Annotated in this window: 50 protein-coding genes and 1 tRNA gene (2 of these 51 running past the window's edge); 31 read left to right on the top strand and 20 right to left on the bottom strand. The window is 57.9% G+C overall.

The window, feature by feature from the left end; genetic code table 11:
- Together EDC26_RS09375 and EDC26_RS09370 are read left to right on the top strand one after the other, a co-directional pair.
- Positions 1 to 247, top strand: partial view of an ABC transporter ATP-binding protein/permease gene (locus EDC26_RS09375; RefSeq protein ID WP_132581822.1) — the final stretch only. Its footprint begins 1667 nt before the window's first position; the window shows 247 of its 1914 coding nt (coding positions 1668–1914); the start codon falls outside the window, past its left edge; the stop codon is at positions 245 to 247.
- Between the two features lie 10 nt (positions 248 to 257).
- Positions 258 to 632 carry a SirB2 family protein gene (locus EDC26_RS09370; protein WP_132581820.1) on the top strand — a complete coding sequence of 125 codons (375 nt, stop codon included), beginning with the start codon at positions 258 to 260 and terminating at the stop codon, positions 630 to 632.
- Positions 633 to 684: 52 nt separating this feature from the next.
- On the opposite strand, the gene EDC26_RS09365 is transcribed toward EDC26_RS09370, so the two are convergent.
- Positions 685 to 1665, bottom strand: a complete 981-nt coding sequence (locus EDC26_RS09365; protein WP_132581818.1) for a tripartite tricarboxylate transporter substrate-binding protein — start codon at positions 1663 to 1665, stop codon at positions 685 to 687.
- Between the two features lie 144 nt (positions 1666 to 1809).
- Positions 1810 to 2889, bottom strand: a complete 1080-nt coding sequence (locus tag EDC26_RS09360) for a YeiH family protein (RefSeq protein WP_132581816.1) — start codon at positions 2887 to 2889, stop codon at positions 1810 to 1812.
- A gap of 96 nt (positions 2890 to 2985) precedes the next feature.
- Here EDC26_RS09360 and EDC26_RS09355 point away from each other — a divergent pair, with 96 nt between their 5' ends.
- The 7 genes from EDC26_RS09355 to EDC26_RS09325 all read left to right on the top strand — a co-directional run bounded on the left by EDC26_RS09355 (position 2986) and on the right by EDC26_RS09325 (position 10583).
- On the top strand, positions 2986 to 3876 hold the full coding sequence (locus tag EDC26_RS09355) for a LysR substrate-binding domain-containing protein (protein ID WP_132581814.1): 891 nt from the start codon (positions 2986 to 2988) through the stop codon (positions 3874 to 3876).
- A 79-nt stretch (positions 3877 to 3955) separates the two neighbouring features.
- Positions 3956 to 5140, top strand: coding sequence for a DUF3734 domain-containing protein (locus EDC26_RS09350; RefSeq protein ID WP_243700849.1), 1185 nt, complete (start codon positions 3956 to 3958; stop codon positions 5138 to 5140).
- Between the two features lie 226 nt (positions 5141 to 5366).
- Positions 5367 to 6005 (top strand): MarR family winged helix-turn-helix transcriptional regulator, encoded by a 639-nt coding sequence (locus EDC26_RS09345; protein WP_132581810.1) that lies wholly within the window; start codon positions 5367 to 5369, stop codon positions 6003 to 6005.
- Between the two features lie 170 nt (positions 6006 to 6175).
- On the top strand, positions 6176 to 7627 hold the full coding sequence (locus EDC26_RS09340; protein ID WP_132581808.1) for an efflux transporter outer membrane subunit: 1452 nt from the start codon (positions 6176 to 6178) through the stop codon (positions 7625 to 7627).
- Between the two features lie 29 nt (positions 7628 to 7656).
- Positions 7657 to 8841 (top strand): HlyD/EmrA/EmrK family protein, encoded by a 1185-nt coding sequence (locus tag EDC26_RS09335; RefSeq protein ID WP_132581806.1) that lies wholly within the window; start codon positions 7657 to 7659, stop codon positions 8839 to 8841.
- On the top strand, positions 8838 to 10427 hold the full coding sequence (locus tag EDC26_RS09330) for a DHA2 family efflux MFS transporter permease subunit (protein ID WP_132581804.1): 1590 nt from the start codon (positions 8838 to 8840) through the stop codon (positions 10425 to 10427). The genes EDC26_RS09335 and EDC26_RS09330 overlap by 4 nt, the downstream gene beginning before the upstream one ends.
- Positions 10428 to 10507: 80 nt before the next feature.
- A tRNA-Asn gene (locus tag EDC26_RS09325) sits at positions 10508 to 10583 on the top strand.
- Between the two features lie 167 nt (positions 10584 to 10750).
- Here EDC26_RS09325 and EDC26_RS09320 read toward each other — a convergent pair.
- Entirely contained in the window at positions 10751 to 11341 is a 591-nt protein-coding gene (locus EDC26_RS09320) for a hypothetical protein (protein WP_132581802.1), read from the bottom strand.
- Positions 11342 to 11843: 502 nt separating this feature from the next.
- Here EDC26_RS09320 and EDC26_RS09315 point away from each other — a divergent pair.
- From EDC26_RS09315 to EDC26_RS20120, 6 genes are all read left to right on the top strand, one after another.
- On the top strand, positions 11844 to 12581 hold the full coding sequence (locus tag EDC26_RS09315) for a response regulator transcription factor (RefSeq protein WP_165930974.1): 738 nt from the start codon (positions 11844 to 11846) through the stop codon (positions 12579 to 12581).
- A gap of 122 nt (positions 12582 to 12703) precedes the next feature.
- Positions 12704 to 14311, top strand: coding sequence for a serine hydrolase (locus tag EDC26_RS09310; protein WP_132581798.1), 1608 nt, complete (start codon positions 12704 to 12706; stop codon positions 14309 to 14311).
- Between the two features lie 313 nt (positions 14312 to 14624).
- Complete coding sequence (gene paaX, locus EDC26_RS09305) at positions 14625 to 15560, top strand: phenylacetic acid degradation operon negative regulatory protein PaaX (protein WP_132581922.1); 936 nt, start codon at positions 14625 to 14627, stop codon at positions 15558 to 15560.
- 163 nt (positions 15561 to 15723) lie between these two features.
- On the top strand, positions 15724 to 16665 hold the full coding sequence (locus tag EDC26_RS09300) for a sulfurtransferase (RefSeq protein ID WP_132581796.1): 942 nt from the start codon (positions 15724 to 15726) through the stop codon (positions 16663 to 16665).
- A gap of 17 nt (positions 16666 to 16682) precedes the next feature.
- Positions 16683 to 17768, top strand: a complete 1086-nt coding sequence (locus tag EDC26_RS09295) for a YeeE/YedE family protein (protein WP_132581794.1) — start codon at positions 16683 to 16685, stop codon at positions 17766 to 17768.
- A gap of 2 nt (positions 17769 to 17770) precedes the next feature.
- Positions 17771 to 17935: a hypothetical protein gene (locus EDC26_RS20120; RefSeq protein WP_165930973.1), complete on the top strand. Its 165-nt coding sequence runs from the start codon at positions 17771 to 17773 to the stop codon at positions 17933 to 17935.
- A 5-nt stretch (positions 17936 to 17940) separates the two neighbouring features.
- Here the strand turns inward: EDC26_RS20120 and EDC26_RS09290 are convergent, their stop codons facing one another.
- The 3 genes from EDC26_RS09290 to EDC26_RS09280 all read right to left on the bottom strand — a co-directional run bounded on the left by EDC26_RS09290 (position 17941) and on the right by EDC26_RS09280 (position 20652).
- Positions 17941 to 18504, bottom strand: coding sequence for a UGSC family (seleno)protein (locus tag EDC26_RS09290; RefSeq protein WP_132581792.1), 564 nt, complete (start codon positions 18502 to 18504; stop codon positions 17941 to 17943).
- A 16-nt stretch (positions 18505 to 18520) separates the two neighbouring features.
- Positions 18521 to 19636, bottom strand: coding sequence for a hypothetical protein (locus tag EDC26_RS09285; RefSeq protein WP_132581790.1), 1116 nt, complete (start codon positions 19634 to 19636; stop codon positions 18521 to 18523).
- Positions 19637 to 19767: 131 nt separating this feature from the next.
- Positions 19768 to 20652, bottom strand: a complete 885-nt coding sequence (locus tag EDC26_RS09280; RefSeq protein ID WP_243700857.1) for a LysR family transcriptional regulator — start codon at positions 20650 to 20652, stop codon at positions 19768 to 19770.
- Positions 20653 to 20703: 51 nt separating this feature from the next.
- On the opposite strand from EDC26_RS09280, the gene EDC26_RS09275 reads away from it, so the two are divergent.
- A complete protein-coding gene (locus EDC26_RS09275; RefSeq protein ID WP_341802612.1) occupies positions 20704 to 22065 on the top strand; it encodes an amino acid ABC transporter substrate-binding protein in 1362 nt (453 codons plus the stop codon).
- Positions 22066 to 22243: 178 nt separating this feature from the next.
- Here EDC26_RS09275 and EDC26_RS09270 read toward each other — a convergent pair whose 3' ends face one another.
- Positions 22244 to 22717 carry a DUF2141 domain-containing protein gene (locus EDC26_RS09270; RefSeq protein WP_132581785.1) on the bottom strand — a complete coding sequence of 158 codons (474 nt, stop codon included), beginning with the start codon at positions 22715 to 22717 and terminating at the stop codon, positions 22244 to 22246.
- Between the two features lie 17 nt (positions 22718 to 22734).
- The gene (locus EDC26_RS09265) at positions 22735 to 24111 is read right to left on the bottom strand and encodes a carotenoid oxygenase family protein (protein ID WP_165930972.1); all 1377 of its coding nucleotides are present in this window, start codon (positions 24109 to 24111) and stop codon (positions 22735 to 22737) included.
- 240 nt (positions 24112 to 24351) lie between these two features.
- Between EDC26_RS09265 and EDC26_RS09260 the strand changes: the two genes are divergently transcribed.
- From EDC26_RS09260 to EDC26_RS09210, 11 genes are all read left to right on the top strand, one after another.
- A complete protein-coding gene (locus EDC26_RS09260; RefSeq protein ID WP_132581781.1) occupies positions 24352 to 25446 on the top strand; it encodes an ABC transporter substrate-binding protein in 1095 nt (364 codons plus the stop codon).
- Between the two features lie 212 nt (positions 25447 to 25658).
- Entirely contained in the window at positions 25659 to 27428 is a 1770-nt protein-coding gene (locus EDC26_RS09255) for an ABC transporter permease (protein ID WP_132581779.1), read from the top strand.
- Positions 27421 to 28503: an ABC transporter ATP-binding protein gene (locus EDC26_RS09250; RefSeq protein ID WP_132581777.1), complete on the top strand. Its 1083-nt coding sequence runs from the start codon at positions 27421 to 27423 to the stop codon at positions 28501 to 28503. Before EDC26_RS09255 ends, EDC26_RS09250 begins: the two co-directional genes overlap by 8 nt.
- 154 nt (positions 28504 to 28657) lie before the next feature.
- On the top strand, positions 28658 to 30199 hold the full coding sequence (locus EDC26_RS09245; RefSeq protein ID WP_132581775.1) for an ABC transporter substrate-binding protein: 1542 nt from the start codon (positions 28658 to 28660) through the stop codon (positions 30197 to 30199).
- Between the two features lie 140 nt (positions 30200 to 30339).
- Positions 30340 to 31257 (top strand): ABC transporter permease, encoded by a 918-nt coding sequence (locus tag EDC26_RS09240; protein WP_132581773.1) that lies wholly within the window; start codon positions 30340 to 30342, stop codon positions 31255 to 31257.
- Between the two features lie 178 nt (positions 31258 to 31435).
- Positions 31436 to 32326 carry an ABC transporter permease gene (locus tag EDC26_RS09235; RefSeq protein WP_132581920.1) on the top strand — a complete coding sequence of 297 codons (891 nt, stop codon included), beginning with the start codon at positions 31436 to 31438 and terminating at the stop codon, positions 32324 to 32326.
- A 4-nt stretch (positions 32327 to 32330) separates the two neighbouring features.
- On the top strand, positions 32331 to 33308 hold the full coding sequence (locus EDC26_RS09230; protein ID WP_132581771.1) for an ABC transporter ATP-binding protein: 978 nt from the start codon (positions 32331 to 32333) through the stop codon (positions 33306 to 33308).
- The gene (locus tag EDC26_RS09225; RefSeq protein WP_132581769.1) at positions 33305 to 34279 is read left to right on the top strand and encodes an ABC transporter ATP-binding protein; all 975 of its coding nucleotides are present in this window, start codon (positions 33305 to 33307) and stop codon (positions 34277 to 34279) included. Before EDC26_RS09230 ends, EDC26_RS09225 begins: the two co-directional genes overlap by 4 nt.
- Entirely contained in the window at positions 34276 to 35685 is a 1410-nt protein-coding gene (locus EDC26_RS09220) for a M20 family metallopeptidase (RefSeq protein ID WP_132581767.1), read from the top strand. Before EDC26_RS09225 ends, EDC26_RS09220 begins: the two co-directional genes overlap by 4 nt.
- The gene (locus tag EDC26_RS09215) at positions 35682 to 36878 is read left to right on the top strand and encodes a M20 aminoacylase family protein (protein WP_132581765.1); all 1197 of its coding nucleotides are present in this window, start codon (positions 35682 to 35684) and stop codon (positions 36876 to 36878) included. Before EDC26_RS09220 ends, EDC26_RS09215 begins: the two co-directional genes overlap by 4 nt.
- Before the next feature lie 498 nt (positions 36879 to 37376).
- On the top strand, positions 37377 to 37874 hold the full coding sequence (locus tag EDC26_RS09210; protein WP_243700848.1) for a Spy/CpxP family protein refolding chaperone: 498 nt from the start codon (positions 37377 to 37379) through the stop codon (positions 37872 to 37874).
- Between the two features lie 539 nt (positions 37875 to 38413).
- Here the strand turns inward: EDC26_RS09210 and EDC26_RS09205 are convergent.
- The gene (locus tag EDC26_RS09205) at positions 38414 to 38665 is read right to left on the bottom strand and encodes a hypothetical protein (protein ID WP_132581763.1); all 252 of its coding nucleotides are present in this window, start codon (positions 38663 to 38665) and stop codon (positions 38414 to 38416) included.
- Positions 38666 to 38850: 185 nt separating this feature from the next.
- On the opposite strand from EDC26_RS09205, the gene EDC26_RS09200 reads away from it, so the two are divergent.
- Positions 38851 to 41325 (top strand): DUF3772 domain-containing protein, encoded by a 2475-nt coding sequence (locus EDC26_RS09200; RefSeq protein ID WP_132581761.1) that lies wholly within the window; start codon positions 38851 to 38853, stop codon positions 41323 to 41325.
- A gap of 226 nt (positions 41326 to 41551) precedes the next feature.
- Here the strand turns inward: EDC26_RS09200 and EDC26_RS09195 are convergent, their stop codons facing one another.
- The 11 genes from EDC26_RS09195 to EDC26_RS09145 form a co-directional block, all read right to left on the bottom strand.
- Positions 41552 to 41758, bottom strand: a complete 207-nt coding sequence (locus EDC26_RS09195; protein WP_132581759.1) for a hypothetical protein — start codon at positions 41756 to 41758, stop codon at positions 41552 to 41554.
- Positions 41759 to 42580: a phosphate/phosphite/phosphonate ABC transporter substrate-binding protein gene (locus EDC26_RS09190; protein WP_132581757.1), complete on the bottom strand. Its 822-nt coding sequence runs from the start codon at positions 42578 to 42580 to the stop codon at positions 41759 to 41761.
- A gap of 12 nt (positions 42581 to 42592) precedes the next feature.
- A complete protein-coding gene (locus tag EDC26_RS09185) occupies positions 42593 to 43597 on the bottom strand; it encodes an ornithine cyclodeaminase family protein (RefSeq protein ID WP_132581755.1) in 1005 nt (334 codons plus the stop codon).
- A gap of 13 nt (positions 43598 to 43610) precedes the next feature.
- Positions 43611 to 44597, bottom strand: a complete 987-nt coding sequence (locus EDC26_RS09180) for a Bug family tripartite tricarboxylate transporter substrate binding protein (protein ID WP_165930971.1) — start codon at positions 44595 to 44597, stop codon at positions 43611 to 43613.
- A gap of 495 nt (positions 44598 to 45092) precedes the next feature.
- Positions 45093 to 46892, bottom strand: coding sequence for a gamma-glutamyltransferase family protein (locus EDC26_RS09175; RefSeq protein WP_132581753.1), 1800 nt, complete (start codon positions 46890 to 46892; stop codon positions 45093 to 45095).
- 123 nt (positions 46893 to 47015) lie between these two features.
- Positions 47016 to 48521, bottom strand: a complete 1506-nt coding sequence (locus EDC26_RS09170) for an ABC transporter substrate-binding protein (RefSeq protein WP_132581751.1) — start codon at positions 48519 to 48521, stop codon at positions 47016 to 47018.
- A gap of 207 nt (positions 48522 to 48728) precedes the next feature.
- Complete coding sequence (locus tag EDC26_RS09165; protein ID WP_481859723.1) at positions 48729 to 50594, bottom strand: dipeptide ABC transporter ATP-binding protein; 1866 nt, start codon at positions 50592 to 50594, stop codon at positions 48729 to 48731.
- Positions 50595 to 51473, bottom strand: coding sequence for an ABC transporter permease (locus EDC26_RS09160; protein WP_132581749.1), 879 nt, complete (start codon positions 51471 to 51473; stop codon positions 50595 to 50597).
- A complete protein-coding gene (locus tag EDC26_RS09155) occupies positions 51470 to 52414 on the bottom strand; it encodes an ABC transporter permease (RefSeq protein WP_132581747.1) in 945 nt (314 codons plus the stop codon). Before EDC26_RS09155 ends, EDC26_RS09160 begins: the two co-directional genes overlap by 4 nt.
- Before the next feature lie 35 nt (positions 52415 to 52449).
- On the bottom strand, positions 52450 to 53967 hold the full coding sequence (locus EDC26_RS09150) for an ABC transporter substrate-binding protein (RefSeq protein WP_132581745.1): 1518 nt from the start codon (positions 53965 to 53967) through the stop codon (positions 52450 to 52452).
- Positions 53968 to 53991: 24 nt separating this feature from the next.
- Positions 53992 to 55620 carry a gamma-glutamyltransferase family protein gene (locus EDC26_RS09145; RefSeq protein WP_132581743.1) on the bottom strand — a complete coding sequence of 543 codons (1629 nt, stop codon included), beginning with the start codon at positions 55618 to 55620 and terminating at the stop codon, positions 53992 to 53994.
- A gap of 104 nt (positions 55621 to 55724) precedes the next feature.
- On the opposite strand from EDC26_RS09145, the gene EDC26_RS09140 reads away from it, so the two are divergent.
- The 3 genes from EDC26_RS09140 to EDC26_RS09130 all read left to right on the top strand — a co-directional run.
- Positions 55725 to 56606, top strand: coding sequence for a LysR family transcriptional regulator (locus EDC26_RS09140; RefSeq protein WP_132581741.1), 882 nt, complete (start codon positions 55725 to 55727; stop codon positions 56604 to 56606).
- Positions 56607 to 56784: 178 nt separating this feature from the next.
- Positions 56785 to 57336, top strand: coding sequence for an NADPH-dependent FMN reductase (locus EDC26_RS09135; RefSeq protein WP_132581739.1), 552 nt, complete (start codon positions 56785 to 56787; stop codon positions 57334 to 57336).
- Positions 57337 to 57472: 136 nt separating this feature from the next.
- A protein-coding gene (locus tag EDC26_RS09130) for a hemerythrin domain-containing protein (protein ID WP_132581737.1) crosses the window boundary here: on the top strand, positions 57473 to 57671 show its 5' portion. The gene runs 350 nt beyond the window's last position; only the first 199 of its 549 coding nucleotides appear in the window; it begins with the start codon at positions 57473 to 57475; the stop codon falls past the right edge of the window.

The following is a 57671-nucleotide window of genomic DNA, read 5'->3' as shown; positions in this document are numbered from 1 at the left end:
CATCCTTTCGCTGGGCGAACAACAGCGCCTGGCCTTTGGCCGCCTGCTCCTGGCCGCGCCGGACGCGGCGTTTCTGGACGAAGCGACATCGGCCCTGGATGAAGGCCTGGAAGAATCCATGTATCGTCTTACACGCGAGCTTCTGCCTGACACAATCCTGCTAAGCGTCGGACATCGCAGCACGCTGACTGCGTATCACCCGCGGCAACTTGCGCTCAAAGGCGGCGGCGCGTGGGAATTGAGTTAAGGGATCGAACATGAACTACTTCATCATCAAACAGCTCCACATGAGCGCCGCGGCCTTAAGCATTATTTTCTTTGTCGTTCGCGCCTATTGGTCCATTACCGGCTCGGGCCTGCTTGCGCGCCGCCTCGTCAGAATCCTTCCCCATGTGATCGACACCGTGCTGCTTGTTTGCGGGGTTATTCTGACTTTCATGCTGGGCGGCCTGCAACCCTGGATCATCGCCAAGCTCGTGGCCCTGGTGTTATATATAGGCATAGGCACGATCGCCATCAAACGCGGCAAAACCGCCGGGTCGCGCGGCGCGGCAGCGTTGATTGCCATTGCCATATTCTTTTATATCGTGGGTGTGGCCATACGGCATAATCCCATGTCGTGGATGGGGTGAGGTTGTTTTATTTTGGATGAATGGCAGCCACAAGGGCTGCCGCTACAACATCCTATTTATCCACAACGAAACCCGATGACCTGATCACCGGCTCCCACCGTTGACGAAACGCGTCGATCAACTGCTCGGTCTTGGCGGCATCGGCCACGACGGGGATCAACCCGTTTTCCCGCAACGTTTTTTGCACGCTGGGTGTCGAGACGACTTCCATGATGGCCTTTCCCAGCATCCGGACTTCAGCATTGGGCATACTGGCCGGCGCAAAAAAGGCATTCCATCCCAGCGCCTCGAGCTTGACGCCGGCTTGCGTAAAGGTGGGTATTGCGGATAACTGCGGCTCGCGTTCCGTACCCGACGTGGCCAGAATTCGAATTTTTTTATTCAGGTGCTGCGCAACCTGCATGTCCAGTGTATCAACGGCAAACGGAACCGAATGGTCGATAAGATCGGCCATAGGCAACGCCGGATCCCGATGGCCGACGATTCCCGCCTTGACCCCGATTTTATCGGCCAGCATCAAGCCGACGAAATGCGACAGGCTGCCTGTTGCCGGCACGCTTAGCTTGAATTCATCGGGATGCGCACGCGCCCAATCGACCAGCCCCGCCAGATTTTTAATTGGGCTGTCGCTCGCCACGGCCACGCCGAACTGGTACTGGGCCACCATGGATACGGCCTTGAAGTCTGCCCGAGGATCGTACGCCAGCTTTTTATATACCAAAGGCGCCGCCACCATGACAGCCGGGTTGCTCAGCAACACCACATTTTTGGCCGGCGTAGCCTTCACATAATCGGCAGCGACTCGGCCACCTGCCCCTGTCCTGTTCTCGATAGTGATGAAGATACCCAAATTGCTTTGCAGTTCTTGCGCAATAATGCGGGCAGCCCGATCCGACGCGCCCCCCGGCGCATAGCCGACAATCATCGTCAGCGGCCCATCCAGCCTGCCGGGCCCGGCAAAAGCGGTGGCCGCCGCCAGGCCGGAACAGGCGGCGAAGACCAACGCCGCCATCTTCAACAAAATACCGCGCATACATTCTCCGAACCCACCGTCGCCATGATGACCAGCTTAACCAGCATTGCGCTCATCGATCAAATCAATGAGCGCGTACCAGCCAAACGGGGAGAAACAAAACGGGGGACAACAATTATGCGCCAAACAAGGCGGTTTACACCACTACCACGAGCCTATCAGGTGCTGCACCAGCAGGCTGCTGAGCAAAACCGACATCCACACGCCCAATCCCAGCAAAACTGGGCGGATGCCGGCCGTTGCCATGCGGCGCAGATCGGAGGACAGGCCAATTGCCGTCAGAGCCACGATAATCAGGAATTCGGCCATGAAATGGATCCCGCCATTCCAGGCTTGAGGAATCATGCCGCTTGAGCGCAACCCCGAGGCCGCCAGAAACCACAAGATGAACCAGGGAAAAATCCGCGCCAGGCTGAAATCGCCCGCGCCTTGCTTTTTACTGCGCCAGGCGACGTAACAGGCCAGCGCCAGACAAATCGGGATAATGAGTGTTGCGCGGGTGAGTTTGACGATTGTCGCGTAATCGCCAGCCGCCGTGCTGTAGCTGTAGCCGGCCGCCACAACGGACGAGGTATCGTTGATGGCCGTGCCGGCCCACATGCCAAAGCCGGCATCCGACATATGCAACCAGTGCCCCAGCAGGGGAAACGTCAGCACCGCGATAATATTGAAGATGAATATAGTGGAAATGGCAAACGCCGTTTCGTGGTCATCAGATTTGATGATGGGCGTGACCGCAGCAATGGCCGACCCTCCGCAAATGGCTGTACCTACGCCGATCAAAGTCTGAAGCTTGGGCGGAATCTTCAGCCACTTGCCCAACAGGTAGGCCGAACCAAACGCCACACAGATTGTCACGAACGTGACCGACAACGACTCTACGCCGGTCTTGGCCACCTGCTGAATGCTCAGGCCAAACCCCAGAGCGATAATCGACCACTGCAGTATCTTTTTGGAAGCAAACCCCAAGCCCGGCTTGAATACAGGGGCAACGCCCATTGAGTTGCGAATCAAAATGCCCAGAACAATTCCAAACACAGGGCCGCCGATAATGGGCGCCCAGCGACCCAGGAGCAAAGCGGCAATACCCACCGCCGCCGCCAACAACAAGCCATACAGAGGCGAAGGCTGCACGGACACGGGCCCGCGGTTTTTGGCGCCGGATCGCGGCGCGTGCGGCCGTGCTCCTGTTTGGGATCCGGCGTGGGGTGATGCGGCTATCATGGTGATCTCTTATGTATTAATGAATGAAAGTAATTTTAGGATTGCTTTATATATAAGAAAATTCATTAATGCTTATTAATGGTATAAAATTTACTGATGATTGGAGTCAGCTTTCGACAGATTGAGGTGTTCGCAGCCATTGCCGCTACCGGCAGCGTGCGCGCGGCTTCCGAGCGCCTGTTCGTAACGCAGCCTGCGGCCAGCATGGCCTTGGCCGAGCTGGAGCGTCAGTTGAATGCGCCGCTGTTCGATCGTATGCGGGGGCGCCTGTATCTCAGTTCGCGCGGTAAAGAACTGCTTCCCCTCGCCCAGGAAGTCATTGAACGCATGCATGAGATGCTGCGCCAGGCGGGCGGTGCCCAAGCGACCCTGACCGGCGAATTGCGCGTGGGTGCGAGCAACACGATAGGCAACTATCTGGTGGGAGAATTGCTCGGCCCCTTTATCGGCGCGCATCCAAAGGTGTCGCTGAGGGTCAGCGTCAACAACACCCGCAACATCATCGACGGGCTCCTCGAGCACAATATCGATGTGGGCTGCGTGGAGGGCCCCGTCAACCACCCACTGCTCGACGTGCAGACCTGGCGCGACGATGCGCTGGTGGTGTGCGCCGCGGCCCATCACCCTTTGACTCAAACCCAGCGCCTGCAGCCCCGGCATTTCAAGAATGCCAAATGGATACTGCGCGAGCCGGGTTCGGCCATGCGGGTATTAAGCCAACAAGCCTTGAATTCCCTGCCGCTTGGCCAGATCGTGCTGGAACTGGGGCAGGTCGAAGCCATAAAACAGGCGGTGATCGCGGGACTGGGCATTGCCTGCCTGCCGATAAACGCCACCGTGGATGCTGTCGCGTGCGGACGGCTGACCATTCTGGACACCCCGTTTCTGGATCTGCACCGGCGCTTGTCGCTGGTACTGCATAAGGCCCGTTACCGCGGCGCCCTGATCGAAGCCTTTGTGACAAGCCTGGAAATCGATCCACCCTGACCCAGGCAGTGCGCACTGCAAGATGCTGTCCTGCATGGGCAGCCCTATCAAAACGCCCTCTTTAAGGTTTTACTTCGCCATGACCACCCCTTTGGACTTGCCCGCCTATGAAACGATTGCCTTGGTGCTGCAAGGCGGCGGCGCACTGGGCGCCTACCAGGCGGGCGTGTTCCAGGGCCTGACCGAAGCCCACATCAAGCCCAACCGTTTTTCCGGCATCTCCATCGGGGCATTGAACATTGCCATCATCGCCGGCAACGCCCCGCGCAAACGCCTGGCGCGGCTTGTCGAATTCTGGGAAACCATCTGCCAGCCGGGCCTGGGCTTTGCCGCCAATCCTTTTATCGAACAAAGCCTGTTCAACCTTAACGACACAATGCGCCAGGGCATGAGCTTCTTGAGTGCGATGAACACCGTCATAGGCGGCCAGCAAGGGTTTTTCCGGCCGCGTTTTCCTGCGCCATCGCTGGATATAGCGGGCGAACCGGACAATACCAGCTACTACGACACCCAACCGCTTAAGGAAACACTGGAGCGCCTGTGCGATTTCGACCGCATCAACTCGGGCGAGCTGCACGTATCGGTGGGCGCCGTGAACGTCCGCACGGGCAATTTCACTCATTTCGACAACACCCAAATCGCCTTGAAGCCCGAGCATTTCATGGCATCAGCCGCCCTGCCGCCAGCCTTCCCGGCCATCGAAATCGAGGGCGACTATTACTGGGATGGCGGCCTGGTTTCGAACACGCCGTTGGCCGACGTACTCAATTCGCGCCCCCGCACCGACACCCTGGCCTTCCAGGTCGACCTGTGGAGCGCGCGCGGACGTGCGCCCGCCACCATGAATGAAGTATCCGATCGCATAAAAGAAATACAGTATTCCAGCCGCACGCGCCTGATTACCGACCAATTGCGCTGGACCCAGCACCTGCGCGTTCTGCTCTCGCATATTCTTGAAGATATTCCGGCGGACGTGCGAGCCCAGGATACCTATTGCAAGCTGGCCCAGGAGCTATCGAGCAGCAAGCGCTACAACGTGGTGCATCTGATTTATCGCGACAAGCCCTACGAACAACACTATAAAGATTACCAATTCAGCCTGGCCACCATGCGCGAACACTGGGCTGCCGGCCTGCAGGATATCCACGACACACTGAAAGATCCGACGCGCCTGGCCATGCCCGACAACGATTCCGGATTCGTCACGCACGACGTACACGGCGAAGAAATCGAGCGATCGATGCACAAACCCAAAACCGCCTAGCGGCGGGAGATGGCAGCCACAAGGGCTGCCGCTACATGAACGACGGGCACGTTTTTGTTGTAGCGGCACCCCTTGTGGGTGCCATTATTTCCAAAGAACAAAAGAACCAAAGCCGTCGCACGACTATCGTCCGCCTGGCTAAACAATGTCCTATCAGATATATCATTAACAACTAATGTTAAAACAATAGTTGCCTAGTCAGCTATGTAGCGCTAGAATGTTTTCCATGAAGAACGCACCGCACGCCATTTCCGGCCACGCAAACCCCACACGTCCCAACGGCGTGGCTTCCGCTGGGCGCTCGCCCACCTCCAGCCGCAAGGCGGGGGCCAAATCGGCGTTTTATCACCCCGACGAGCAATCGCTCAGGCAAGACAACAATATCGGCCATCTCATCAAGAATGTCTACGCGTCGATCAATCGCATGATCGACCAAGGTGTTGCGCCCATCGGCCTGACGGCCAAGCAATGGAAGCCGCTCATCATGATTTGCCACCACGACATCGATACCCCGGCGGAACTGTCTCGCGTGACGAACGTAGATACCGGCGCCATGACGCGCGTTCTCGATCGCCTTGAAGCCAAAGGCTTTATAAGCCGGCATCGCTGCCTGGAAGATCGCCGTGTGGTCAAACTGGCATTGACCGACAGCGGGCAACAGGTCATAGGAGGCATCCTCGGTCCTGTAGCCGATACATTGAACAATCACCTGGCGGGTTTTTCAAAACAAGAAACGGAGCTGCTGCTCGACTTCCTGCGACGCATGATTGCCAATGGCGCCAATCCAGCCGCGTGCGCCGATCCTGACGCAGAGCACGACCCGCAGATCAGACCGCCCCGCAGGCCGGATTCGTCAAAGGCATAACCCGGCGCCAACTACCGGATAACGTCTTCGGCGCCAGACACGCCTCCCTTTATCCCTATACCTCCAGCCTTTCGAAACTCACCTCACGTTTTGCATTGCCTCTACCGATTTTTACAGATTATTGTCTAGTCAGATACAGCCCTATCAAACATATTCAGTTTACTGTCAGCATGAAACTCCTCGCACCTCTACTACTCGTTACCGCGCTTACCGGCTGCGCCGCCATCAATCCTGGCGCACCTGCCGTGAAAGAGATTCAGGGCGCCCAGCTCGGCCTGCGCGATACCCCTATTGCGTGGCCTGTGGATCAGTGGTGGCAGCGCTACCAAGACCCGCAACTCGACCGCCTGATCGAACAAGCCCTGCGCAACAACCCGTCGATGGCCGCTGCGCAAGCGCGCCTGGGGATGGCCAATGCCGCAGTCAGCGGCGCGCGCGCCGTACAACTGCCTCAGCTTAATGCCGGGTACCAGATGACGCGCGAACGCTTTTCAGAAAACTACATCTACCCGCCTCCGTTTGCGGGCTCCATGCAAACCGATAACTCGCTGCAGCTGAACCTGGGCCTGGACCTGGACCTATGGGGTAAAAATCGCGCCCATTACACTGCCGCCGTCTCGCGCGCGGCCGCGGCCCAGGCCGACACGCAACTGGCTCGCAACGCGCTCATCAGCGCTGTCACGCAAAGCTATTTCAACCTGCAAAATTCGCTGGCGCAGCACCAAGTCATCGAACGTATCGTCAAACAGCTTGAAGATGTTGCCAAAATTACGCACCAACGGGTCACGGCAGGCCTGGACACCCAGGTCGAAGTCAATCAGGCGGATTCAGCGCTGTCGGCAGCCAGAGTTCAGTTAAGTCAGGTTGGCACCAACGCCGATTTGCTGCGTCATCAACTATCGGCGCTGACGGGTGAAGGCCCCGAGCAAGGTCGGGCCATCACGCGGGCGACGCTCGCCGCCGTGCCCGAAGGCGTGCCTAGCCAATTACCCATGAACCTGTTGGGACGCCGGCCCGATATCGTTGCCGCCAAGCTCCAGGTTAAAGCCAGTTCGAGCGAAATCTCCGCCGCCAAGGCAGAGTTCTATCCCGACATCAATCTATCGGCTTTTGCCGGATTCATGTCGCTGGGCCTGGATAATCTGCTCAAAGGCGGAAGCAAGGTATACGGCGCGGGCCCGGCCATTACGCTGCCGATATTCCATGGCGGTGCCCTGAATGCACAGCTCAATAGCAAGCGATCCGAGCGGGACCTGGCCATTGCCCAATATAACCAGACTGTACTGACGGCGGTGCGTGAAGTGGCCGATGCCAGCACAGCGATACGCGCCCTGCAAGGGCAGATTGTCGACCAGCGGGCGAGCTACAAAGCCATTTCATCGGCCTACGACATCGCGGTGCAGCGTTATCGCTCCGGCCTGGGCAATTACGTGCAAGTGCTGCTGGCGCAAAACGAAGTCCAGAAACAAGCCATTCTGGATACCGACCTGCGGGCACGCGCCTATAACCTCGACGCGCAACTGGCAACGGCGCTGGGCGGCGGCTACGACTCTGCGGCAACACCTGCCGCCGGCGTCCCGGCCACACCCGGCGCGGCGTCCGGCACCCGCAAATCCAACTGATACACGACTGACTGAAACACGAGAAAGCAATGACTACCGAAAACAAATCGGCCTCCAAACGCAAACCGCTGCTGCTTGGCGCAGCGCTAATATTTATTGTCCTGGGCATTGTCTACGCCATCTGGTGGGTGCTGGTGCTGTCGCACTACGAGTCCACCGACGATGCTTACGTACATGGCAATCTGGTGCAGGTCACCTCGCAAATTTCCGGCACCGTCATAGCCATTGAAGCCGACGATACGCAACACGTTCAGATGGGCGCTCCACTCATCAAGCTCGACGCCACCGATGCCGATGTCGCGCTTAAACAGGCCGAAGCCTCGCTTGCCCAGGCCGTACGCCATACGCGCACACTGTATGTGCAAAACGACGCGCTCAAGGCCGACGTCGCGCTGCAACAAGCCAATGTCGAGCGCGCCGAGGTGGATCTGAACAAGGCCCAAAGCGATCTGAAGCGCCGCCAGACCCTAGCTAAAACAGGCGGCATCAGCGGCGAAGAAATTCTGCATGCCCAGACGGCCGTGAAAGCTGCGCAGGCCGGCGTCGCTCAGGCTCACGCCGCATTGGCCGCCTCGCGGGCCAAGCTGCAAACCAACCAGGCCCTGACGACCGGCACGACGGTAGCCGCGCACCCCGACGTGCAACTGGCCGCCGACCGCGTGCGCAACGCCTGGCTTGCCCGTGCGCGCACTGCCCTGCCCGCCCCCATCAACGGCGTGGTCGCGCAGCGCTCGGTGCAGGTTGGCCAGCACGTCGCACCGGGCACGCCGCTGATGACGCTGGTTCCGCTGCAGCAAGTGTGGGTTGAAGGCAATTTCAAGGAAAACCAAGTGGCCCATATGCTGCCGGGCCAGAAGGTGGAACTTACCGCCGACGTTTATGGCGACAATGTGGTCTACCACGGCAAAATAGAAGGCATCGCAGCCGGCACCGGCAGCGCCTTTGCCTTACTGCCTGCGCAAAACGCCAGCGGCAACTGGATCAAGGTTGTGCAACGCATTCCCGTACGCATCTCGCTGGACCCCAAAGAATTGGCCGAACATCCCTTGCGCGTCGGCCTGTCAATGGTTGCCAAAGTGCACTTGGTCAAGCCCGACCAGAAGGACGCGGCGCAAGGCGAAAACTCCAAACTCGAAACCAATGTGTTTGAAGGCAGCAAAGACGGCGTGGACGCAGTCATTGACAAAATCATCAAAGAAAATCTTGAATCATGAGCAGCGACGAAACCGTCACCCCCTCGGCGCCTGCCAAGTCTAAACAACCTGTCTACGCGCCGCTGGAAGGCCGCGCCCGCATGTTCGGAACCATCGCGGTGTCAGCCGCGGTCTTCATGAACGTGCTGGACTCATCCATTGCCAATGTCTCCATCCCCACCATCGCGGGAGACCTGGGGGTGAGCGCCACTCAAGGCACTTGGGTGATTACTTCCTTTGCGGTAGCCAACGCGATCACGATTCCGCTGACGGGATGGCTGACACAGCGCTTCGGCCAGGTACGCCTCTTTGTCATGTCGATCTTCCTGTTCGTGCTGTCTTCATGGCTGTGCGGGCTCTCGTGGTCGATTGAATCGCTCGTGGTCTTTCGTATCATCCAGGGCGCAGTGGCCGGCCCGATGATCCCCTTGTCGCAATCCCTGATGCTGGCCAGCTACCCCAAGGAAAAGGCCGGCATGGCGCTGGCGCTATGGTCGATTACCGTATTGGTGGGGCCGGTGGCCGGCCCCCTGCTGGGCGGCGTCATTTCCGACAATTACAACTGGTCGTGGATTTTTTATATTAATGTGCCGGTAGGCCTGCTCGCCGGCTGGGGAACCTGGGAAATTTACAAAAGCCGCGATTCCCTGCGGGTCAGGCTGCCGATCGATCGCATCGGCCTGGCGTTGCTGATCCTATGGGTCGGCGCGCTGCAGTTGATGCTGGACAAAGGCAAGGAGCTGGACTGGTTTTCCAGCTCCGCCATTACCACCATGGCCATTGTGGTGGTCGTTTCCTTCGTATTTTTTGTGATTTGGGAATTGACCGCCAAACATCCGGTGGTCGACCTGACGCTTTTCAAAGGCCGCAACTTCACCTCGGGCACCGTTACCATTTCGGTCGCCTACGGCGTGTTCTTCGGCACCGTCGTGCTGCTGCCGCTATGGATGCAAAGCACGCTTGGGTACACGGCCACCGACGCCGGCATTGCCTCGGCCCCGGTAGGTATTCTCGCCATCATTTTTTCACCCATCGTGGGGAAAATGCTGGCCAAACGCGACCCGCGTTATATCGTGACCACTTCGTTCCTGATCTTTGCTCTCATCAGCTACATGAGAGCCGAATTCAATACCGACGTCGACATCGTCACCATCATGATCCCCACCTTCATCCAGGGTGCGGCCATGGCCATGTTCTTCATTCCCCTGACCACCATTACGCTTTCGGGCCTGGACCCGCATCGCATCCCCGCCGCCGCAGGCCTGACGAACTTCGTACGCGTGCTCTTCGGCGCATTCGGCACCTCGATTACCACCACCCTATGGGAAAACCGCGCTGTCCTGCATCACGCCCATTTGGCCGAAATTGCACGCCCCGGCCAACCCGCGTTCGATGCGGTCATGGCCGGCCTGCACACCAAGGGGATGACCCAGGCGCAATCGGCAACGCTCATCAACAATCTGATCAACCAGCAAGCGTTCACCATGTCGGCCGCCGACATATTCTATGCCTCGGCCATCCTCTTTCTGGTGCTGATCGGCCTGGTCTGGTTTGCCCGTCCGAAGAAAGTAATCGCCGATGGCAGCCTCGCCGCAGGAGCCCACTAAAATGAATCCGGCCGCCCCCAATCGCGGCCCTTCAGTTTGCGACCGGCTGGAGTTCTATGCTATAGTCTCGCTTCTTTAATTCCCCGATAGCTCAGTCGGTAGAGCGACGGACTGTTAATCCGCAGGTCCCTGGTTCGAGCCCAGGTCGGGGAGCCAAAAAAATCAAGCCTTTCAAGTCATTGAAGGGCTTTTTTTTTCGGCTATCGGGCGCAACGCGTTGACGGAGGCATGGCAGCCACAAGGGCTGCCGCTACATTATTGGCGGCTACGTTTTTGTAGCGGCAACCCTTGTGGCTGCCGAATCGCCAACAAAATAATGACCGTTATAAAGGCGGCACAAGGCCGTTCAATCCGACCGTGACGCGCGCGGCGCTGATTGAGCCATCCGGCTGCTTTATTGCGCGAATCGATACATGCTCGCCCGGCTTGAGCACACCGCGATTGCTCGGAGACAACATAACGATCGGCACACCGTCCGGTATTTGCACCTGCTGCTCGCCGCCCTTGTAATGCAAGGTCAATACTCGCCCATGCACGGCGGTTACGACTTTATTCACTGTGGCGTTGGTCATGGTGTTTTCGTGGTCCATAGGGCGATGACCCTCTCCTGTGCCGCGCATGCTCTCGGGAAAAATATGCACTTCCAACGCCACCAACTGGCCATTGGGCCCCGGACGGGCCGCCGTACCGACGAATTTGCCGATGGTGATATCGGCCAGGCTGGCAGCCGCCATAGCCGTGACCTGGACCGCATCGTCAAGTTTCACATTGAAGACGGCAGCATCGCTGGCTTTTACCGTCAGGACGGAATGATCGAGCTTTTCGATTTCACCACGTACCCGCAGCGGTTGCGCGAAAGAGGAGGCAGAAACGGTCGCCAGCAGTAGCGCGACCAAGAGGTGGGCAAGTTTCATGATGTGTTTTCCGGTGAGGCAAGCCCGCCTGGGAAATAACGCAAACGGTTCTTGCACTTTACCGCGGAAAAACCGCTGCGTAACAGGAATCCGCCGCGCAAGAAGTTAAAAATAATTTGTTTTCTGAGCAAGTGTCAGGTTAATGTCAGCTTCGTGTAGGCATTATGCAAGCATAATCAAGCAATATAGAATGCACAGGGTGGGAGCTTCTACAATAAACGCCCCTCCAGCGTAAACCTGTACAACGAAAGGTGCTGGAAAAGCTGTGAACAGAAGACGGGATCTCGGCGCGCAACGCCAAAATACTTGCAACGTTACAACATGTACATGTACTCATCTACTATTGATCAACGGACCTAAGTGAACCCAGTGCATCCGGCATAAAGGCAGCCACAAGGGCTGCCTCTACAAGGGAGCGCACTCTGTAATCCGAAAGAAGCGTTGAATGGCGCATCTGGTGCACAGGCCCCAAAAGGGACGCGGCACCGACAGGGAAGGCATCATGACCAAGATTGTGGTAATTGAACGTAATGTTTTCTTTAGAGCTGGAATTGTGCAATTGCTGTCCGGCCTGACACCCGAGGTCACCGTATCGGGACACGCCTATTCCGACCTGGACGTGGAGCCCGATAAAACTCGTCAGGCCACGCTGGTATTGCTATCTGTTTCGTCGCCCGAAAGACGAGACTCGCTGATTGCAGCCAGTAACCGGGCCTATTCGCCAAAGTCCATGATACTCATGTCGGAAGGCGAGCCTACCACGGACTCCATGCAAGGGTTGCCGGCCGTCGTGGCCGGGCTGATCAATAAACAGTCCGCGCCGGAAGTCTTTCTTGCCTGTGTCAGAGTCGTGCTCGCAGGAGGGCTCTGCTTCCCCCAGCGCATGGGCGACGCCCCCGAAATACCGCATCGGTCGACCAACATTCCCGACACGGAGATATCCGGCAAGAGCGAGAGCAAGCCGGTTCCCGCGGGTACCGAGGCCGCCATGCTGGGACTCACGCCCCGACAATACGAGGTGCTTGTTTTGTTGGCCCGCGGGAATCCCATAAAAGCGGTAGCACGCAACCTGAATATTTCAGTCGCTACGGCCAAGGTGCACACCGATAGCGTGTACCAACGGCTCGGCGTACATAATCGCGGCGAGGCAATTTATGCGGCCTCGGCACGAGGTGCCAGGCTGGGACGGGCCACGTCGGACCCAGCACCGACAGCGCACTTTGACGGCCGTGAAGGGTAGTGTCTTATAGGCTCACACACTGTCGGTTCGACGATGCGGCCTCGATTGTCGACGATTTTGGCAGTCACAAAGGCTGCCACTACAAGCGACGAGCCCATCCCTGTTTTTTGCGCCGAGGGTCCATGATTTCATCATTCGTTCTCCGGCCTGTCCACACGGCGGCGCTGGGCATAAGCGCCGTGTTCATGTTGTCGGCGATGGCGCACGCGGCACCTACCCCGCCTACGGCCTCTCAGCTGGCACCGGAGCGAACGGCCGGGGTTCCCATCGTCGATGGTCAGATCGACAGGGCGATTGCTCAGCTCGACGCCTTGGCCGATAGCGTTATGAAAAAAAGCGGCATACCCGGAATGTCGGTAGCCGTTGTCAAAGACGGCAAAACGGTCTATGCCAAGGGTTTTGGCGTACGAAAAATCGGCGAAGACGCGCGGGTTGATGCCGACACTGTGTTTCAACTGGCATCATTGTCAAAAGCTCTTGGGTCCACCGTCGTTGCGCATCAGGTGGGCGAAGGCATTATTCGCTGGAAAACTCCCGTCGTAAAACACCTGCCATGGTTCGCACTGGACGATCCGTGGGTGACGCAACACGTCACCATCGGCGACCTGTTTTCGCATCGCTCGGGCCTGCCCGATCTGGCCGGCGAAGATTTAATAAACCTGGGCTACAATAAACAGGAAATCATCAAAAGCCTGCGATTCCTGCGGCTCAAGCCATTTCGCAATTCATACAGCTACAGCAGTATGGGGTTGACCGCCGCCGCCGAATCCGTCGCAGCGGCATCGGGCGAAGACTGGGCGACGCTGTCGCAGAATGTGTTGTACGGCCCACTAGGCATGAGCTCTACCAGTTCGCGCTATGCCGATTTCGCAAAGCGCAGCGATCGCGCTTACGCGCATATCCGCGGCGCGCACGGCTTCGAGGCCATCTACACACCGCAAACCGACTCCCAGGCGCCGGCAGGAGGGGCCAGTTCTTCAGCCAATGACATGGCTAAATGGATGGCCATGGTATTGCAGTACGGCCGCTATCAAGGCCGCCGGATCGTCGCCAAAGACGCACTATTGCCGGCCATCACGCCCCAGACCCTAACGCACCGGCCCACCTCGGCCAGCGCCCGGTCATCTTTTTACGGTTATGGTTTTAACGTAGGCATCCAGCCCAGCGGACGAGTGATGCTCAGTCACTCCGGCGCGCTAACGGAGGGCGTGGCAACAACGTTCGAGTTGATCCCTTCGGCCCATGTCGGAATCGTGGTACTAAGCAATGCCTCGCCCGTAGGAGCCGTCGAAGCCTTGGCGGTGGAGTTCACCGAGCTGGTCCAGCTTGGCACCATTACCCGCGATTGGTATAGCCTCTACGCCAACGCGATGGCAGGGATGGACACGCCTTTTGGCGAGCTCGCGGGGCAACATCCGCCCATGCAGGCGAATACAGGTTCGCCGCCGGCGTCCTACACAGGCACCTACACCAATAACTACTTTGGCCCCATCACCGTCAAAGACCATGCCGGCAAGCTTTTGCTGACTATTGGGCCGCAAAACCGGAAATATACACTTCAGCCCTGGGGCAAAAACAGATTTGTATTCCCGCTTTCAACGCAATATGAACCGCCCGGCTCCGTCTCGTCTGCCGACTTCACCATGAGCGATACGGGAAAGGGAAAAAGCCTGATGATCGAATTCCTCAACAGGAACGGCCAGGGCACTTTTGTGAGGCGGGGGAATTAAGGGCTGCCATTCTGTTTTTGTAGCGGCACCCCTTGTGGGTGCCAGAATCGCCGACAATAAAGGCGGCGTTTTGCGTCGATGACAGGCACAAGGCCTGTCGCTACAAAATTCACGTTCACATTTCGTAGCGGCACCCCTTGTGGGTGCCATAAAACCGTTGACCGTCAAGGCCAACTATCGAAAACATCGAACTCAAACTCGGCCTGCCTGGAAATCCGGGGATAGTGGCCTTACTATATCGTCGGACGCCGTGCCGCAGAACCTATTGGCCATCCATCCTGAAAACCAGAATCGCACCACTGCCATCACACTCATGACGACTTCCCCTGCGCCGCAATACTGGACTGAACAGCTCATCGCACTAAGCCCGCCGCGCGCAAAGTCTTTGGTCATGACCTTGTTTGGCGATGTAATCCGACCGCACGGCGGCGCCCTTTGGCTGGGGAGCCTGATCCGGCTACTGGCGCCCTTTGGCGTTAACGACCGCTTGGTCCGCACCAGCGTGTTTCGCCTGGCCGAAGAAGGCTGGCTTAGCGCCCAGCGCGAGGGGCGTCGCAGCCTGTACGCATTGAGCAGCACAGCGGCACGCCGCTTCGAACTGGCCTACCGACGGATCTACGAACCCGCCAGCCTGGAGTGGGACGGCATATGGACGCTGGTATTTGCCGCCGCCGATGCACTCAACGCCAAACAGCGCGCCGATCTACGCCGCGAATTGCTTTGGGAAGGTTTCGGGTCCGTCGCACCCATGGTTTTCATACACCCGCGCGCCAATCACGACACGCTCGACGACATACTGACTCGCGCCCGGATCAAATCCAAGGTCTTTGTATGCTCCGCCACTCAGACCGAGGCGCTGGAAGGCCGGCCGCTGGGCGACCTGATCGGCCAATGCTGGCAGTTGGGCGCCGTTGCCGACGACTACGAGGCCTTTACCGCCCGCTTTGCGCCGGCGCAAGCACTCCTCGAACAAAAAAAGGCGATCGATCCAGAGCAGGCTTTCATTATTCGCACTTTATTGATACACGAGTATCGACGCCTGCATCTGCACGACCCGCTATTGCCGCTGGAGTTGCTGCCCGCGAACTGGGCGGGCACTCGCGCTTATGAGCTTTGCCGCGCCATTTACAGCTTAAGCGTCGAACGCGCCGAGCGTTATATTCTGGACACCCTGCGACGAGAAGACGATCACGCACCCGAAGCCGCCCCCTACTTCTATCAGCGTTTCGGTGGTTTGCTGACGCCTTGATCGCAGTAGCGGCATATGTCCGCGAAAGGATGACGCCTCAAGAACAGCGCCTCCATTTATATCTAATCGCTATTAGTATACTAATAAATAGTCGTTCTTATAATAAGAAAAAGTTGAAATAATAGTGCCTGGGTTTTATCGACCATTATTTCAGGGGTCATGCATGAAAAAAATTATCGCGCTTGTGATCGGCATGGGTTTTGCCTCATTGAGCTTTGCCGCCACACCTTTGCTCACGCCCGCAGAGCTCAAGCCATTGATAACAGACCCGGCGGTGCGCGTGATCGATGTGCGTCCCAGCAAAGAGTACAACAGCAACCATATACCAGGCGCCGTATCCGCCCCCTACGGGAAATGGCGCGGCCCGGCGACCAACCCGGGAGAACTCCCGCCGCTGGCAAAATTGACCGCGCTCATCCAAAGCCTGGGGCTTAGCCCCGATACACACGCCGTGGTGGTTTCTTCCGGTGCCGATTCAACGGACTTCGGCGCATCCGCGCGAGTTTACTGGACACTGAAAGTCCTGGGGCTGAAAGATTTATCCATTCTAAATGGCGGCGTCAAAGCGTGGAGCGCCGCTTCATTGGAACAGGATCGCGCCGCCGTCAAGGTAACCCCCAGTGCATACACTCCAACGCTGGATCAAAACCTCATCGCATCGCGCGACGAAGTTGCCAAGCAAATCGGCAATCCCCATACCCGGCTGATCGACGCGCGTCCTCCGGAATTTTTCAATGGTGACGTTCGCCATCCCGCCGCGAAAATATCAGGCACGATCCATACCGCCATTAATTTCGACAACGACAAATGGTTCAAACCCGGCACCTCGACTTTTGTCTCCGCCCAGGATGCCCAAAAAATCTGGACCAAGTCAGGAATCAAAGGCGAGAGCGAGGACGTGTCCTTCTGCAACACAGGTCACTGGGCCGCCACAAACTGGTTTGCCATGTCGGAAGTTCTAGGCAAGAAAGACGTCAAGCTATACCCGGGATCCATGGTCGACTGGACCCAGGCCCCGACTCCCCTGGCGATGGACAATGTGCCAAGCCGCGGCAAGCAGCTCGTTTATGATGCCAAGGCGTGGTTCACTAAAATCTTCCAGTAATACCTATGCGACCCTTCATGAGCCGCTTGCCACTGGCGGCCCTCGTGGCCGCTTTTTTTGTCGGCCTGGCCTGGTTCGTATCGGCGCGTCAGGCGCTGTTGCTGTTGGTCGGCGTCGGTTTGGGCAGCGTTTTAGCCTCCACGCGCTTTAGCTTTACCACCGGCTGGCGGCGGCTTATTCTAAGCCGCGATCCACGCAGCGTTATCGCGCAACTGACACTATTGGCTGCGGCAGCGGCGATTTCGATGCCTTTGCTGGCGCGGTTTCCCACAGAGCTCAATGCCGCGCTTGGCCCTCCCAGCATCAGCCTTCTGGTGGGCGCATTCGTGTTTGGGCTAACCATGCAGATCGCCGACGGCTGCGGCTCGGGCACACTCTACAAAGCGGGCCTTGGCGTCCCGCTCAATATGACCATTCTTCCATTATTTGCGCTGGGCAGCTTTATAGGCTCGGCGCAGATGGACTGGTGGCTGGCGCTTGGAAACGTCAACCCCATCGGCTTGGTGCAGTTATACGGACCCATCGAAGCCTTCGGCATTACCTGCCTGGGTTTGATTGTCCTGGCGTTGGCGGCCTTGATCTGGTCAGGTAAAAAGACGCCCTGGTTTGACCGGCGGCTACTGATCGGAGCCATCGCCCTCGCCGTGCTGATGGGCTTGAACCTTATCATTGCCGGCCAGCCATGGGGCATCGTGTACGGGTTCGGACTGTGGGCCGCCAAAATCGCAACGGCCAGCGGCTTCTTCAACCCCAGTCATAACTGGTTTTGGAGCCAGCCGGACAATTCCCAAATACTCTCTCAGTTCGTGCTATTGGACGTTACTTCCATTACCAATATCGGCGTACTGGCCGGCGCATTGTTGGTGTCGGCCGGCAAGCCGCCGGCCCGGGCGCCACGCCTGACGCCGACCCAATGGGCCGCGGGACTGGTTGCGGGTTTTGTCATGGGATACAGCTCACGGCTCGCCTTCGGCTGCAATGTCGGCGCCGTGTTCAGCGGCATATCAACCGGCAGCCTCCACGGCTGGATTTGGGTGCCCATGGCGTTTTGCGGTACGCTGATCGGAGTTCGTCTGCGCCGATATCTCAATTTTTCCGGATAGCCGTGAAGACTTTTTCTTTTCGTCTGATTTTTTGGACTCTATTGATCGTCTTTATAGGGTGGGATGCCGTGGCGTCTCCACCCATCAATGTGCGCCTGGAACCACCGCTGATCGCGGCGGGATCGGGGCAGGCTTCCACCGGAGGGCACTGCTCTTCGGCGCACTGAACCGCTCAGCCGATACGAAGTTTGTCCCCCAACCATACCGCTTGTGATTGGGTCTTGATTTGCGCGACGCGCTGATCAACCTGTTCCTGGGTGATTGAACTAACCGGGTGGCTAATAATGATCGGCTCCAGTTCCGCCATGCCCAAGGCCGTACGGGTCAAAGCGGTTTCGCGCACGAATTCCGTGGTAACGATGGCGGCAGTGGGTATGCCGCGTTTTTCCAGTGCGATGGCGTCACGTATGCACGCCGAGGTGCATGAGCCGCAATCGCCGATTGCGGTCAAAACAATATCGTTTTCGGCGGCAATTTTTTCGATCAATTCGGGAAACGCGTCTTTTGAGAAACTGTGCTTCACGTAATAATTCACTTGGGCAAACTTGACGCTTTCGCCCAAGGCGGCCATGGCGCCGCGCAGCAGCTTGTTGGCATTCCACTTGGCATTGTCCAGGACGCCCAGGCGCAAGCCGTCGAGCTTGCCAGCCCGTGGGGCCAGCGCAACATTCTCGGCGCGAATGAGCCCGCGCGGATCATAAACGCGAACTTGGCGGGTATCGACTTTTTGCAACATAACAAGCCTCTTGAGATTAAAGGGCGCAGGCGCCGTCGGTGCAGTCGGATTCTACGGTGTCGACCCTTGGATCGATCGCACGCAAGACCGGAGTGCTCATGTGTCCCCAGCCCGGGATCAAGCCCGAGAACTGGCCGGCGTCGCCGCCGATGACGAACAGGTGGATGTGATCGGGGCTGGGTGTGATGGGGATGATCGTGTCCGGCTCGCGCTTGTACCACTTGGGCAGATTGCGGTTATAAACCTTGCCATAACGATGCCCGTACGCCAGATCGATAAAGCGGTTGCCATGGTTGGTCCAGATATAGTTGCGAATGTCGGCACGCGACCAACCGTGGCGTGCGATCGCATGCGCATGCTCCATCCCCAGTACGACCGTGCAGTGGCCTCCAAGCACGGCGCTGTTCGAGGCAATGGTGCTCATGGCCGAGCAGATCGTGTCCAGAATGCCTTCGGGATCATTGGCAATATGATTGGTGACACTATGCAGCGCTTCGGCCGCGATGACGAACACTGTGCTGTCTTCAGCCTTGTAGCCATGTTCCACGTGATACGGCGCGAGCGGGCTTGCGGCTTCATTTTCAGCTACGCAATAGGTGTATTTTCCCGGATGGCCCAAGGTGCTCTTGTCCAGGTCGCCCGGCCAGCCGCCGCCGACATTCAACATGATCAACCGAACCGCGCGGCCGATAGTGGCGTTGGCGCGATTGCCGGACCCGAAGGCATTGCATCCCGCATTCATGCCGATTTCCCGGGCAATAGGACCGTTTACCACGATAAGCGGCGAGGCTACATGCGTAGTCGCCTGGACACCATTGAGATTGAATGCCGGGTCGGTAAGGGCCAGCATGGCCGCCCGCACGACCGGGGCGTATTCAGGCTTGCATCCCGCCATCACCATATTGATGGCCAGGATTTCGCGGCTAAGCTCGCCCCAACGCGGCGCCACACGGCACTCGACGAATTCCGGCTTGCCTCCCAAAGCCGCAACGACTTCAGACACTTTTTCCTGGGTGGGCGGAACGACGGGCAAGCCGTCGGTGAATCCGCGTTCGAAGTAATACTCCACCAGATCCACATCGGGGCTGACCATCTCCATTGTTAATTCAGTGCGTTCCAATGTTGCCGCCATGTCGAAGCTCCTTACGGTGAATGCTGGGTTCATCCAAGAATACCGAATCAAGCCTATTTATGACAATAACAATCTATTTCTTTTTATTATTCCTATTTATGCATATATCCACTTGTGCCGGCAGGGCTGTGTCAAGATCGCTTGCCCTTACCCCGCTTGCGTTCGCTGGCCGGCCATTGCTGCCGGATCAGGTCCAAAAAGCTGCTGGCCGCCGGAGCCAGGCTTCTGTTCCTTAATGTGATGACGCCCAATTCCCTGCTGATGGAAGGCTGCACGATGGGGCGTGCGGCCAGGCCGGCGCTTAATGCTTCGGGCAACGCGCCACCGGGAACAATCGCAATGCCGACCCCTGCGAGGACAAATTGAATGAGGGTGGCGAACTGGGTCACGCTGACCGAATGCATCAAGCTGAATCCGGCCGAAGTGGCAGCCAGGTCGGCGATCCTGCGGATCCGCGATTCCCTGGGTAGCGATACCAGTTGCAGTCCACGCAGTTTAATGAAAGGTATGCCCCTCTGGCCTGCGAGCGGATGCCCCACCGGCAAAACAACATGCAAGGCTTCCGAGCCCAGCGGGATGCAATCCAGGGCCGGATGCACTTCGTCGATGTACGTTATGCCCAAATCGGCGATGCCACTTCGGACATCTTCAAGCACCGTGCCGTGCAGTCCTTCGCGGATATGAACTTCAACGCCTTGGCGATCCGTTCGATAGCGAGCCACCATGCGCGCCAGCGAAGTGTGCGCGACCGACATGACGGCAGACACGATGACTTGCCCTCGCTGCTCGTCGGCGATTTCGCGCATGTTTGTCAACGAGATACGCAAGTCATCAAGGATGCGCAACGCCACGGCGACAAATTCCTGTCCGGCGGGAGTGATCTCGACATGGCGGGTACTACGTCGAAAAAGCGCAACCCCTATCTGCTGCTCGACACGCTGGACGGTTCTCGTCAAGGCAGGTTGAGACATGTTCAGGGTCAACGACGCAGCGATGAAATTCCCGCATTCGGCCACCGCAACAATGGCAAGAAGTTCCTTTGCACCGATATCTGGAAAATTTGCAGGATGGATGGAAGTCCCCTGTCTAGGCAATTTAATGCGTCAGTTGGAATAATGACCAACAATAGATTGTTGTGGACATTAAACAAGCTCGTCTGCCAAAATGCAATCGGTAAAAATATCAAAAAAATATCCAACATGGAGACAAGCATGCCTTTAATATCTACACGCATTATCCCGGTGGCCCTCACTGCCCTCACCCTCTCTTTTTTGCTCAGCAACGTCCAGGCCGCACCAGCCGAAATCGTTTTGGGGGCATCCATACAGTTGACCGGGCCCATTTCAAATACGGGCCGCTACTACCCGGACGCATACAAGTTTGCTGTCGATAAAATCAACTCTGCCGGAGGCATCAAGGTCGGCCAGAAAACATACCACCTAGCCTTGAAACTCTACGACAATCAATCAGACGTCAACTTGAGCGTGCGGCAATATACGCAGCTTGTATCTCACGACAAAGTCAATTTCTTGCTCGGCCCTTACGGCAGCAACTTTACCGTCGCCGACTCTGCGGTTTCGGAAAAATATCATGTGCCCATGGTGGAAGGCGGTGGCGCTTCGGACGAAATTTTCTCTCGTAACTTTCACTATATTTTCGGCACGCTGGCGCCGGGAAGCGCCTATTTTCGCAGCACCGTAGCCATGTTAACCAAGCTGCATCCTGTGCCTGCGTCGGTGGCACTGCTTTGTGCCGACGACTCCTTTGATGTAACCCTGGCCAAAAATACGCGTCCCTTGCTAAAGGCAGCCGGACTGAATTTGGTGATGGACGAACGCTTCAGTACCAACACCACCAACTTCAGCTCCCTGCTATCGCAAATCAAATCAAGAAAAGTCGATGCGGTTTTAGTGGGCGGCCACGAAACTGAAATCCTGAATTTCATACGCCAGGCTAAAAGCCTTGACGTCAATCCCCATATCTATTCGTTTACCGTAGGGGTGCCCAGCGAAGATTTTCGCAAAGCATTGGGCAAGGATGCCGACTACGCCTTTGGCATGACGGCGTGGCTGCCCAGCACATCGCGCAAAGACAAATGGTTCGGCGATGCCAAGCAATTTGCCACAGCGTACGCGGCGAAATATGGCTATGAGCCCGACTATCATGTAGCGTCCGGAGTGGCTGACGTTGAAACCATCGTCAACGCCATCGAAAAAGCCAACTCGCTCGACCCTGGAAAGGTGCGCGATGCGATCGCTGCCAGTGACTTTGATAGCCTGTACGGAAAGATTGCGTTTAGCGCAACCGGGCAAATCAACCTGGACCAAACCGTCATCCAAGTTCAAGATGGCGCCGTCAAACCCGTTTTTAACGGGCAGAAGTTCATGGACCAACCCCAATATCCCATACCTTCATGGTCTAAACGTTAACTGTTGGGGCCAGGCTTTCGCTGGTAGGAGGGTGGCACCCACAAGGGGTGCCGCTACATGTCACAGACACGTTTTTGTAGCGGCACCCCTTGTGGGTGCCAAAGCCCTGAGGGGAAAAATGGCATCTACAAATTGAACGGATGCGTTTTACAAACTGCTGTAAGGCTCTTGCCCGGATTCAATAAACCAACTGGATACTCACGCTCGCGCCTGCCGCGGGAACCACAAAACGCGCTTCATCGTAGGTCGCCGGACGCATCCTCGGCTTTGGATTATTGGAAAACCCGTAGCCCTTTTTAGGTACGCCAAAGAAATTGGTTTCCAGTTTTCCACTATTGTTGTCATCGTGAAAAGCGGCAATGGCGTAGCTGCCCGGCACGATATCCGACAAAACGATCCGGGCGGAATGCGAGGCGGCGTCGATGGGCAGCATGATGCGCCGTATGGCCTTGGAATCGTCTTTGGGAAAGCCGGCAGCGCTCGAGAACAGGGCTACCGCCACCTTGCCCTGCGTATCGCGCACGCCGGAAATATTGATCGCCAGCGTGGCGGCAAAAGCGCCAGACTGCCAAATCAGCAGTAATAACAGAGCTGGCAGGAACAGCCAATAGCGAACACGACCCGGTGTCGGAAACGCAGCAGGCTCGTCCATGAGGCCTCCTTTTATTATCAAACCGCGCGTCCATGCCACCAGCCGTGAAAGCTCAACGGGGTGGAATGCTCAAGCAGCACCCTGCATACCGGCCCGTCGGCCAGGCGCTCTGCGCGAAAAACACCTAAAAACGAATTTCCGGTTTTTCCATCCAGGCCCAACGACAATAGCCAGCCCGGCTCATTGTCCGCCATGCCGTCAGGCACAAATATCGGCTCGCCCAGATGAACGTCATTGCCCATATACGCGACTTCGCGCCCGCCACCCTGGACATCCAGCCGGGCCAGCCCGTTATGGAAAACGGTCGTGTGCGGCGCGGTAGCGAAATAGCCATAACGATAACGACCGCCCGCAACGCGAGGGTCGACCATGGGAAACTCATGGTTGTCGCCACTTAGCACATCTTCGGTAATTTGCCTTTGTTCGGGGTTGATCACGTAGCGACGAACGGTGCCTGCGTAGTTCTGCTCGCCCTGCCGGCCTTGCATAATGGCCCTGAAAGCGGCATTGGGCCCAAGAAAATGATCAGGCTTATCGTAGCCCACAAAATCGGCAATGATGGAATCGTTCATTTCGAAGGCATTGAGGCTATGCCACATGAAACACGCGGACGTTTCCAGAACAATGGGCGCCTTGACGCCTTCGCGGTCAATGATCATCAGCAGATTGCCCAGTTCCGGCTTCCATTGCAGGCTATCGGTGAAACTGTTCCAGCCGCTCAAAAACCGGGCCAGCCCCAGCTTTACCGGATGCAGCAAAACAAGCGCATAGCGCTGCGTTGCGAACCAGTCGTGTATGTAAACGGAACGCGGCGCCGGGATGCGCTGATGGCGTTGCAACGCGCCATCAGCCGCATGTTCGGCCAAGTGCAGATGCATGCGCGGCCCATGCTCAACGCCCAGCAATAGCCAGGCGCCCGTTTTAGGATCGGTCTTGGTATGAGCCTTGTAATCCGGGCGCGCATCCGGCGAGCCCACCGCCTGCGCGCCCAAGGTGTCCAGGGTTTGCGGGTCCAGGCCATAAGGCAAGCCCACCTCGTCAAAGGCGTATAAGCGGCGATTTTTCAATACGACCGTTACCCCGGCCTGCGATTTAATGCGATTGCCCATATTCTGCAGCGCTCCGCCCGGTGCCAGAGTGGTCCAGGTGGGCAGGGTCAATCGGCCGGCCAGCTCTTCGGCCAGATACTTCTCGGTACGCACAAAACGATTGCGATAGCGAACCTTGCCGGCGCGAAAATCAAAGGCCTGGACCATGCCGTCGCCATCGAGCAAATGTTGCTTGCGCACGCCCCCCAGCTCGAAGCGCCCCGGCCCATTGCGATAAAGCGTGCCTTGCAGCCCGCCCGGCAACAGCCCGTCGACTTGAGGGTAGTAATCATGTTCTACCGTCATCGAGCTTCCCAGGCCCGCTAGCCAAACGCGGCTATCTGCGTCATTTCCATTGTGCGTCATAACGTTTCCCCCAATCATCGGGTAAAGCGAGTGGCGATGCAATCAAGGCGGCGGTGGTGAACGGCATAGGGCCGCAATACCAGCCAAAACGCCGCAGTAGCCATAAATCACCGACTCATCTATGATACAGCGGGCAGGGGCCTTATCTCCCTTAAAAAATACTCCACAGGAGAAGACATAATGTTACATACCACTCGACTGGCGGCCGTTTGTGCGGCTGCGTTTTCCGTTGCTTGCGGCTCGGCTCTGGCACAGGTTCCCAACGGCTACCCGGCCACGTATCAAAAACTGATCGATGCAGCGAAAAAAGAAGGCAAGGTTGTGGTTTATTCCACGACCGACACCAAGGCGGCCACCCCCGTGGTCAAAGACTTCGAAGCGCTCTATCCGGACGTCAAGGTCGAATACAACGACATGAACAGCACCGAAATCTACAACCGCTATATCAGCGAACAGGCGGCGGGTGGTGCCAGCGGCGATGTGGTCTGGAGTTCATCGATGGATTCGGCCCTGAAACTGGCGGCCGACTATGCCCTGGCCTACAAGTCGGAAGAAACCCCTAAGCTGCCGGCTTGGTCCATGTGGAAAGACAAGGCCTACGGCACGACCTTCGAGCCCGCCGTCTTCATCTACAACACGCGCCTGATCAAGAAAGAAGAAGTACCCACCACTCATGCTGCCTTTGCCAAGCTGGTCAGCAGCCAGGCCGAGCGTTTCAAAAACAAGGTCACGACCTACGATATCGAGAAATCGGCTGTCGGTTTCATGTTTGCCGTGCAAGATAATCTGGACGATCCCAACTACTTCGACTTCGTCCGCGATGTGGGTCACGCGGGCCTGGTGGTGCAGTCCTCTACCGGTACCATGATGGAACGCGTGTCGTCCGGCGAAAACCTGATCGGCTATAACATTCTGGGCTCCTACGCCGAAACCCGCGCCAAAAAAGATCCGTCGATCGGCGTGGCATACCCCACCGACTACGTCCTGGTGCTGTCGCGCGTGGCCTTCATCAGCAAGAAGGCCAAGCACAAAAATGCCGCCAAGTTGTGGATGGATTATCTGCTGTCCAAACGCGGCCAGAACGTGCTTGCCAACAAAGCTGACCTGGCTTCGGTACGCGACGATATCGACGGCGACAACGACGTCGACGGCATGACCAAAAAACTGGGGAAGGCGCTCAAGCCCATTCCAGTCAACGAATCCCTGCTGGACTATTTGCAGCAAGACAAACGCCTGGCATTCATCAAAAAATGGCGGACGGCGGCAGGCAAGTGATCATGTAGCGGCGGTGTAGATTTGTAGCGGCAGCCCTCGTGGCTGCCATTCGCGTCACGCAAAACCATGCCTTTGCTGGGGGCCGCTTCAGGTGCCGACATGGCACCCACAAGGGGTGCCGCTACATTAGCGGCGGACACGTTTTTGTAGCGGCAGCCCTTGTGGCTGCCATCTGCAACGTTAGAAATCAAAACCGCATCGGAGATAGGCCCATGAATTCGCTCCGCAGGAAATGGCAATCATTGCCGCGCGGTCTGGTGGTGCTGATCACGACACTGGCCATCTACGTGCCGCTGACGCTGATCATTGCCCAGAGCTTCATGTCGGCGCCGTTTTTCATGCCGTCCAAATCGTACGGCCTCGAAGCGTTTCGCTTCATCTTCGCCGACCCCGATTTCACCAAGGCGCTCGTCAGCGGTTTCATCCTGGCGTTCGGGCTGTTCATCATCGCCGTGCCGCTGGGCGCCATGCTGGCGTTCCTGATGGCCCGCACCGACCTGCCGGGGCGACGCTGGATCGAGCCGCTTATCCTGGTGCCCGTCTTCGTATCGCCGATGGTGCTGGGGTTCGGTTACGTTGTGGCGGCCGGGCCGGTGGGCTTTTTTTCGCTATGGGCGAAGGATTTGCTGGGCTTCACGCCCTGGAATATCTATTCTCTGACCAGTATCGTCATCATCGCCGGGCTGACTCACGTGCCCTACGCCTATCTGTATATTTCCTCGGCATTGCGCAGTATGGGATCGGATGTGGAAGAAGCGGCCCGGGTAACCGGCGCTTCGCCGCTGCAGGTGATGATGTCGGTCAGCCTGCCCATGGTGCGCCCGGCCTTGCTGTATGCCTCGGTGCTGCTGTTCTTCCTGGGTCTGGAAGTGTTTGGCCTGATGCTGGTGCTGGGCGACCCTGAAGGCCACCTGGTCATGTCCACCTATCTGTACAAGCTGACCAACAAGCTGGGCACACCCTCCTACCATCTGATGGCCGCTGTCGCCGTGGTGCTTATCACCTTTACGATTCCACTGGTCATGCTGCAGCGGCGGCTGATGCGCTCGGCCAACCGCTACGTCACGGTCAAGGGCAAGGCGTCGCGCTCGCGGCCGCTGCCTCTGGGCAAGTGGCGCTGGCCGGCCGGCGCCGTGGTCATGCTATGGCTGGTGGTGGCGGTCGTCGTGCCGCTGGCGGGGGTATTCCTGCGCTCGTTCGTCTCCAATTGGGGAATGGGGGTGTCATTATTCGACGTCCTGTCGCTCGAAGCCTTTCGCACCATTCTCAGCCAGACAACCCTCATGCGAGCCATCGTCAACTCGGTGGCCATCGGTGTCATAGGCGGGGCGCTGGCGGTGGCCTGCTACACCGCAATCGGCCTATCCATGCACCGCAAACCGGACAGGGTCACCCGATTCATGGACTACAGCGTGCTGGTGCCCCGCGCGGTGCCGGGGCTGCTGGCGGGCCTGGCGTTCTTGTGGGTATTCCTGTTCGTGCCCATGGTGCTGGACAACTCGCTGGAAGACGGTTGGCTGTCTGCGCTACCTATGGCCGAATGGCTGCGCGACAATTTTATCGAAACCCTGCGCGGCCTGCGCTCCACCATTTTCAGCGTCTGGCTGGCGTATTCAGTCGTGTGGATGGCCTACGGTCTGCGGCTGATTTCTTCTACCCTCCTGCAGGTCGGGCCCGAACTCGAAGAGGCCGCTCGCAGCACCGGTGCCAGCCGCGCGCAGGTCACGCGGCACGTCACCGTTCCATTGGCGCGCTATGGGCTGATCGGCTCGTGGCTGCTCATGTTCCTGATTTTCGAGCGTGAGTATTCAACCGGCGTTTACCTGCTGTCGCCCGGCACCGAAACCATAGGCTCGATGCTGGTGTCGCTATGGGCTTCAGGCGCCATCGACATCGTTGCTGCGTTGTCTTTCATCAATATCGTTCTAGTGGTGGCCGGTCTGGCGATCGCCCTGCGATTCGGAGTCAAACTTCATGATTGAGCTAAGCGTTGAAAACCTGCATCTGGATTACGGCAGCAACCCCGTGCTCAAAGGCGTTTCCATGGAACTGCGGCGCGGCGAAGTGGTGTCTTTGCTGGGCCCTTCGGGCAGCGGCAAGACGACGCTGCTGCGCGCCGTCGCCGGCCTGGAAGCCGCCAAAAAAGGCCGCATTACCATCAACGAGCGTATCGTCTTCGACGACGCCACCCACAGCGAAGTGGCCGCCGAGTTCCGGGATTTGGGGCTGGTGTTTCAATCCTACGCCCTGTGGCCACACAAGACCGTCTATGAAAACGTGGCCTATCCACTCAAATTGCGCAAGGTTGCGGGTGCCGAACTGCGCGAACGTGTACAAAAAGTGCTCGACCAACTGGGGCTGGGCCACCTTGGCGCGCGCCACCCGCACGAACTCTCGGGCGGGCAGCAGCAACGCGTGGCGATAGGCCGGGCACTGGTCTATAACCCACCCGTGCTTTTACTGGACGAACCGCTTTCAAATCTGGACGCCAAACTGCGGGAAGAAGCGCGCGCGTTCCTGCGCGAGCTGATCATGCGCCTGGGCCTTTCGGCGCTAATGGTCACGCACGACCAAGCCGAAGCCATGGCCATTTCGGACCGCATCCTGCTGCTCAACAACGGCAAAATCGAACAGCAAGGCACCCCCCAGGAAATGTACGGTTCGCCCACCACCTTGTTCTGCGCCGAATTCATGGGCAGCAACAACCGCCTGCCCGGCCGCGTGACCGAGGTGCAAGACGGCCGCGCCCGCATCCAGGGCCGCGGATGGTCGTTGTGGGGCAAGGCCGGCGCGGGCCTGGAGGCCGGCAGGGACGCAGTGGCCATCATTCGTGTGGAACAGGTGCGGCTGGCCGACAGCGCTACCGACAACAGCCTGGAAATGCCGCTGGTAACCAGCATGTATCTGGGCGACCGGTGGGAATATGTATTTCGCGCAGCCGATGAAAACCCGGCGCAGGCTCTGGCCCTGCGCGCCTATGGCCTGAACAGCCGCGCGCCCGGGAATCATCATCTGATGCTGCCCGACGACCAGGTTTGGGTATTTCCATCCTTATGAACCAAAGCCGATGCCACATCGAAAGTCTGAATTTTAGGGTAAACCACAAGAGCAAACTGGCTAGAGCCTATAGTTAAATGGTGCTCAAGTGGTCAGACCACATTAAAACAAATACCGGGCGTGTATTGCGCACACCCATTGCGGAGGGAGATCCATGAATATTCTGAAAACCGGACACTGGGTGGCGCGGCTTGCCGTCTGCTCGCTCGTAAGCGGCTTGATGGCCTTCAGCGGCCCGGCATCGGCCAACAAAAAAGACGATACGCTGCGTTTTGCCTACGATCAGGCACCCGAAAGCGTGGATCCCTACTTCAATAATGTGCGCATAGGCGTGATCATCGGCGCCAATGTCTGGGATACGCTCATTTACCGCGACCCGGAAACCAATGAATACAAAGGGCTGCTGGCCAAAAGCTGGAAGCAGGTCGATGACCACACGATCGATTTCGAATTGCGCCAGGGCATCAAATTTCACAATGGCGAAGACTTCGACGCGGATTCGGTGGTGTACACGCTCAACTTCATTGCCGACCCCAAAAACAAGGTAACCACCCAGCAAAACGTCAACTGGATTGCAAAGGCCGAAAAGCTGGGCAAATACAAGGTAAGGCTGACCACCAAAGGGGTGTTCCCGGCCGCTATCGAGTATCTGGCGGGCCCCGTGGTCATACACCCTGCCAAATACTACAAAGAGGTGGGCCCTAAAGGCATGAATGCCAAGCCCGTCGGCACAGGCCCCTACATGGTGTCGCAATACACCCCGGGCAAGTCGATTACGCTGGTGCGCAACCCCCATTATTTCGCCGATTCGCCCAAGGCGCATGCCAAGATCGGCAAAATTGAAATCCGCTTTATTCCAGACCGCCAGACCCAGATGGCCGAGGCACTGTCTTCGGGCGTGGACTTCATCATGTACGTGCCCAAGGATCAGGCCGATCAGGCCGCCCAGGTGCCGAACCTGCAAGTGGTCAGCGGCGAAACCATGCGGATTTCGTTTCTTCAGATGAACATGCGCGACGGTTCTCCCTTGCCCCAGTTAAAAGACATACGAGTGCGCCAGGCCATTATCCATGCCATAGACCGCGCCTCCATTGCCAAGAATATTGTCGGGGCGGGTGCACGGGTCCTCAACACCATGTGCTTCCCCTCGCAGTTCGGCTGCACCGACGAAGGCGCACCGCGCTACACGTACGACCCGGCCTTGTCGAAAAAGCTGTTGGCCGAAGCGGGCTTTCCCAATGGCTTTGACATCAGCATCCTGGCCTATCGCGAACGCAACCAGATCGAAGCCATTATCGGCAACCTGAAAGCGGTAGGAATCAAGGCCAAACTCAACTTCCTGCAATACGCCGCCATGCGCGACATGAACCGCTCCAACAAGTCGGAACTGGTCAATCAAACCTGGGGTTCCTTTTCGGTGAACGATGTATCGGCATCGACACCGGTGTTTTATGGCGGCGGCTCGGACGACGTAACCCATGACAAACAAGTGATCGAATGGCTGAATAAAGGCAACAACTCGGTCGACCCGCAGGTGCGCAAAGATGCCTACAAAAAGGCGCTGGACCGGATCGCCGACCAGGCCTACGGCGTACCGTTGTGGTCATTGCCGGTCTATTACGTGGCCAACAAGGAATTGAGTTTCAAGGCCTATCCCGATGAGCTGGTGCGTTTCTGGGAAATGAGCTGGAAGTAGGCACGATTCTGGCGCACCCACAAGGGGTGCCGCTACATTAACTACTGGCACGTTTTTGTAGCGGCACCCCTTGTGGGTGCCATCATCAACAAACCACTCCATCAGCAAACCATCGACAAGCAGCAGGAAGGATCAGATTTATGTCTGCGTACATCATAAAACGGCTGGCGCTGGCGGTGCTGGTGGCGCTGACCGTATCGATCATCGCCTTCCTCTTGCTGCGCCTGTCGGGCGATCCGGCTATTGCGATCGCCGGTGAAGGCGCACGACAGGCCGACATCGACCTGATACGTCAGACCTACGGCTTTGACCGGCCCTTGCCCGTGCAATATTTCGATTGGCTGGGCAAAATATTGCATGGCAACTTCGGCGATTCGATCTACTTCAAAACACCCGCCGGCCCGCTTATTTTCGAGAAACTGCAAACCACCCTGATCCTGGGCGTGGCCGCGCTTGCCGTGGCCTTGGGGATATCCGTACCCCTGGGAGTGCTGGCCGCCATTTACAGAAATAGCTGGATCGACCGCCTGTGCCTAGCGGTGGCTGTGGTAGGCCAGGCGCTGCCCAATTTCTTTTTTGCGCTGCTGCTGATTATGCTGCTGTCGATTTCGCTGCACATTCTGCCGGTATCGGGCAGCGGAACCTGGCAGCATTTCGTCATGCCGGCCATATCACTGGGCTATTACGTGGCACCCGCCTTCATGCGCCTGATACGCGCCGGCATGGTCGAGGTGCTCGAGGCCGACTATATTCGTACAGCGCGCGCCAAAGGCTTATCCACCGGACGCGTTATTTTCAAGCACGCGCTACGCAACGCCATCGTGCCTGTCGTAGCCCTGACCGCCGTGCAACTGGGCTTTCTGCTGGGCGGCTCGGTCGTGGTGGAAACCATTTTCGCGCTGGACGGGCTCGGGTATCTGGCTTACCAGAGCATTACCTTCAAGGATTTTCCGGTGATGCAGCTGATTGTGTTGTTGCTCTCGGTCATTTATGTGCTGCTGACGCTGGCCTCCGACATTGCCAATGCATGGCTCGATCCGCGTATCAGGGTGGCGTAGATATGACATTGAAGATAAATGGCACCCACAAGGGGTGCCGCTACAAAAACGTACCAGCTGCTCATGTAGCGGCACCCCTTGTGGGTGCCAAAACCCGACCGCCCATTGAGACGCCTTGAACATGAAATCAAACAGCTCAGGCAAAGAATCCGCGGTCGCGATCGACACGGGAAACACCATGAGTGGCGCACCCGCAAACGCGCCTGGCGCAGCCATTTCCAAACACGGTTTCTGGCGCCGCGCGCGGCGCAACAAGGCGTTCATGGTGGGCGGTGGCCTGTTGCTGCTGATCTTCCTGATTGCCATCTTCGCCCCCTGGCTATCGCCGCACGATCCCTACACGCAAAACCTGATCAACCGCAACGTCCCCCCCGTTTGGTATGCCAGAGGGTCCTGGGTGCACCCCCTGGGCACCGATCCGCTGGGTCGCGACTATCTTTCGCGCCTGTTTTACGGTGCGCGCATTTCCCTGCTTATCGGTGCCAGCGTCGCCCTGATTTCCGGGCTGATAGGCGCAACCATGGGTATGCTGGCCGGCTATTTCGGCGGCAAGACCGACATGCTCGTGTCTTTCCTGGTGACAACCCGTCTGTCGATGCCGGTGATACTGGTCGCATTGGCCACCGTTGCGATCATGGGCAGCTCTTTGTGGGTAGTCATCATCGTGCTGGGCCTGCTCAAATGGGACCGTTATGCCGTGGTCATGCGCAGCGCCACTCAGCAAGTACGTTCGCTGGATTACGTAGCAGCCGCACAATCGGCGGGAGCCTCCACCTTGCGGATACTGTTGCAAGAGGTGCTGCCCAATGTCGTTCCTCATCTGATCGTGATCGCTACCCTTGAAGCAGCCAGCGCCATTCTGCTCGAAGCCGCACTGTCCTTTCTGGGCCTGGGCGTGCAACCGCCGTTGCCTTCCTGGGGGCTGATGATTTCGGAAGCCAAGACCTATATGTTTTTTTCGTTCTGGCTTATTGCCTTGCCGGGCAGCGCGCTGGCCTTGCTGATTTTCTCGATCAACCTGGCGGGCGACGGGCTGCACGATCTACTCTCGCCCGAAGGGAGGTCTTAGGCCTATGGACAACATCGTTCTGGACGTCCAGGGCCTGAATGTCGATCTGGCCACGCCAAACGGCCCGCTGCACGCCGTACGCAATGTCTCGTTCCAGGTTCGGCGCGGCGAGACCTTGTGCCTGGTAGGCGAATCGGGTTGCGGCAAATCCATGACTTCGCTGGCTTTGATGAGCCTGCTGCCCAAGGTGGCAAAGCGCAGCGCGCAGCACCTTTCTTTTTTAGGCGAAGACTTGGCCGCGGCCGACAAAAAACGCATCAATGCCTTGCGCGGCAACAAGATGGCCATGATCTTCCAGGAACCCATGACCGCCTTGAATCCCGCCTATACCATCGGCAACCAGTTGATGGAGTCCTACCTGCAGCATCGACGCAGCAGCGCGGCCGAGGCCCGCGCACGAGCCATCGACTTGCTGGAAAAAGTAGGCATCACCTCCAGCGCCCAGCGCCTCGACCAGTACCCTCATCAGTTATCCGGCGGGTTGCGCCAGCGGGTCATGATTGCCATGGCGCTGATGTGCAGCCCCGAGCTGCTGATTGCCGACGAACCCAGCACGGCGCTGGATGTGACCATACAGGCACAGATTCTGCGGTTGCTCGCCGACCTGCAGCAGGAACTGGGCATCGCCATGATACTCATTACCCACGATCTGGGCGTGGTGGCGCGCATTGCCCACCGCGTGGCCGTCATGTACGCCGGAGAGGTCGTCGAAGAAGGCCTGGCGCACGACCTCTTTGCCGACCCGCGCCATCCGTATACGCAAGGCTTGCTAAGCTGCATTCCCGTGCCGGGGCGCACCGCGCCGGGCGGAAGGCTGGGCACCATACCGGGCGTGGTGCCCTCCTTGATCGGCGAATTCCAGGGCTGCGGTTTTCGCGAGCGCTGCCCGCATGCGCAAGAACGTTGTCGAGTAACGGTGCCCGTGCACACATCCGAACACGATCATCGCTGGCGCTGCATCCTGAATGGAGCGCCGGCATGAGCGCCCTGCTTCAGGCCCACGACCTGACACGTTCCTTTCGCGTCGGGGGCGGCATGTTTGCGCCGCGCCGCACGCTGCATGCCGTCAATGGCGTCGACCTCAGCCTGCATCGCGGCGACGTGCTGGCCATCGTCGGCGAGTCGGGTTGCGGGAAATCGACGCTGGCCCGCATGTTGCTGGGGCTGCTCGCGCCCAGCGGCGGTCACATCACCCTCGAGGATCAGAACATACACAGCCTGGATCGCCGCGCCCTGGCGCGCCGCATTCAACCTATATTCCAGGACCCCTACTCGTCACTCAACCCGCGACGCAGCATCAGCTCGATCATCGCGTTTCCGCTTCAGGTGCACGGCCTGGGTTTGGCGGCCGAGCAGCGCCGCAAGGCCATCGAAATGATGGAGCGCGTAGGGCTTCCGGCGCGCTACGCCGACCATACGCCAGGCCAGTTGTCGGGTGGGCAGCGTCAGCGCGTGGCGATTGCCCGCGCTTTGGTGATGAACCCGGAAATCGTGATTTGCGACGAGCCGACTTCAGCCCTGGATGTTTCGGTTCAGGCGCAAATCCTGAATTTGCTGCTCGATCTGCGCCGAGAATTCGGCCTGACCTATGTGTTCATCAGCCATAACCTGGCCGTGGTTGAACACATCGCCACCCACGTGGCCGTGATGTATCTGGGCCGAGTGGTGGAACAAACGGAGACGGCAAACCTGTTTCGCCAACCGCGCCATCCGTACACTCAGGCCCTGCTGGCTTCAGTGCTAACGCCGGAACCTGGCCTGGGGCTGCCCGATATCGGTCTGGGCCTGGCCTTCCCCGACCCGCTCAATCCACCGCCCGGCTGCTCGTTTTACCCGCGCTGCCCGCAACGCCTGCCCCAGTGCAGCAGCCAGCGCCCCGCCCTTATTCAACATGAGCAAGGCCAAGTCGCCTGCCATCTGTATCCGCCTACCATCCAAGGACACGCATCATGAATCGCTCAGAAGCCGTCATCGCCGCCCAACGCCATTTCGATTCCGGCCAATTCCAGGAAACCCTGGCGCGGCGCATCGCCATTCCCACCGAAAGCCAGAACCCCGAACGCGCCCCGATTCTGGCCACCTATCTGGAAAACGAGATGCGCCCGGCGTTTGAAGCCATGGGGTTCAGTTGCCAGATCATGAGCCATCCCAAGGCTCGCGCCCCCTTTCTGTTTGCACAACGGATTGAAGACCCCAGCCTGCCCACCGTCTTTGGCTACGGCCACGGCGACGTGATCCGCGGCCTGGAGCGCGAATGGAAAGAACCGCTCTCGCCCTGGTTGCTTACCGAATCCGATGGCCGCTGGTACGGGCGCGGCATTGCCGACAACAAAGGCCAGCACAGCGTCAACATGGAAGCCATGCGCACCGTCCTGCAGACCCGCGGAAAGTTGGGTTTCAATGCCAAGTATCTGATAGAAATGGGCGAAGAAACCGGCTCGCAGGGCTTGCGCGAACTGTGCGAGGCCAACAAGGAATTATTCAGCGCCGATCTCCTCATCGCCTCGGATGGGCCACGCTTAAGCGCCGAACGCCCCACAGTATTTCTGGGCTCGCGCGGCAGCGTCAACTTCGATCTGAGCATCGAAGCACGGGCGGGCGGTCATCACTCGGGAAACTGGGGCGGCCTGATTTCGAACCCCGGCATACAACTGGCGCATGCCATTGCCAGCATCGTATCGCCCACGGGCCAGATCCGCATCCCCGAATGGGTGCCCGCGGAACTGCCTGCTTCGGTTCGCCGCGCGCTGGCCGACTGCGAAGTCGATGGCGGCGCCGACGGGCCGCAGATCGAACCCTGGTGGGGCGAGCCTGGGCTGTCTCCGGCCGAGCGGGTCTTTGGCTGGTGCTCGTTCGAAGTCCTGGCGTATAAAACCGGCAACCCGGAGACTCCCGTGAATGCGATTCCGGCGCGTGCCTGGGCACGCTGCCAATTGCGTTTTGTCGTGGGAATCGATCCTGCCAACGTCCTGCCCGCCTTGCGCCGCCACCTGGATCGCCAGGGCTTTCCCATGGTCAAGCTTGCGCAGAATCGCGAGGGTTTGTTTCAGGCCACGCGCATCGACCCCGACGACGCGTGGGTGCAATGGGCCGTGGCCTCGATTGCACAAACCAGCGGCAAGAAGCCGGCCGTCCTGCCCAATCTGGGCGGGTCGCTGCCCAATGACATTTTCACCGACGTATTGGGCCTGCGCACGGTGTGGGTACCTCACTCCTACCCCGGCTGCTCGCAGCACGCGCCCAACGAGCACCTGCCGCCGGCCGTACTGCGCGAAGGCCTCGCCGTCATGACTGGCCTGTATTGGGACATGGGAGCCGGCGACACCCCCAAACACGCTCAGACGAAGGCGCACTCATGACAGCTCCCGGCAATAATTATTGCGAGCTCGACGACCTGGCCGAGTCGACCGAATTCCTCGCCAAGACCCGCCATCACATCCACCACAATCCCGAGCTTTCCTTTCACGAAGTGGATACCTCCGAACTAGTGGCGCAAAACCTGGCCCAGTGGGGCTACCAGGTCACGCGCAACGTAGGCGGGCACGGCGTGGTGGCAACGCTGAAGGTAGGCCATGGCACGCGCAGCGTTAGCGTGCGCGCCGATATGGACGCCTTGCCAATTCTGGAAGAAACCGGCTTGCCCTATGCGAGCCGCCACGCCGGCCGCATGCATGCCTGCGGACACGACGGCCACACCACCATGCTGCTGGGCGCCGCCCGGCATCTGGCGGCCACGCGCAACTTTTCCGGCACGGTGCATCTGGTTTTTCAGCCCGCCGAAGAAGCCGGCCGCAACAGCGGCGCCCAGCAGATGATTGCCGACGGCCTGTTTGAACGTTTTCCGTGCGACGCCATCTTCGGCCTGCACAACCATCCCGGTTATCCGGCGGGCACTTTCATGTTTGGCAGCGGCCCCTTCATGGCCGCCTCCGATACGGTAAAGATCACGATACACGGCCGCGGCGGCCATGCCGCCCGTCCTCACCTGGCGGTCGACCCGATCCTGATCGCCGGCAGCCTGGTCATGGCGCTGCAAAGCGTGGTGTCGCGCAACATCGACCCCACCCAAACCGCTATCGTCACCATCGGCATGCTCAACGCCGGCATCGCCGCCAACGTCATCCCCGAATCGGCCAGCATGGCTTTAAGCGTGCGCTCGTTCAGCCCTGCAGTGCGCGAGCAGTTGCAGCAGCGCATCACCGAGCTGGTGACGCTGCATGTGCAGGGCTACGGCGGCCGCGTGGAGATTGACTACCAGCAGGGCTACCCGGTCCTGGTCAATACCGAAGCCGAGGCCGAATTCGCTCGCGGAGTGGCCGAAGAACTGGTCGGCCCGGCGCGCGTGATCGCTCCCTTTGGACCCGTCACCGGCAGCGAAGATTTCGCCTACTACCTGCAGCACAAGCCGGGATGTTTCCTGCGCCTTGGAAATGGCGACACCCCCATGCTGCACAACGCCTCGTACGACTTCACCGACGGCAACCTGACCGTGGGCGCCGCCTACTGGGCAAGGCTGGTCGAACGGTTTTTAGGGCAAGAGAAAATCGCGTGATTGACTTTGACGTGGGCGGCGGCACCACAAGATTTTGTAGCGGCACCCCTTGTGGGTGCCATTCTTTGTAGCGCCACCCCTTGTGGGTGACAAAATCTTGGCGATCAGACGGTATCTTGCGCAGATGACAGGCACAAGGCCTGTCGCTACAGATTCACGGGTGCGTTTTTGTAGATACTGTTTTGCATGGCTTTTGTAGTGGCATTCCTGGCGGGAGCCACTACAACCAAGATGCCGGACGGTGAAAATTACGCGCGCCTGATCAATCTTGATCGCACAGCAACACGCTGTTACCCCCTCTGAAAATCTGCGCTGCGGCGGCAAGATTTGGCTCACTTCCGAGCATCGTCAAGCTTGCGCCCCTGCCTTTATTTTTCCCGACTATATGTGCGTTATCGAACGGAACGCCGTCTGACAAAGGGAAATAATAGCTATTCGTATGGCATGCCGCCCGAATTGGCGGACGCAAGAAAACTTGGATCAATCTGGAGAACAAACATGAAGCTAAGCAGCAAGCAACCCACTTATGCAAGCATGCGTCTTATTGCGGCAGCAGCTCTGGCCGCGACTCTGACTTTCGCGCCGGGCGCGGTTTTCGCCGCCACCCCCGCTTCCGCGTCGGGGACGGTTCACGCCGCTAGCGAGACTCACCAGGACCGCACTGAACAACGCATCGCCAACATGCACGCCAAGCTTAAGATCACGGCGGCACAGGAAGATCAGTGGGCCAAAGTTGCCCAGATAATGCGTGAAAATGCAAAAACCATGGACACGCTTATTCAGGCAAGGGACGATCATGCCAAGGACATGACCGCTGTCGACAATCTTAAATCCTACGGTGATATCACCGATGCCCATGCGGACGGGATCAAAAAACTGACCCCGGCGTTTGCCGCACTTTATTCCAGCATGTCGGACTCTCAGAAAAAAGACGCGGATACCTTGTTCCGTCATCGTGACCACAAGCGTGGCCATAAGATGTCCAAGGCAAAATAACTACGAACAGGATTATGCCCGGGCCAGGCAATTCCAGTCCCCGGTTCGTGATCGGATCAAGCATTCGAAAAAGGAAACATCATTATGAAATCCTCAATACGGCAGCCTGGCGGTGTAAGGTTAGCCGGCCGCAAGGCCGTGACCGCACTGGCCTTTGCTTCGCTGATAAGTGGCTTGTCGATAACGTCGGCGCTAGCGGAACAAAACAATGAGCATGACAATCGTAGCCAACGTGCGTCGCATAACGATCATTATCGGAATGAATCGCGTAACCATCGCAGGGTCTATAGGGAGCCGCCGCCTGAGCGTCGGCGTTATTACTACGCGCAACCCGTCTACGTCCCGCCGCCTGTGTACTATGAGCCACAGCAATCACCCGGCATCAGTTTATTTTTCCCGCTCGATTTTCGGCGGTAAGCCATGGCGTGATACGCGACGGGTAGGTTTTGTAGGGGCGACCCTTGTGGTCGCCCTTAGCGCGTCAGCCCTTGCAGGTATCGTCTGCCGAATGGGTGACCACAAGGGTCGCCCCTACATGCCTACTCCTCGATCCCGAGGCCCCGTTCAATAATGCCTTCAACATAGCTGACAAGAAATTGAGACAAGGCTTTACCTGTCATTACATTGTGGCTGACGGACCCGGAAGGAGTGCCTTTTAGCTCGCCATCCTGATAAACGCGGGCGTTCCAATCGACGGTTGCACCGGGCGTGTACGTGACGTTGTACTGAAACGTTTCACCGCCTACCTTGCGGGTGTATATATCCTGTATGGATTTTGATCGATTTGCCACGTGAATCCCCAGTTGTGTTGCGCACTGAGCTTCAAGCAAAATGCAGTATTACCCTTGAAAACCCGGTACACGAATGTATTATCGACTGGAGTGCAACAAACCTCAACATGGCTTTGCGGCCATAAGGCGACGCGGTATGATGCTCGCCATCGACGGGCGTTTCCCGCCTTTTCAGCGTAAGCCTGATGACATCGCCTGATCACACGTCATTTCCGACACATATCCGGATCTTTAGTTTTAGCGGGCGCTTGGCGCTGTGGTGGCTGATTGCACTGATCGCGCTCATGGCGTTGACACTCGCGCCCGCCCGCGCTCAGCCGCGCGACGCGAAAGTGGGCGGCGAAGCGCCGGTAGACGTCAGTACTGCTCTGGACACTTTGCGCGCGCAAATGGATTCGGTGCAAAAAAGCCTGAAAGAACCGCAAACCGACGCCGAGCTGGTGGACTTGCGGGCCACCGCGCAGGCCGCTCAAGCCAAAGCCGATGCGGCCGCCGCCGCCATTGCACCCCAACTGACCAGCGTACAAGCCCGGCTGGCTCAATTGGGCGTTCCCAGTACGGACACACCCGAAGCGGCCGATGTCGCGGCACAACGGACAGAACTGACTAAAAGCAGCAGCAAGCTGGACGCACAAAACAAACTGGCCCGCCTGATTTCCGTCGAAGCCGGGCAGGCTGCCGAACAAATCCTGTCGCTGCGCCGTTCCCAGTTCCAGGCCCGAATGGGCGAGCGCACCGATTCCATCCTGGGAGAACCTTTCTGGGCCGAATTGCACCGCGAATGGCCCAAGGACGCGCGCCGGCTGAAACCGCTGCGCACAGAGCTGACGGCCGTCCTGGCCGCTACGCCGCTGCAGGCTTGGATCGGCATTTTTCTGGCCATCGTGCTCATACTGGGCTTGCGCGTATTCGCCGGCCGCGCTCTGATACGCCTGACCACAACACGTGTGCCGCCCGGGCGACTGCGGCGGTCACTATTCGCCATGGCGGTGGTTCTGCTCAGCATCGCCACGCCCGGCCTGGTTGCCGACGCTTTGCGCATAGGCCTGGCCCGGTCCAATTCACTATCCGACGCGTTCTCCACCCTGCTGGACTGGGTGCTGGTCATCTCTTGTTACGGCGGCTTGATTGCGGGCCTCGGCTCGGCGCTGCTGGCGCCCGTACGTCCATCGTGGCGTTTGCCGCCCATACTTGATACCGTTGCGTCGAGCCTGGGGCGATTTCCACTGATTCTCGCGATAGTCGTATCGATAGGCTGGTTTTTCGAAGAGCTGGCAAAGATAATCAACGCCAGCCTGGCCGCCACGGTTACCATCGAATGCTTCATGGCGCTCGCCCTGGCCGTTACGATGGCCGCCGCGTTGCTGCGCGCCAGCCGGTTGCGGCGCCGACACAAGCTGGATCCGGAGAGCGCGCAATCCCCCGCCAGCCCCTTGTGGCTGACTGCCTTGTTCAGTTTGGCCTGGCTGGTGCTGGTCGGCGGCGTGATATGCGTCCTCACGGGCTTCGTCGCATTTGGCAGTTTTGTCATCAAGCAAATGGTCTGGTACGCCGTCGTGCTAAGCGCCATGTATCTGTTGACGGTGCTGATACACGACGGCTGCGTGAGCCTGCTCGCCTCGATACGGCACAATGCCGAGGATGAACACCTGGCGCGACCCCTGACCCGTGCCCGCAGTCAGGCCGTCGTAGTGCTGTCGGGCCTGGGCCGCTTGGGCATCGTGCTGCTCGCCGTGGCTTTTTTACTGGCGCCGTTCGGCGAAGGGCCAGCCGAACTGCTTAGCCACATTGATTATCTGCATGCCGGAATTTCAATCGGCGAGGTGCAGATCCGCCCCACCTCTGTGCTGCAATCGGCAGTGGTCTTGTTATTGGGTTTCGGATGCGTACGAATTCTGCAGCGCTGGCTGGCGGCCCAATATCTGCCTACCACCAGCCTGGACCCCGGCATGCGCCAATCCACGGCCAATTTATTCAGCTACGCAGGCTATGTGCTGGCGGTGGCGCTGGCCCTGTCGGCGGCGGGCCTCAGCCTGGAGCGAGTCGCGTGGATAGCCAGCGCGCTATCGGTCGGCATCGGCTTCGGGCTGCAGGCCGTGGTGCAAAATTTTGTTTCCGGCCTGATACTGCTCGCCGAACGGCCGGTCAGGGTAGGCGACTGGGTATCCCTTGGAGGCGTCGAGGGCGATATACGCCGCATTAATGTGCGCGCCACCGAAATCCAGATGAGCGACCGCTCCACGGTCATCGTGCCCAATTCCGAATTCATTACCAAGGTCGTGCGCAACGTTACGCACGCCAATCCGTTGGGCCTGGTGCAAATCAAGCTGCCCATGCCGCTCTCAACCGATGCGGAGCGGGTGCGCAGCCTTATCGTTGAGATATTCCGCAGTCACGACGACGTGCTCGACGAGCCTGCCCCCAAGGTCTTGCTCGACGGCATAGATCCCAACCACGGCCTCCTAGTATTCAACGCCACCGGCTATGTCAATTCACCGCGCGCGGCCTACGGCGTGCGCAGTGCACTGCTGTTCGAGGTATTGAAGCAGCTCGGGCAAGCCAACCTGCCGCTATCGAAGCCATCCACCATAATCATGATGCCGCCCGATACGCCAGTCCTGCCCGGCACGGACGCTGCCATGCCGACGGCGCCCGCCTGACTTGCCGCGCTGCGCGAATGGCACCCACAAGGGGTGCCGCTACAAAAACCTTGACGTCCAAGGCGATATCGACAAAGACCTACCCGTGAATCATGTAGCGCCACCCCTTGTGGGTGGCATTTTTTACATAAAGACGACCCCGACTGTCAATGGTTTTGCCACCCACAAGGGGTGGCGCTACAAGGTGGCGCTACTGGGTGACGCTACGAGGTGGCGCTACAACCGCTTATTCAGGACGCTGCCGCAGGGTGTGAACCCAATCGGGGTTGGGCTGCCCTTCCCATGCCAATACCTGGGCACGCGAGGGCGCACGCCACACTCCGCCGCCGATGCTGGGCAGCGGCTTGACCCGATACCAGAACCAGCGGCCGTCTTCGTCTTGCGATGCCCAGTTCCAGCCTTCCGGCGCAGCGGTCCAATCGAGAGTACACACTTATGCTATCTCAGGATAATTGTTTGCCAAAGCTCGTTTTTCCATATCGATCAATGAAAAATACTTTTCAACATCAACGTTCTGAAAACGCAAAACGTTTGCCCTTTTCAGCAATTCCTTACCGTACAAATCCTTGTCCATGTCCAAAAAAGCCATTAAAAGGCCCTGGTACTTATCTTCATCCAAAGTAGCCGACACAATCAGCAAAGGATTTGGCGTCCACTCCGTAAAATCCATTGTTTGTATCCCCGCCAACACTTCGGGGCAATGAGATCGGATCAGATCCAAATACCAACCATCGATAGCGGTAATATCAATCTCATGGCTAGTCAGTGCATTGATCAAGCCCAATGGATTCCCATAAGGGCCCCTTGATTCGGCAAACAGTGCCCTTCCGTATTTCGCCGCATACGACGACAAATGCATTCGAGGCGCATTCCAGCCAGACTGCGAGTCTTTGACCATCCATCCGTAGCGCGAACCAAAGCTGTCTTCAAGACGGCCCCATCCTTCACTCTCCCGAATTAAAAACTCGCTCCTGTAACGCGCCAGCCCCCCATATGCAGGCCAGGCGGGAATTACGCCAACCAAAGGCCGGACTTCAAGGCCCGCCGCAAGGGCACGGATAAATGGCCACCCACACATAAACACCGCACACAATCCCGGCCTGCTCCACAAATCGGAAATGGGTTTTGGCCAGGCGTGATCGATTACCTCAACCTGTAGATCCGCCTTATTTAAAGCGTATTGAAGCAGGCCGGCCCACGCATTTTTTGCACTGGGACAGACATCGTACATTCTTGTCGAAGCAATCAAACCCATGGTTTCCTGTGTTTACGCAAACCTTAGTATCTGCCCCACGCCTTTTATTTTGGCTTTTTCCAATAAGGCATGCCCCAAGGCAATATCTGTTGTGGATAAGCCCCTGTGCCAGAACAAAATGGTTTCACCATCGTTTTCCCTGCCGGATTTCAATCCAGCGACAATCTGGCCAAGCTCAGCATGAAGATTGTGTTCAGTCAGCTTATCGCTATCCACGTGGGCACGCAAAGAGCCGAAAGGAAGTCCTTTACGACATTGCCCCCAGTCGTCAACCACCACCTTGTCCATTATGTCTGTAAGCGATAGCTCAACCGCACTCATCGTGCCATAAGGCACAACAAATGCCCCTTTCTTTATCCACCCTGTTTTTAATAAAGGAGCCGGTTCAGGTAAACGGGACGCCTCTACAATAATATCGGCGTCGCGTACGCAATCTTCCCAATTGTTGACAGCAATAACCGGTTTCTTTAAATCCCGGGATAGCCGTTCAGCAAACGCATTCTGGCTTTCAGGCCTTTTGGAATGAACACGGATTTCATCAAAATCGTATAAGGAATCCAACAACCTCACATTCCAATAAGATGTCCCTCGCGATCCAATGTGCCCAAGAACTTTACTGTTTTTCCTTGCCAGATATTTTGCACCCAACGCAGTGACCGCGCCCGTGCGCATGTCTGTAATGGATGTCGCATTAATAATGGCTAGCGGTTTGCCCGTTACAGGGGAGAACAGACTCAACAGGGCAAGCTCCGAAGGCAGGTCGACTTTGTAATTATCAACAAAGTCCCCTACAACCTTGATGCCTGCGACATCCAAAGACTTTATATACCCTCTCAAGACATTGAAATGCCCTTTGTCCGATGATTCAGGCACCAAGTGCACCCTGGGCTCGATAACCGTTTCTTTTTTCCCCTGTGCCAACAGAGCAGACTCAACCGCAGCCAATATTTCTGCATCGGTAAGCGATAACGCTTCGATATCCGGCCCATTCAAGTAGGTAATATTTATTGATTGCACCTAAAGCTCCTATCTACTGCAGAGGTTTAATGTTTGCCTTTTTAATAATGGCGCCCCAGTTTTTCGTATCTGCCGCTATTTTTTTGGAAAAATCCTCAGGCGTGCTTCCAACCGTCGTAACGCCCAGCGCCGATAGTTTATTCTTGACGTTTACATCACTCAGAACTGCAGCGACGTCTTTCTGTATTTTCTGGACAATCGCCTGGGGAACATTTTTTTGCGTGATCAATCCATACCAGGAAGTCACATCGAACCCTTTATATCCACTGTCGGATACGGTAGGAACGCCGGGCAACTCCGGGAGTTGCTCGGGGCCAGCTACGGCCAGAGCAGTCAATTTGCCATCTTTGATATAGGGCAGAACAGTGGAAATGCCGGCGAACATGGCACTCACATTTCCCGCTATCACATCGTTTAACGCCGGCGACATTCCCGCATAAGGTACATGCAGCATGTTGATTCCCGCCATTTGCTTCAATAACTCGCCGGCCAGATGGGCTCCGCTGCCTATACCCGGCGAAGAAAAATCAACCTTGTCCGGATTGGCTTTTGCATAGCTGATAAATTCGGCAAAACTCTTCACCGGCATTTTTTTCCCAACGACCAATACGTTTGGCGAAGCTGCCAACTCGGTAATGGGCGCAAAATCCGCCACTTTAAAAGTCAATTTCGTGAATAACAATTCATTGACGGTCAGGTTTCCTACGGGCGCCAGCACCAGGGTATAACCATCTGGAGCAGCCTTGGCCCCCATGGACATACCTATATTGCCAGCCGCCCCAGGTTTATTTTCAACAATGACCGACTGCTTCCATTTTTCCGCCAAATGCTGAGCAACAATTCGTGCAAGCGTGTCCGCTATGCCTGCCGCCGCGAACGGAACTATCAACTTAACGGATCGATCCGGATAGGTTCCCGCACTTGCCGCAAACGCATTGCCCATTGAGGCAAGCGATACCACGCCCACCAATAACCCAGCTATTTTCTTTACGATACTCATAAAAGTCTCCGATGGTGCGAATTAGCCTTAAATGTTTGCCAACAGGGATCCGACAACTCTAGAGCTACAAGACATAACGGGTCGGCAATCACAAGATTGCGCGGCCTGTTTACTAAAAAAATGGGTTTGCATAATTATGTATAGACATATACATAATGTAGAGAATAACGGACGGCGCGTCAATAGCTTATAAAACCAGACTCTCTAACGCCCCACCGCATAGGCCTGCATTAGCCTGGGTGAGGCGGCCGCGTGCAGCAGGCCATCAGCCTCGCGCGATGCGACGGCCAGACGCCCGCCGCTAATTCGAATGGCACCTACAAGGGATATTGCGGCAGAAACGTACTCACCGCTGATGTAGCGGCAGCCCTTGTGGCTGCCATGTTTGCAAAACGGGGCGCAAGTTATTGTGCCGATGGCAGCCACAAGGGCTGCCGCTACAAACGCATACCACCTACAACGGGTCACGCAACAGATCAATCGGACTCAGCCACATTAACGCCCCACCGCATAAGCCTGCATCAACCTGGGCGAGGCGGCCGCGCGCAGCAAGCCATCGGTATCGCGCGAGGCGGCGGTCAGGCGTCCAATGCTCCACGGCTCGGACTCTTCAATCTGATGGCCTCGACTGCGCAGATCGTCCATCATCGCGCTTCCCACGCTGCTCTCGATCGTAATGTTCCCAGGCTTTCGGGCACGCGGATAAAAAGAACTGGGAAAATGCTGGGTATGGAACATGGGCATATCAATGGCCTCCTGCAGGTTCAAACCCTGATGGACATGCCGCAAAAACAATATCAACTGCCACTGCTCTTGCTGGTCGCCGCCCGGCGTGCCAAACACCATGTAGGGCGCGCCGTCTTTCAACAGAAAGGTGGGACTCAAGGTAGTCCTGGGGCGTTTGTTCGGCGCCAGCGTCCCCGGCAAACCCTCCTCCAGCCAGAACATCTGCGCCCGCGTATTCAAACCAAAACCCAGCTCCGGAATGACCGGCGACGACTGCAGCCAGCCCCCCGAGGGCGTAACGGTGATCATGTTGCCCCATCGATCAATCACATCGATGTGCGTGGTGTCGCCACGTCTGGCGGAAACGGCCCGGTTGGCCAAATCCATGGCTGAAACCGGCGTGTCGAGCGCCGTTTGCGGTGAAAGACGCTCGAGGCTGGCCACGACGCGGCTCACTTGCGCTTCATAGCCCGGAATCACGCCCGGACTTAGCTGATTGAAGGCCCGATCACCGATCAAGCGGCTGCGCGCCCGGTTGTAGTCATCAGACAGCAAGGCCGAAATAGGCACATCCACAAAATGGGTATCGCCGTAATAGGCTTCGCGATCGGCAAACGCGAGCTTCATGGCTTCAACCAGCACATGCACAAAGCGCGGGTCATCGGCCTCCAGGCTTGAAATATCCGTGTGCTTGAGCAGCGCCAGAACCTGCAGAAAGGTTGGCCCCTGACTCCAGGGCCCCGTTTTCGACACCGTCATATTGCCATACTGATACTGCAAGGGTGTTTCGTAACTGGCCGACCAACGGGCCATGTCATCGCCGCAGATAACGCCTTTATGAGGAGTTCCGCTCTCATCCATCACTTCGGTTTGCGACGCGAATCGGTCAATGGCCTGGGCCACGAAGCCCTGGTAAAACACTTTTCTGGCCTTTTCAATTTGGGCCTCGCGATCGCTGCCCGCGCTTTCCGCTTCGGCCAACAGGCGAGTCCACGTCTGCGCCAGCACAGGATTGCAAAAAAGCTTGCCGCCCTCGGGCACGGCACCGCCGGGCAGGTAGGTTTGGGCGGAGCTAGGCCAATACGTTTGAAAAAAATCTTTCATGTTGGCAATAACATTCGATATGCGCGGCAGCAACGGATGCCCCGTCTGCGCATAATAAATGGCCGGCTCCAGCACTTCACGCAACCGCATCGTGCCATGATCGCGCAACAGGATCATCCAGGCATCGAAAGCGCCGGGCACGACAGCCGCCAGCAAACCGTTGCCGGGGATCATCGACAAGCCTTCGGACCGGTAATGATCCAGCGTCGCCCCGCCCGGAGTGGTCCCCTGCCCGCACAACACTTCAATTTTTTTTGTGCGCGCAGAGTAAAAAATACCGGGTACTTCACCTGCCGGGCCCACCAGGTTGGGCTCCACCACATGCAGCATGAACCCGCCGGCCACGCACGCATCAAAGGCATTGCCGCCGCGCTCCAGCATCGCCATGCATACCGAGGAGGCAAGCCAATGGGTAGAGGTGACAACACCGAAGGTGCCGGTAATTTCTGGGCGGGTCGTAAACATGATGAGTAGTTTTAGAAGGTAGGAAAGACAATGTGGAGGCAGTGGTTTACAGCGCGTGGATGGCACCCACAAGGGGTGCCGCTACAAAAACGTGGCCACCACAACGCCCAGAACGAAACACGTCTATTTGGCTGCCATCGTAACGCCCTTCAAACGAATCAGCCCATCGGGATAGGGTACAAACCCCTGCAGCTGTTTTTTCAACGCAAACGTCCAGGGCAGGTAGTAGGTATAAAAAACAGGACGCTTGGCCTGCATCTGTTCCAGGAACTTGGCGTAGAGCACCTTGCGCTTGTTGGTGTCCAGTTCCACCCGCGCGTCGACCAATAGCTGGTTCATGGTTTTGTCGCAGAACTTGCCATCGTTCAGGCTTCCCTTGCAACCCACGTACTGGAAAACGTTGGCGCTGGGATCCACCCGCCCCGACCATCCGGCCTGCGCCAGCTGAAAATCGCCCCTGGCCATGGCGGACTGCAAGGCCGCAAACTGCATGGGCCGCAGCGTAATATCAAACCCCGCCTCGCGGCCCATGGCCTGTATCATCTCCATGACCTGCTGCATGATCGTGTTGGTGCCGTAGGTAATCTCGACCTTGACCCGGTCAAACCCGGCCTCCTTCAATAGCTCGCGGGCTTTCTTTACATCGCTTCCCTTGCGTTCGAATTTTTTGTCGTATGCAAAGCTGGCCGGAGGAAAAGGCTGAAATGCAGGTTGATACAACCCCAAGCCCACCACCTGGTTGATGGCGTCCTTATCGAGGGCCAGATCGAAGGCTTGCCGCACACGCGCATCTTTGGCGAAGGGGTTGATTGCGCCGCGGGGGCCATTGGCAAAATTAACCGAAATCGCCTGAAATCCCAGGCCGGTAATGGGCGCGAAAACCAACTTGGGATCGTCCTTTACCGTTTGCGCATCGCTGGGGGCGATCCGTTCCGCAATATCCAGACCGCCGGCGCGCAAATCGTTCAGGCGCACCGTTGCATCGGGAATCGGCTTGAAGACAAGCCTGTCGAAATGGTAATCCGCCGCATCCCAGTATTGGGGAAATTTTTCCAGCACGATGCGGTCGTTTTGCACGCGCTCTTTAAAGCGATAGGGGCCCGAGCACACCGGTTGCTTGCCGGGATTTTTATCGAAGCTTGCGGGCGACTGCATCATGCCGGCACGGTCGGACAATTGCGACAGCAGCGATGCGTCAGGCTCGGTCAGATGCAGGACAACCGTTTTGGAGTCCGGTGCATCGACACTGGCCAGCGTCGCCAGCTCGCTCTTGCGGTTGCTGTCGGGCAAGGTTTTGGCGCGATCCAGATTGGCCTTGACCGAAGCCGCATCGACCGGCGTGCCATCGTGGTAGACCACGTGATCGCGCAAAGTGAATTTCAAGGTTTTATTGTCGGTCCAGGTCCACGATGTCGCCAACTGGGGCACGAACTTCAGGTCGGGAGTGATGTCCACCAGTTTGTCGCACAGCGACGCAAACACAATACGCCCTACAAATGTTCTTGATCGCGCAGGGTCAAGCTGATCGGGATCATCCTGCAGGCCGATAGTCAGCGTGGTCTGGGCAAACGCCACGCCCGACAAAAGCAGGCCTGCCACCGCCGCCAGTTTCAAGATTATTTTATGCATGATGAGTCCCCTAAATGTGGATAAGCATTTCGATGACGAAAGGCAATATGCTTTTGTAGCGGCACCCCTTGTGGGTGCCACGGGCATTTGTTGCCGACTAAAATGACACCCACAAGGGGTGTCGCTACAACAGATTAAGACGCCCCCCACCGAGGGGTGGCGCCACAACAGATTAAGATGCCACCCACAAGGGGTGGCGCTGCAAAGTCAATAAACACCTATACGGTGGCGCGCCACGAAATGGCCGGGGCTCACCTCGGCCAGAGGTTCAACCCGCGGCTCATCGCCCACCAGGCGCACCGCGCTGGGTATTTCGTCGACCAGCAGCGAATGGGCCCGATGGCGGCGGCTGGGATCGGCAATGGGCACGGCGGCCATCAATTTTCGGGTATAGGGGTGCTGCGGGTTTTCAAAAACAGCCGACCGCGGCCCTATTTCCACCACTTGCCCCAGGTACATCACAACCACCCGGTGGCTAATGCGTTCGACCACCGCCATGTCGTGAGAAATAAACAAAATAGCCAAACCGAACTCGCGCTGAAGATCGAGCAGCAGGTTCACGATCTGGGCCTGTATCGATACATCCAGGGCCGACACGGACTCATCGGCAATCACAATTTTCGGATTCAAGGCCAGCGCCCGGGCGATACATATACGCTGCCTTTGCCCGCCCGAGAATTCATGGGGATAGCGGTCTATCATCTCGGGGCTAAGGCCACACTTGTCCATCAGCCAGCGCACTCGCTCTTGCGCCGCGCGCCCCTTGGCAACACCGTGAATCAGCAACGGCTCCATGATCGAATAGCCGATGGTCACGCGTGGGTCGAGCGAGGCGAACGGATCCTGGAAAATAAACTGGATATTGCGGCGCAAGGCCTGCATTTCGGCGCTGCGCAAATGGCCTATATCCTGCCCCTGAAAAATGATTTTCCCGGCACGCGCGTTTTCCAGGCGCGCCAGGGACCGCCCCGTCGTGGTCTTTCCGCAACCCGACTCACCCACCAGCGCCAGCGTTTCTCCGGGGTACATATCGAAGCTGACCTGCTCGACCGCATGCACGCGTTTCTTTACACGCCCGAGCCAATCGCTGGCGATATCGAATCGGGCCACCAATTTATCGACTTGCAGAATCGGCCCCGCCTCATGCTTCACGGTGCCGGGCAGGAAAGCAGGCGCGACCGTGCCTGGGTTATCCGAAACCTCGGCGCCCAGCAGAGCAAATGGCGCGGGGTCGCGCACACCGGTCATGGCGCCCAGCCTGGGCACGGCGGATAACAAGGCTTTGGTATAGCGATGATTAGGCCGCAAAAATATGTCGTCCGACGAATTCTCTTCGACGCTTTCACCGCGATACATCACCATCACACGATCAGCAACCTCGGCCACCACACCCATATCGTGCGTGATAAAAATCACGCCCATGTCCATATCCTGCTGCAGCTGGCGAATCAATTGCAGAATCTGCGCCTGGATCGTGACATCCAGTGCTGTCGTAGGTTCGTCGGCGATCAGAACCTGAGGCTTGCATGACAGCGCCATGGCGATCATGATGCGCTGGCGCATCCCGCCCGACAACTGATGTGGATACCGATCCTGGATGGCGCGCGCGTCCGGAATGCGCACTGTTTCGAGCAGGCGCAGCGTTTCGGCACGAGCGGCTGCCGAGTTCATGCCCTGATGCAGTTGCAGGGCTTCGGCAATTTGCCGTCCAGCCGTGAAGCTCGGGTTCAGCGAGGTCATCGGCTCTTGAAAAATCATGGCAATATCGGCGCCGCGTGCCGTTTTCATGACGGCTTCGGAGGCAGTCGTCAGATTCAGCACCTCATTGCTGCGCCGACGCAGCAGGATTTCGCCTTGCGTAATGCGGCCCGCACCAAATTCGACCAGACGCATCAGGGACAAGGAGGTCACCGACTTACCCGACCCGGACTCTCCGACAATCGCCAGCGTTTCGCCCCGGTCGACATGAAAAGAAACATTGCTCACCGCGTCGACCACGCGATCGGGCGTTTTAAAGACGACGCTCAGGCCAGAGACCTGAACGACGCGTTTTTCATTCATCGACGACGTCATTTACGCACCCTGTCGCGGATCGAGCGCATCGCGCAAGCCATCGCCCAACAAATTGAACCCCAGCACCACCAGGAAAATCGCCAGGCCCGGGAAGACCGACATCCACGGCGCCTGCACCATGAAATCTTTTGCGGTGTTCAGCATGGATCCCCAGGAAGGACTGGGCGGCTGCAGGCCCAGGCCCAGGAACGACAAACTGGCCTCGGCAATAATGGCTTTGGCAATCAGGATGGTGGCCTGGACGATGAGCGGGGGCATCACGTTGGGTAAAATATGACGCACGATGATGCGTGTATTGGACGCCCCCAGCGAGCGCGTGCTTTGCACATAGTCTTCGTTTTTAATGGCCAGGACCTGGCCGCGCGTCAGGCGTATGAGAAGCGGCGCGGCCGACACCCCGATTGCAAGCATGGCGTTGATCAGGCTGGGCCCCAGAAACGCGGCGAGCGCAATGGCCAGAATAAGAAAGGGGATGGAAAAAAGGGCCTCGGTGACCCGGGATATGCAGCCATCGATCCAGCCGCCGAAATAGCCCGCCAGCAAACCAAACGGCACGCCCACCACCAGGGCAATCAGCACAGAAGCCATGCCCGCGATGAGCGAAGCACGCGCGCCATACACCATGCGGGAAAAAATATCGCGCCCTAATTCATCGGTGCCGAACCAATGCGCCGCGGAGGGCGCCTTGCGTATCGTCGAGAAACTGACCTGTATGGGGTCGTAGCCCGCAAGCAGCGGCGCGCACACGGCTACCAGAACGAAAAACAGGACAACCACGCCACCCAGCATGGCCGAGTGATTGCGCCTGAACTTGCCCCAGGCGCGGCTCTTGCGCTGCGGCGGGGTGATTGGCCCGGCGTTGATGGCGTGCGTGCTCATGCGTACCTCAACCGCGGATTAACGAGGATATACAAAACATCGGCGACCAGCGTCAGCGCTATGAACCCGAAGGAAATGCACAACACAATCCCCTCCACAACCGCATAGTCGCGATTGAACACGGCGTCCACCAGCAATTTGCCAAAGCCGGGTATGCCGAAGACCTGCTCGGTCAGCACCGCGCCCGCCAGCAATTCGCCAAACAGTATCGTCACCAGAGTCACAATCGGCATTAGCGCATTGCGTAAGGCGTGGCGCAATACCACGACCGATTCCGAAGCCCCTTTGGCGCGCGCCGTGCGCACGTAATCGGCGCTTAACGCCTCCAGCATGGCCGAGCGCGTATGGCGCATCAGGTAGGCGCTGATCACCGTGGACAGCACGACAGCCGGCATCAGCATGGTTTTTAAAGACAGCCACAAGTCCTCGGACGGAGGCACAAAACCCGAGGCCGGCAGCAACTTCCATTGGACCGCCACCAGCATGATCAGGAGTATGCCCAGCCAGAAGTTCGGGATGGACATGCCCGAGAGCGCCATCATATTGGCGCCGAACTCAAACCGCGTCCCTTTCTTGACGGCGGCCAGGATGCCCAGCGGAATTCCAATGCCTATGGCCAGAATCATGGCCATGATTGACAGTTGAATCGTGACCGGCAGCTTTTGAGCGATAAGCTTCGTTACGGGAATGTCGGTACGCAAGGACATGCCCAGATTTCCCTGCCCCACCTGCTTGATCCAGGCGAAATACTGTACCGGGATCGGATCATTAAGCCGATATTTTTCGCGCAGATAAGTCAGCACTGCCGGGTCGCGCTCTTCGCTCGCCATCGCCAGCACCGGATCGCCGGGCAAGATTCTCTGTAGGCCAAACACCATCATGGATACCAATATCAGCGTTGGTATGGCCACGATGATGCGACGCAAAATAAGCTTGAACATGTAGAAATATCCTGGCGCGCCGGCGTTATCTCAACTTACCCTTTGGCAAACGAAACGCCTTTGAGGCGGATCATCCCGTCGGGGAACGGGTCAAAGCCTTGCACTTTTTTGCGCACGACGAACGGCCAGGGCTGGTAATAGGTGTACATGCTGGGCAGCTCATCCTGCAAAATGGCCTGCGCCTTATCGTAGAGGGCTTTGCGCTTGGCCGTATCAGGCACGGTGCGGGCTTCCTTAAGCAGTTTATCAACCTCGGGATTGCAATACTTGCCGTCGTTCAAGGAGCCCCCGCAGGTCACAAAATTATAAATATTGCCGTCGGGGTCTACGCGGCCCGACCAGCCACGCATGTCCACCTGAAAATTGCCCTTGCGGTCGTCGGCCAGCATGGCTGCATATTCGGTCGGACGCAGGCTTATCTGGAACCCGGCCTGGGCGGCCATGGCCTGAACCATTTCAGCCGTTGATGAGGCGATGGTGTTGTTGCCGAAGCTGAGCTCGGCCTTCACGGTCGTCATGCCGGCCTGCTTCAGCAGTGCGCGGGCCTTGGCAATATCGGGCTTGGTAACGGGGAACTTGTCGCTGTAATAAGGGCTGGCAAGCGGAAAGGGCTGCTGCGCCGGCACGAAAATGCCGCCGCCTATGACTTTATTGATGGCATCGCGGTCAATAGTCAGCTCGAAGGCTTGCCGCACCAGCTTGTTGGCGAATGGATTGGTTTTGGACTTGGGACCATTGTTGGTATTGAACATGAACTGCTGAAAACCCAGACCCGTTACCGGCTTGAAAACCAGATTGGGGTCGGCCTTGACCTGGGCCACATCGCTTGGATTCAAGCGTTCGAGGATATCGATGCTGCCCGAGCGCAGGTTCTGCAACCGCACCGTGGTGTCCGGAATGGGCATGAACACCAGCTTCTGAAAATGGTAATCGCCGGCATCGTAATACTTGTCGAATTTTTCAAGCACGATGCGATCATTTTGCACACGCTCGACAAACTTGTACGGGCCCGAACAAACCGGGTGGCGCCCAACGGTCGAGGCGCTATCGGCACCCGCGAAACTCTTGGGCGACAGCATCATGCCCGCGCGATCGGACAATTGCGCAAGCAGTGTGGCGTCAGGCTGTTTGACCGTAATCACCAGAGTGGTAGGATTGGGCGCATCCACCTGTGCGACGGACGCCAATTCACCTTTGCGCATGCTTTCGGGCATGGTCCGATCCCGATCCAGATTGGCTTTGGCCGCAGCCGCGTCAAAGTGTGTGCCATCGTGAAATACCGCGTCATCGCGCAATTTGAACGTCAAGACCTTGTTGTCCGCGCTCCATGACCATGACGTCGCCAGGCGGGGAACGAATTCCAGCTTGGCATTGGTGTCGACCAATTTATCGCACAAAGAGGCAAAGACCATGCGCGCCACGTAGGTGCGCGAACGCGCCGGATCCAGCGTGTCGGGGTCTTCCTGCATACCAATGCGCAACGTCTGGGCGAAGCTGGCCGTAGCCGCTACACCCAGCAAAATTCCGCCCAGCGCCATGGTGATTCTTTTCATCGTTATGTCTCCTAATTTATTTTATTAAAACCCGACGGCCTGGCCATCACGCCGGCTATCGCTTGCTGCCACATACCCATGCTCATTATCGTCTGCGGACAGGCGCCAGATAAACTGGCCGGCGCCGAAATCCATATACGGATCGTAGACCGACTGGAACTTATGTCCAAGCGATTTCAGGCCGGCAACGGTATCGGCACCCATGTTCGGTTCGATATCGAGGGAAAAATCGCGATTGATCTTCCAGCGCGGCGCGCAGCATGCCGCCTGCGGCTGCTGATCGTAATCGATCATCCGCACCAGGGTTTGCACATGCCCCTGGGGCTGTATGTCGCCGCCCATGACGCCAAAACTCATGACCGGCTTGCCGTCCTTGGTGAGGAACCCCGGAATAATCGTGTGAAAGGGCCGCTTGCCTCCCGCCACGACATTGGGCGACTGCGGATCCATCGAAAATCCCACGCCCCGGTTCTGCAGGCTGATCCCGGTATCGGGCACGACCACCCCGGAACCAAAACCCATGTAGTTCGATTGAATGAAGGAAATCATCATGCCGCTTTCATCGGCCGCCGACAGGTAGATTGTCCCGCCTGCATGAGGGCGGCCCGCCTGATAGACGCCCGCGCGATCCCGGGAGATGAGCGCAGCGCGGCTCTTCAGGTAGTTGTCGTCGAGCATCTGCGAGGGTGAAACATCCATCGCCCGCGGATCGGCCGCGTACTGATACAAATCGGCGAAGGCCAGCTTCATGGCTTCGATCTGCAAGTGCTGCGACTGCACCGAGTCAACCGGCATCTGGCGCAAATCGAAATGCTCAAGCATGCCCAAAGCCATCAGCGCCGCGATGCCCTGCCCGTTGGGCGGAATTTCATGCACCGTGTAGCCATGATAATTTTTTGACAGGGGCTCGACCCATTCGGGCCGATAATTGCGCAAGTCGTCGAGCGTCATCGCACCATCGCCCGCGCGGCTAAAGGCCGCAATCTTTTCAGCCAGCTCACCTTCATAAAAATCGCGGCCGCGGCTTTGCGCAATACGCTTGAGCGTTTCGGCGGCTCCCGCAAGACGGAACATCTCCCCAATTTCAGGGGCCCTGCCCTTGGGCATGAAGGCCTGGGCGTAACCGGGCTGGCCCTTGAGTTCGGGCACGGCCTTGGCCCATTTGCCTGCCACGATGGGCGGCACGGCATACCCGCGGCGGGCGACCTCGATGGCCGGCTCGAACAGGTCTTCAAACGGCAGACGCCCAAATTTTTCGTGCAAGGCGGCCCAGCCCGCCACCACCCCCGGCACCGTGACCGTGTCCCATCCGCGTACGGGCTGCTTGGCCAGGCCATTGCCGTCAACCCCGTGACGGCGCTTGAAGTACTCGACGTTCCACGCGGCCGGGGCCACGCCGGAAGAATTCAAGCCATGCAATTTTTTGCCATCCCACACGATGGCAAAACAATCGCCGCCCAGTCCGCAGGACACCGGCTCCACCAGCACCATCATCGCACCCGCCGCGATGGCGGCATCGACAGCGTTGCCCCCTTTCAGCAACATGCGCAACCCCGCCTGAGCACCCAGCGGATGAGAGGTCGACACCACGTTACGGGCAAACAAGGGAATGCGGCTGGTGGGATAGGGATTGGACCAATTGAAATTCTTCATGGCAGGCAGATATAGAGGATATATATGTATGGAGGGCTTATAAGCTACTATCACGCAATCATTAAATCAATTTATTTTTAATATTTCATTCACAATATTTTCTTATGAGCTTGCTTCGCTTCATGCGCACCTTTGTAGCCGTCGCCCATCACGGCTCTTTTTCCGATGCGGCGGATCATGTCGGCCTGACCCAGGCGGCCGTCAGCCTGCAAATGCGGGCGCTTGAAGACGAATTCGGACGAGCGCTGTTCGACCGTACCGGCCGCCTGGCCGCGCTTAATGCCGCAGGGCAAGAATTGCTGCCCGAGATCGAACAACTACTTGAACACTACGAACGAATACGCAGGCCCAAACCGGCCCCCGGGGAGTTCGTCGGAAGCCTCACCGTGGGTGCCATCGTATCGTGCATGAGCGTCTTGGCGATCGTCGTGTCACGCCTGAAAAGCGAACACCGAGGATTGGAAATCCGGCTGGTCTCGGGCAAATCCAGCGAACTCAGCCACAAGGTCGACAACGGCGACATTGACGCGGCGCTGGTCGTAGGCACGGCGAAGAAAATGGCCGGCACCCGATGGAGGATGCTGTATCAGGAACCGCTACGCGTCATTACGCCACCGTCCGTGCCGGGTGATAACCCCAGGAACATCCTTAAAAACCATCCCTTCCTGCGCTTTGACCGGTCCCAGCACACGGGGGCACAGATCGACCGCGTATTAAAAAAAATGGGTGTTGCGCCTGATGATTTCCTTGAATTGAACGCCATCGAACAAGTGCTGGACCTGGTCAGGCACGGCGTGGGGGTCACCGTTCTGCCGCTGCTGCATACCGTCAAGTGGGCAGACGTCAAAGACCTGCGAACCTTGCCCCTGCCCGATGAGCTGGGCCCTGTCACGCGCGACGTCGGCATGCTGGAGCGCCGCGACCACCGTCAGCAGGACGTCACCAAAGCCATTTTCAGCCGCTATTCGGCCATGGCTGCGCAATAGGGAGGCGGTTTGGGTGGCACCCACAAGGGGTGCCGCTACAAAAACGTACCCACTACTCACGTAGCGGCAGCCCTTGTGGCTGCCATTTTGCCAATCGAAAACCAGATAGCCGAGTATAGTTGCAGCAAGTCAGCTGGATGCTCTATATTTACCCTCACTCTTTTCTCGGGAACTCACCATGAGTCAAATTCAAATTGCAGTTGTCGTCGGCAGCCTGCGCAAAGATTCATTCAACCGCAAGCTGGCTGGCGCTTTGGCCAAACTGGCGCCGTCCGATTTTTCGTTCAAACAGGTACAGATCGGCGACTTGCCGCTGTACAACCAGGACGACGACGCCAACCAGGCCGCGCCCGTCAAACGCCTGAAAGCCGAAATCGCCGCCTCGCAAGGCCTGCTTTTTGTTACGCCCGAATACAACCGTTCAATGCCCGGCGTGCTTAAAAACGCCATCGACCACGCCTCGCGCCCCTATGGCCAGAACGCCTGGGCCGGCAAACCCGCCGGCGTACTGGGCATATCGGTGGGCGCCATAGGCACGGCGCTGGCTCAACAACATTTGCGCAACGTGCTGGCCTACTTGAACGTACCGGCACTCGGCCAGCCCGAAGTATTTCTTCAACACAAAGAAGGCCTGTTCGACGCGAACGGCAGCATAAGCGCAGACAGCCACAAGTTCCTGCAAAACTGGATGGATCAGTATGTAGACTGGGTGAAAAAACACCTGGCCTGAAGCAGTCGCGGGTTTGCGGCACCCACAAGGGGTGCCGCTACACACAAAAGAAGCCGCTACAAGAGCGTACCCGTAGCAGGTGTAGTGGCAGCCCTTGTGGCTGCCATAAAACCCACCGAATCACTAAGTGAAAGCCATGAACGAAAGTTTTCCGGGTTTCTCCGGCCCCGCCGCCAGCACAGAGGCGCCACTGGAAATGCTGGCAGCCTGCCACATCCGGATCGAGCGCCAATGCGCCACTTTAAAGCGCCTGGCGCTGCACGTGGCCCAGCATGGCGCGGATGCACAGGCCAGCACAGCCGCCGCGAACGTAATGCGCTATTTCGACACGGCGG

The organism is Paralcaligenes ureilyticus (genome assembly GCF_004346225.1).
Classification (GTDB): Bacteria; Pseudomonadota; Gammaproteobacteria; order Burkholderiales; family Burkholderiaceae_B; genus Paralcaligenes; species Paralcaligenes ureilyticus.
This window is presented reverse-complemented; position numbering and strand designations above follow the sequence as displayed.

Excerpts from the sequence above, each read along its gene's own strand:
- EDC26_RS09370 (WP_132581820.1), top strand. The coding sequence starts at position 258 with ATGAACTACTTCATCATCAAACAGCTCCACATGAGCGCCGCGGCCTTA.
- EDC26_RS09365 (WP_132581818.1), bottom strand. The coding sequence starts at position 1,665 with ATGCGCGGTATTTTGTTGAAGATGGCGGCGTTGGTCTTCGCCGCCTGT.
- EDC26_RS09360 (WP_132581816.1), bottom strand. The coding sequence starts at position 2,889 with ATGATAGCCGCATCACCCCACGCCGGATCCCAAACAGGAGCACGGCCG.
- EDC26_RS09355 (WP_132581814.1), top strand. The coding sequence starts at position 2,986 with ATGATTGGAGTCAGCTTTCGACAGATTGAGGTGTTCGCAGCCATTGCC.
- EDC26_RS09350 (WP_243700849.1), top strand. The coding sequence starts at position 3,956 with ATGACCACCCCTTTGGACTTGCCCGCCTATGAAACGATTGCCTTGGTG.
- EDC26_RS09345 (WP_132581810.1), top strand. The coding sequence starts at position 5,367 with ATGAAGAACGCACCGCACGCCATTTCCGGCCACGCAAACCCCACACGT.
- EDC26_RS09340 (WP_132581808.1), top strand. The coding sequence starts at position 6,176 with ATGAAACTCCTCGCACCTCTACTACTCGTTACCGCGCTTACCGGCTGC.
- EDC26_RS09335 (WP_132581806.1), top strand. The coding sequence starts at position 7,657 with ATGACTACCGAAAACAAATCGGCCTCCAAACGCAAACCGCTGCTGCTT.
- EDC26_RS09330 (WP_132581804.1), top strand. The coding sequence starts at position 8,838 with ATGAGCAGCGACGAAACCGTCACCCCCTCGGCGCCTGCCAAGTCTAAA.
- EDC26_RS09320 (WP_132581802.1), bottom strand. The coding sequence starts at position 11,341 with ATGAAACTTGCCCACCTCTTGGTCGCGCTACTGCTGGCGACCGTTTCT.
- EDC26_RS09315 (WP_165930974.1), top strand. The coding sequence starts at position 11,844 with ATGACCAAGATTGTGGTAATTGAACGTAATGTTTTCTTTAGAGCTGGA.
- EDC26_RS09310 (WP_132581798.1), top strand. The coding sequence starts at position 12,704 with ATGATTTCATCATTCGTTCTCCGGCCTGTCCACACGGCGGCGCTGGGC.
- paaX (WP_132581922.1), top strand. The coding sequence starts at position 14,625 with ATGACGACTTCCCCTGCGCCGCAATACTGGACTGAACAGCTCATCGCA.
- EDC26_RS09300 (WP_132581796.1), top strand. The coding sequence starts at position 15,724 with ATGAAAAAAATTATCGCGCTTGTGATCGGCATGGGTTTTGCCTCATTG.
- EDC26_RS09295 (WP_132581794.1), top strand. The coding sequence starts at position 16,683 with ATGAGCCGCTTGCCACTGGCGGCCCTCGTGGCCGCTTTTTTTGTCGGC.
- EDC26_RS09290 (WP_132581792.1), bottom strand. The coding sequence starts at position 18,504 with ATGTTGCAAAAAGTCGATACCCGCCAAGTTCGCGTTTATGATCCGCGC.
- EDC26_RS09285 (WP_132581790.1), bottom strand. The coding sequence starts at position 19,636 with ATGGCGGCAACATTGGAACGCACTGAATTAACAATGGAGATGGTCAGC.
- EDC26_RS09275 (WP_341802612.1), top strand. The coding sequence starts at position 20,704 with ATGGATGGAAGTCCCCTGTCTAGGCAATTTAATGCGTCAGTTGGAATA.
- EDC26_RS09270 (WP_132581785.1), bottom strand. The coding sequence starts at position 22,717 with ATGGACGAGCCTGCTGCGTTTCCGACACCGGGTCGTGTTCGCTATTGG.
- EDC26_RS09265 (WP_165930972.1), bottom strand. The coding sequence starts at position 24,111 with ATGACGGTAGAACATGATTACTACCCTCAAGTCGACGGGCTGTTGCCG.
- EDC26_RS09260 (WP_132581781.1), top strand. The coding sequence starts at position 24,352 with ATGTTACATACCACTCGACTGGCGGCCGTTTGTGCGGCTGCGTTTTCC.
- EDC26_RS09255 (WP_132581779.1), top strand. The coding sequence starts at position 25,659 with ATGAATTCGCTCCGCAGGAAATGGCAATCATTGCCGCGCGGTCTGGTG.
- EDC26_RS09250 (WP_132581777.1), top strand. The coding sequence starts at position 27,421 with ATGATTGAGCTAAGCGTTGAAAACCTGCATCTGGATTACGGCAGCAAC.
- EDC26_RS09245 (WP_132581775.1), top strand. The coding sequence starts at position 28,658 with ATGAATATTCTGAAAACCGGACACTGGGTGGCGCGGCTTGCCGTCTGC.
- EDC26_RS09240 (WP_132581773.1), top strand. The coding sequence starts at position 30,340 with ATGTCTGCGTACATCATAAAACGGCTGGCGCTGGCGGTGCTGGTGGCG.
- EDC26_RS09235 (WP_132581920.1), top strand. The coding sequence starts at position 31,436 with ATGAGTGGCGCACCCGCAAACGCGCCTGGCGCAGCCATTTCCAAACAC.
- EDC26_RS09230 (WP_132581771.1), top strand. The coding sequence starts at position 32,331 with ATGGACAACATCGTTCTGGACGTCCAGGGCCTGAATGTCGATCTGGCC.
- EDC26_RS09225 (WP_132581769.1), top strand. The coding sequence starts at position 33,305 with ATGAGCGCCCTGCTTCAGGCCCACGACCTGACACGTTCCTTTCGCGTC.
- EDC26_RS09220 (WP_132581767.1), top strand. The coding sequence starts at position 34,276 with ATGAATCGCTCAGAAGCCGTCATCGCCGCCCAACGCCATTTCGATTCC.
- EDC26_RS09215 (WP_132581765.1), top strand. The coding sequence starts at position 35,682 with ATGACAGCTCCCGGCAATAATTATTGCGAGCTCGACGACCTGGCCGAG.
- EDC26_RS09210 (WP_243700848.1), top strand. The coding sequence starts at position 37,377 with ATGAAGCTAAGCAGCAAGCAACCCACTTATGCAAGCATGCGTCTTATT.
- EDC26_RS09200 (WP_132581761.1), top strand. The coding sequence starts at position 38,851 with ATGACATCGCCTGATCACACGTCATTTCCGACACATATCCGGATCTTT.
- EDC26_RS09190 (WP_132581757.1), bottom strand. The coding sequence starts at position 42,580 with ATGGGTTTGATTGCTTCGACAAGAATGTACGATGTCTGTCCCAGTGCA.
- EDC26_RS09180 (WP_165930971.1), bottom strand. The coding sequence starts at position 44,597 with ATGAGTATCGTAAAGAAAATAGCTGGGTTATTGGTGGGCGTGGTATCG.
- EDC26_RS09175 (WP_132581753.1), bottom strand. The coding sequence starts at position 46,892 with ATGTTTACGACCCGCCCAGAAATTACCGGCACCTTCGGTGTTGTCACC.
- EDC26_RS09170 (WP_132581751.1), bottom strand. The coding sequence starts at position 48,521 with ATGCATAAAATAATCTTGAAACTGGCGGCGGTGGCAGGCCTGCTTTTG.
- EDC26_RS09165 (WP_481859723.1), bottom strand. The coding sequence starts at position 50,594 with ATGACGTCGTCGATGAATGAAAAACGCGTCGTTCAGGTCTCTGGCCTG.
- EDC26_RS09160 (WP_132581749.1), bottom strand. The coding sequence starts at position 51,473 with ATGAGCACGCACGCCATCAACGCCGGGCCAATCACCCCGCCGCAGCGC.
- EDC26_RS09155 (WP_132581747.1), bottom strand. The coding sequence starts at position 52,414 with ATGTTCAAGCTTATTTTGCGTCGCATCATCGTGGCCATACCAACGCTG.
- EDC26_RS09150 (WP_132581745.1), bottom strand. The coding sequence starts at position 53,967 with ATGAAAAGAATCACCATGGCGCTGGGCGGAATTTTGCTGGGTGTAGCG.
- EDC26_RS09145 (WP_132581743.1), bottom strand. The coding sequence starts at position 55,620 with ATGAAGAATTTCAATTGGTCCAATCCCTATCCCACCAGCCGCATTCCC.
- EDC26_RS09140 (WP_132581741.1), top strand. The coding sequence starts at position 55,725 with ATGAGCTTGCTTCGCTTCATGCGCACCTTTGTAGCCGTCGCCCATCAC.
- EDC26_RS09135 (WP_132581739.1), top strand. The coding sequence starts at position 56,785 with ATGAGTCAAATTCAAATTGCAGTTGTCGTCGGCAGCCTGCGCAAAGAT.